The organism is Nitrospirota bacterium (assembly GCA_004296885.1).
Classification (GTDB): domain Bacteria; phylum Nitrospirota; class Nitrospiria; order Nitrospirales; family Nitrospiraceae; genus SYGV01.
In genome coordinates this window covers 1-42,695 of sequence record SCVN01000022.1, presented here as the reverse complement: position 1 = coordinate 42,695, position 42,695 = coordinate 1, and the positions used below count along the sequence as shown (strand labels likewise).

Annotated in this window: 45 protein-coding genes; 16 read left to right on the top strand and 29 right to left on the bottom strand. The window is 61.6% G+C overall.

Annotation, left to right across the window (positions count from 1 at the left end; translation table 11 throughout):
* Both EPO61_13075 and EPO61_13070 read right to left on the bottom strand, forming a co-directional pair.
* The coding region (locus EPO61_13075; protein TAJ07544.1) for an EamA family transporter at window positions 1–504 on the bottom strand (504 nt) is incomplete at its 3' end.
* A gap of 591 nt (window positions 505–1,095) precedes the next feature.
* Window positions 1,096–1,743, bottom strand: a complete 648-nt coding sequence (locus EPO61_13070) for a methyltransferase (GenBank protein ID TAJ07543.1) — start codon at window positions 1,741–1,743, stop codon at window positions 1,096–1,098.
* Window positions 1,744–1,838: 95 nt separating this feature from the next.
* Here EPO61_13070 and EPO61_13065 point away from each other — a divergent pair, with 95 nt between their 5' ends.
* Window positions 1,839–3,383 carry a carboxypeptidase M32 gene (locus EPO61_13065; GenBank protein TAJ07542.1) on the top strand — a complete coding sequence of 515 codons (1,545 nt, stop codon included), beginning with the start codon at window positions 1,839–1,841 and terminating at the stop codon, window positions 3,381–3,383.
* Window positions 3,384–3,394: 11 nt separating this feature from the next.
* Here the strand turns inward: EPO61_13065 and EPO61_13060 are convergent, their stop codons facing one another.
* The gene (locus EPO61_13060; protein ID TAJ07541.1) at window positions 3,395–3,955 is read right to left on the bottom strand and encodes a hypothetical protein; all 561 of its coding nucleotides are present in this window, start codon (window positions 3,953–3,955) and stop codon (window positions 3,395–3,397) included.
* A 229-nt stretch (window positions 3,956–4,184) separates the two neighbouring features.
* Here EPO61_13060 and EPO61_13055 point away from each other — a divergent pair, with 229 nt between their 5' ends.
* From EPO61_13055 to EPO61_13025, 7 genes are all read left to right on the top strand, one after another.
* Complete coding sequence (locus tag EPO61_13055) at window positions 4,185–4,616, top strand: transcriptional repressor (GenBank protein ID TAJ07540.1); 432 nt, start codon at window positions 4,185–4,187, stop codon at window positions 4,614–4,616.
* Window positions 4,617–4,691: 75 nt separating this feature from the next.
* The gene (locus EPO61_13050; protein TAJ07539.1) at window positions 4,692–5,768 is read left to right on the top strand and encodes an extracellular solute-binding protein; all 1,077 of its coding nucleotides are present in this window, start codon (window positions 4,692–4,694) and stop codon (window positions 5,766–5,768) included.
* A 6-nt stretch (window positions 5,769–5,774) separates the two neighbouring features.
* Window positions 5,775–7,361 (top strand): iron ABC transporter permease, encoded by a 1,587-nt coding sequence (locus tag EPO61_13045; GenBank protein ID TAJ07538.1) that lies wholly within the window; start codon window positions 5,775–5,777, stop codon window positions 7,359–7,361.
* A 127-nt stretch (window positions 7,362–7,488) separates the two neighbouring features.
* The gene (locus tag EPO61_13040; protein TAJ07537.1) at window positions 7,489–8,610 is read left to right on the top strand and encodes an ABC transporter ATP-binding protein; all 1,122 of its coding nucleotides are present in this window, start codon (window positions 7,489–7,491) and stop codon (window positions 8,608–8,610) included.
* Window positions 8,611–8,692: 82 nt separating this feature from the next.
* Entirely contained in the window at window positions 8,693–9,118 is a 426-nt protein-coding gene (exbB, locus tag EPO61_13035; protein ID TAJ07536.1) for a TonB-system energizer ExbB, read from the top strand.
* Window positions 9,108–9,482 (top strand): biopolymer transporter ExbD, encoded by a 375-nt coding sequence (locus EPO61_13030; protein TAJ07535.1) that lies wholly within the window; start codon window positions 9,108–9,110, stop codon window positions 9,480–9,482. The genes exbB and EPO61_13030 overlap by 11 nt, the downstream gene beginning before the upstream one ends.
* Window positions 9,479–10,414: an energy transducer TonB gene (locus tag EPO61_13025; protein ID TAJ07534.1), complete on the top strand. Its 936-nt coding sequence runs from the start codon at window positions 9,479–9,481 to the stop codon at window positions 10,412–10,414. Before EPO61_13030 ends, EPO61_13025 begins: the two co-directional genes overlap by 4 nt.
* 6 nt (window positions 10,415–10,420) lie before the next feature.
* Here EPO61_13025 and EPO61_13020 read toward each other — a convergent pair whose 3' ends face one another.
* The 3 genes from EPO61_13020 to EPO61_13010 form a co-directional block, all read right to left on the bottom strand.
* Window positions 10,421–11,440, bottom strand: coding sequence for an FAD:protein FMN transferase (locus tag EPO61_13020; GenBank protein TAJ07545.1), 1,020 nt, complete (start codon window positions 11,438–11,440; stop codon window positions 10,421–10,423).
* 41 nt (window positions 11,441–11,481) lie between these two features.
* Window positions 11,482–12,036: a hypothetical protein gene (locus tag EPO61_13015; protein ID TAJ07533.1), complete on the bottom strand. Its 555-nt coding sequence runs from the start codon at window positions 12,034–12,036 to the stop codon at window positions 11,482–11,484.
* A 112-nt stretch (window positions 12,037–12,148) separates the two neighbouring features.
* Window positions 12,149–12,478, bottom strand: a complete 330-nt coding sequence (locus EPO61_13010; GenBank protein TAJ07532.1) for a hypothetical protein — start codon at window positions 12,476–12,478, stop codon at window positions 12,149–12,151.
* Between the two features lie 216 nt (window positions 12,479–12,694).
* Here EPO61_13010 and EPO61_13005 point away from each other — a divergent pair, with 216 nt between their 5' ends.
* The 7 genes from EPO61_13005 to EPO61_12975 all read left to right on the top strand — a co-directional run bounded on the left by EPO61_13005 (window position 12,695) and on the right by EPO61_12975 (window position 17,304).
* Window positions 12,695–12,859: a Com family DNA-binding transcriptional regulator gene (locus EPO61_13005; GenBank protein ID TAJ07531.1), complete on the top strand. Its 165-nt coding sequence runs from the start codon at window positions 12,695–12,697 to the stop codon at window positions 12,857–12,859.
* A 157-nt stretch (window positions 12,860–13,016) separates the two neighbouring features.
* On the top strand, window positions 13,017–14,483 hold the full coding sequence (locus EPO61_13000; protein ID TAJ07530.1) for a hypothetical protein: 1,467 nt from the start codon (window positions 13,017–13,019) through the stop codon (window positions 14,481–14,483).
* Window positions 14,484–14,540: 57 nt separating this feature from the next.
* A complete protein-coding gene (locus EPO61_12995) occupies window positions 14,541–14,999 on the top strand; it encodes a hypothetical protein (GenBank protein ID TAJ07529.1) in 459 nt (152 codons plus the stop codon).
* Window positions 14,906–15,673 carry an FMN-binding protein gene (locus tag EPO61_12990; GenBank protein ID TAJ07528.1) on the top strand — a complete coding sequence of 256 codons (768 nt, stop codon included), beginning with the start codon at window positions 14,906–14,908 and terminating at the stop codon, window positions 15,671–15,673. Before EPO61_12995 ends, EPO61_12990 begins: the two co-directional genes overlap by 94 nt.
* 17 nt (window positions 15,674–15,690) lie before the next feature.
* On the top strand, window positions 15,691–16,200 hold the full coding sequence (locus tag EPO61_12985) for a hypothetical protein (GenBank protein ID TAJ07527.1): 510 nt from the start codon (window positions 15,691–15,693) through the stop codon (window positions 16,198–16,200).
* Between the two features lie 116 nt (window positions 16,201–16,316).
* Entirely contained in the window at window positions 16,317–16,982 is a 666-nt protein-coding gene (locus EPO61_12980) for an HD domain-containing protein (GenBank protein TAJ07526.1), read from the top strand.
* 109 nt (window positions 16,983–17,091) lie between these two features.
* The gene (locus EPO61_12975; GenBank protein ID TAJ07525.1) at window positions 17,092–17,304 is read left to right on the top strand and encodes a hypothetical protein; all 213 of its coding nucleotides are present in this window, start codon (window positions 17,092–17,094) and stop codon (window positions 17,302–17,304) included.
* A 258-nt stretch (window positions 17,305–17,562) separates the two neighbouring features.
* On the opposite strand, the gene bfr (EPO61_12970) is transcribed toward EPO61_12975, so the two are convergent.
* The 11 genes from bfr (EPO61_12970) to EPO61_12920 form a co-directional block, all read right to left on the bottom strand.
* Window positions 17,563–18,048 carry a bacterioferritin gene (bfr, locus tag EPO61_12970; protein TAJ07524.1) on the bottom strand — a complete coding sequence of 162 codons (486 nt, stop codon included), beginning with the start codon at window positions 18,046–18,048 and terminating at the stop codon, window positions 17,563–17,565.
* A gap of 45 nt (window positions 18,049–18,093) precedes the next feature.
* Window positions 18,094–18,573 carry a bacterioferritin gene (gene bfr / locus EPO61_12965; GenBank protein TAJ07523.1) on the bottom strand — a complete coding sequence of 160 codons (480 nt, stop codon included), beginning with the start codon at window positions 18,571–18,573 and terminating at the stop codon, window positions 18,094–18,096.
* Window positions 18,574–18,802: 229 nt separating this feature from the next.
* Window positions 18,803–21,133: a type I DNA topoisomerase gene (topA, locus tag EPO61_12960; protein ID TAJ07522.1), complete on the bottom strand. Its 2,331-nt coding sequence runs from the start codon at window positions 21,131–21,133 to the stop codon at window positions 18,803–18,805.
* Window positions 21,134–21,236: 103 nt separating this feature from the next.
* The gene (gene dprA / locus EPO61_12955; protein ID TAJ07521.1) at window positions 21,237–22,370 is read right to left on the bottom strand and encodes a DNA-protecting protein DprA; all 1,134 of its coding nucleotides are present in this window, start codon (window positions 22,368–22,370) and stop codon (window positions 21,237–21,239) included.
* 23 nt (window positions 22,371–22,393) lie between these two features.
* Entirely contained in the window at window positions 22,394–23,902 is a 1,509-nt protein-coding gene (locus EPO61_12950; GenBank protein TAJ07520.1) for an Rne/Rng family ribonuclease, read from the bottom strand.
* A 144-nt stretch (window positions 23,903–24,046) separates the two neighbouring features.
* Window positions 24,047–25,168, bottom strand: coding sequence for a rod shape-determining protein RodA (gene rodA, locus EPO61_12945; GenBank protein TAJ07519.1), 1,122 nt, complete (start codon window positions 25,166–25,168; stop codon window positions 24,047–24,049).
* Entirely contained in the window at window positions 25,165–27,045 is a 1,881-nt protein-coding gene (gene mrdA, locus EPO61_12940) for a penicillin-binding protein 2 (GenBank protein ID TAJ07518.1), read from the bottom strand. Before mrdA ends, rodA begins: the two co-directional genes overlap by 4 nt.
* Window positions 27,046–27,109: 64 nt before the next feature.
* Entirely contained in the window at window positions 27,110–27,625 is a 516-nt protein-coding gene (gene mreD / locus EPO61_12935; protein TAJ07517.1) for a rod shape-determining protein MreD, read from the bottom strand.
* Window positions 27,622–28,503 carry a rod shape-determining protein MreC gene (gene mreC, locus EPO61_12930; GenBank protein ID TAJ07516.1) on the bottom strand — a complete coding sequence of 294 codons (882 nt, stop codon included), beginning with the start codon at window positions 28,501–28,503 and terminating at the stop codon, window positions 27,622–27,624. The genes mreD and mreC overlap by 4 nt, the downstream gene beginning before the upstream one ends.
* 26 nt (window positions 28,504–28,529) lie before the next feature.
* Window positions 28,530–29,579, bottom strand: coding sequence for a rod shape-determining protein (locus EPO61_12925; protein ID TAJ07515.1), 1,050 nt, complete (start codon window positions 29,577–29,579; stop codon window positions 28,530–28,532).
* A 68-nt stretch (window positions 29,580–29,647) separates the two neighbouring features.
* On the bottom strand, window positions 29,648–30,106 hold the full coding sequence (locus EPO61_12920; GenBank protein ID TAJ07514.1) for a hypothetical protein: 459 nt from the start codon (window positions 30,104–30,106) through the stop codon (window positions 29,648–29,650).
* A gap of 147 nt (window positions 30,107–30,253) precedes the next feature.
* Here EPO61_12920 and EPO61_12915 point away from each other — a divergent pair, with 147 nt between their 5' ends.
* Window positions 30,254–30,952 carry a hypothetical protein gene (locus tag EPO61_12915; GenBank protein ID TAJ07513.1) on the top strand — a complete coding sequence of 233 codons (699 nt, stop codon included), beginning with the start codon at window positions 30,254–30,256 and terminating at the stop codon, window positions 30,950–30,952.
* An 87-nt stretch (window positions 30,953–31,039) separates the two neighbouring features.
* Here the strand turns inward: EPO61_12915 and queA are convergent, their stop codons facing one another.
* The 12 genes from queA to EPO61_12855 form a co-directional block, all read right to left on the bottom strand.
* Window positions 31,040–32,059: a tRNA preQ1(34) S-adenosylmethionine ribosyltransferase-isomerase QueA gene (gene queA / locus EPO61_12910; protein TAJ07512.1), complete on the bottom strand. Its 1,020-nt coding sequence runs from the start codon at window positions 32,057–32,059 to the stop codon at window positions 31,040–31,042.
* Window positions 32,059–33,255 (bottom strand): SpoIID/LytB domain-containing protein, encoded by a 1,197-nt coding sequence (locus tag EPO61_12905; protein TAJ07511.1) that lies wholly within the window; start codon window positions 33,253–33,255, stop codon window positions 32,059–32,061. The genes queA and EPO61_12905 overlap by 1 nt, the downstream gene beginning before the upstream one ends.
* Window positions 33,252–33,503 (bottom strand): DUF2905 domain-containing protein, encoded by a 252-nt coding sequence (locus EPO61_12900; protein TAJ07510.1) that lies wholly within the window; start codon window positions 33,501–33,503, stop codon window positions 33,252–33,254. The genes EPO61_12905 and EPO61_12900 overlap by 4 nt, the downstream gene beginning before the upstream one ends.
* A 2-nt stretch (window positions 33,504–33,505) precedes the next feature.
* Window positions 33,506–34,519 (bottom strand): aspartate-semialdehyde dehydrogenase, encoded by a 1,014-nt coding sequence (locus EPO61_12895; protein TAJ07509.1) that lies wholly within the window; start codon window positions 34,517–34,519, stop codon window positions 33,506–33,508.
* Window positions 34,520–34,546: 27 nt separating this feature from the next.
* Complete coding sequence (locus EPO61_12890) at window positions 34,547–35,743, bottom strand: hypothetical protein (protein ID TAJ07508.1); 1,197 nt, start codon at window positions 35,741–35,743, stop codon at window positions 34,547–34,549.
* Window positions 35,744–35,757: 14 nt separating this feature from the next.
* Window positions 35,758–36,834 carry a 3-isopropylmalate dehydrogenase gene (gene leuB, locus EPO61_12885; GenBank protein TAJ07507.1) on the bottom strand — a complete coding sequence of 359 codons (1,077 nt, stop codon included), beginning with the start codon at window positions 36,832–36,834 and terminating at the stop codon, window positions 35,758–35,760.
* A 58-nt stretch (window positions 36,835–36,892) separates the two neighbouring features.
* Window positions 36,893–38,446, bottom strand: a complete 1,554-nt coding sequence (locus EPO61_12880) for a 2-isopropylmalate synthase (GenBank protein TAJ07506.1) — start codon at window positions 38,444–38,446, stop codon at window positions 36,893–36,895.
* A 285-nt stretch (window positions 38,447–38,731) separates the two neighbouring features.
* Complete coding sequence (pssA, locus tag EPO61_12875; GenBank protein ID TAJ07505.1) at window positions 38,732–39,544, bottom strand: CDP-diacylglycerol--serine O-phosphatidyltransferase; 813 nt, start codon at window positions 39,542–39,544, stop codon at window positions 38,732–38,734.
* Window positions 39,545–39,554: 10 nt separating this feature from the next.
* Window positions 39,555–40,202 (bottom strand): phosphatidylserine decarboxylase family protein, encoded by a 648-nt coding sequence (locus EPO61_12870; protein ID TAJ07504.1) that lies wholly within the window; start codon window positions 40,200–40,202, stop codon window positions 39,555–39,557.
* A gap of 39 nt (window positions 40,203–40,241) precedes the next feature.
* Window positions 40,242–41,255 carry a ketol-acid reductoisomerase gene (ilvC, locus tag EPO61_12865; GenBank protein TAJ07503.1) on the bottom strand — a complete coding sequence of 338 codons (1,014 nt, stop codon included), beginning with the start codon at window positions 41,253–41,255 and terminating at the stop codon, window positions 40,242–40,244.
* Window positions 41,256–41,327: 72 nt separating this feature from the next.
* On the bottom strand, window positions 41,328–41,846 hold the full coding sequence (gene ilvN, locus EPO61_12860) for an acetolactate synthase small subunit (GenBank protein ID TAJ07502.1): 519 nt from the start codon (window positions 41,844–41,846) through the stop codon (window positions 41,328–41,330).
* An 18-nt stretch (window positions 41,847–41,864) separates the two neighbouring features.
* Window positions 41,865–42,695 (bottom strand): acetolactate synthase large subunit (locus tag EPO61_12855; GenBank protein TAJ07501.1); only part of this gene is annotated, 831 nt, incomplete at its 5' end.

Below are 42,695 nucleotides of genomic sequence, written 5' to 3'. Positions count from 1 at the left end.
GAGCGCCCAACTCGCCACGCCGAGAAACACCAGGACCCCGCCGACCAAGGGTTGCTCTCCGACGCTGCGGAACCCGGCAACCGACACCAATCCCACCCCGGCAAAGGACAGCAGAGCGCCGGCCCAGACCGCGCGCAACGGCACATCCTGAATCAGCACCGAAGACAGGAGCGCGGTCACTACGGGGCTCGCGCCGATGATGACGCCGGCGGCGGCCCCGCCGATATACCGGAGACCGAAGAGGATCAACAAGTGATTGCCCAGAACGCCAAGGCCGAGGAGCGCAAGCATCCAGCCGTCGCGACGGCTGAGCTGAGCCAGCCTCCCTTCCTGCCACCACCACAAAGGCAGGAGGATCGCCAACCCTCCGAGATCGCGCAGGACCGACGCCTCGACCGCCGAGAAGGAGGTCAACGCCATCTTCTGCGCGACGATCGACCCGCCCCACAGGACCGCAGCCGAAATCAGCGCGGCATGGGCCGCTGTCTCAGATGGTTTACTCATTCCAGACCGGCGTATACAAAACAGCCACTTTCTCCGTCAAGCATGCTCTCGAATAGGTACTGGTAAAGTTTGGTTCCCCCTAAAGATACAGCCCTATCGGCACACCTCTTCCATCGCAGAGCGGGCACTTTACTAATATTTTGTCGGTCGAAGGTTGCCTAATCAGTTCAACTAGCGGATTCTTGCATCTCTTGCAGAGCAGTCTTTTTCGCTTGTGCTTTGGAATTGTTTTCCAAATAAAGCTCATCGTCTCCTCCTTTTAACTGAGGATTCTAGCCTAAGAGCCCGACGATATCATTCATCTTCCAGACGTGATCGGCTATTCCAGCCTGCATCGGTGGTTACTTCTTTCTCTCTTATCCCTTAGCAGTTAAACTGCCCTGCCCTCTTTTCCCAATACAAATATTCAGGACGCTCAAAAAGGTCATCCAACGAGGCCGCAGGGCGTGAGGACCCCGAGGAGGTACATACCAAGCTTCGCTTGAACCGCTCGCTTCGATCACATGCGAGCGGATAGGTACTTTGCCTTCAGCTTTGCCGTTCCGTTCGTTGAGGGGTTCGAGCGCCCGAGAACAAAGTTGGGGACCTTTTTCAGCGTCCTACTGGCCGCACGACCAGCAGGCCGTCCCGAATCGTCACCAACACGCTCGCCACGCGCGGATCGGCCGCTACCGTCCGGTTGAGTTCCTGGATCATCGCGGTCTTCTGGTCCGGCGGAGGCTGGATCAGCACGTCGCCGTCCCAGAGCACGTTGTCGATCAGGATGACGCCCGTCGGGGACACCAACTCCATGGCCCGCCGGTAATAGTTGAGGTAGTTCATCTTGTCCGCATCAATGAAAATCAGGTCGAAGGGTCCGGCCAGCCCGCGCAAGGTCTCCAGCGCCGGGCCCATTTTGATCTCGATCTTGCGGCCATGGGGGCTTTTCGCAAAATACCGCCTGGCCAGGGCAGCCGGTCCCGGCTCGATCTCGCAGGTGACGAGGCGGCCAGCTTCCGGCAGGGCCTCGGCCATGGCGAGCGCGCTATAGCCGGTAAACATGCCGAGTTCCAGCACCAACTTGGCTTGCACGAGCTGCACCATCATTTTCAGGAAGGCGCCTTCCAAGGGCCCCACGACCATGTGGGGGCATTCCATCGTCCTGTAGGTCTCCTCGCGCAACGCCCGGCACAGGTCCGACTCGGAAGTCGAGTGGGCTTCCGCATAGGCTTCGATATCCGGATTCACCAACGCCTTCATGCCTCGCCCTCCATGAAGATTGAAAAGGCCCTGTCCGTTGCGTAGACTGGCCGCCTATCATAGCATTCCTGCAAATGTACGACGGAGGATATCGCGTGCGAACGTTGGAGACATTGCAACCTCTCCTGGCCCACCTGCGCGAGGTCCAGCACCTGAACAGCGCCGCATCGCTCCTTTCCTGGGACCAGGAAACCTACATGCCGCCCGGCGGCGGCCAGGCCCGGGCCGACCAGTTGGCCACGCTGCAAGGGCTGGCTCACGACAAGCTGGTCTCGCCGGAGGTTGAAGCCCTGCTCGCCCCATGGATCGACCCGGCGACCGGCCAGGCCAGAGATCAACCGGGTGATGCCTGGGACGAACCCTCCCGCGCATTGCTGCGAGAAACCTGGCGCGACTTCAGCCGCGCCAAGAAACTTCCCTCCGATTTCGTCAAACGGCTGGGACGGGAATCTTCGCTCGCCCAGCAGGTCTGGACCGAGGCCAGGGCGCAGAATGCCTTCAAGCGGTTTCTGCCGAATCTCCGCACCATCGTCGCGCTCAAACTGGAAGAAACCCAGTACCTGGGCTACCGAGACTCTCCCTATGACGCGCTGCTGGACAATTACGAGCCGGGCGCCACCGTGGCCACGCTGACCCCGCTCTTTGCGACCTTGAAAGCCAGGCTGGTGCCGCTGCTCAACCGGGTGACGGCCAGCCGCGTCGCGGTCGACGATGCCGTGCTCGTTCAGGCCTACGATCAAGCCCGTCAGGTGGAATTCGGCAAGCTGGTGCTGACCGCGATGGGCTACGACTTCAACTGGGGTCGCTTGGACCTGTCGGCCCATCCCTTCACCACCTCCTTCCACCCGACCGACGTGCGCGTGACCACGCGCGTCCATGAAAAGGAGTTCTCCTCCTGCCTGTTCAGCTGCATCCATGAAGGCGGGCACGGCCTCTACGACCAGGGGTTGGACCAGGAACGCTATGGGACCCCCTTGGGCGAGGCCCTCTCCCTCGGAATTCACGAAAGCCAATCCCGGCTCTGGGAGAATTGCGTGGGCCGCTCCCGTCCTTTCTGGCGCTGCTTCTATCCGTTGCTGCAGCAGCTGTTCCCCGAACAGTTGCTGGCCGTGGAACTGGATCGGTTCTATGCGGCCATCAACCGCGTGCAACCCTCGCTCATCCGGGTGGAAGCCGACGAGCTGACCTACAATCTCCACATCATGCTGCGGTTCGAGATCGAGCGGGATCTGATCGAGGGCCGGATCGCCGTGGAGGATTTGCCCGCCGCGTGGAACGACAAGATGCGCGACTACCTGGGCCTCGTCCCGCCGACGGACGCGGAAGGGGTCCTGCAGGATGTCCACTGGTCCTTGGGCGCGATCGGCTACTTCCCGACCTATGCGCTGGGCAATCTCTACTCCGTGCAGCTCTATGAGCAGGCGCGGCGTGACATTCAGGGGCTGGAGGAGGAGATCGCAGCGGGCCGGCTCACCGTGCTGACAAAGTGGCTCAACCAGAAAGTGCACCGGTGGGGCCGCACCTTCACCACCGATCACCTGATCCGGCGCGTGACCGGGAGTCCCCTGAACCCCGAGCCCTTTCTTGCGTATCTCGAAGAGAAGTACGGCCGGCTGTATGGGTTACCCGCCGCACCGTGACGAGGATTGCGCTAATACCCGAGCGCGGCGTTGAGCTTGGCCAGCACCGGAGGGGGGAGCGTGAATTCGCTCTGGACCTCGATGCGGGACGGAACCAGCAGCGTCGTGTGGAAAGAAATATCCCGGATCGCCAGCTTGAACTCGGGCTGCTCCGGCACGGAAATTTCGACCGCTTCGACCGATTGGGTGATCGCGCCGCTGTCTTGCGGCGCGTAGGTGCCCGCCACGGCGTCGATAATCTCGATGACCCGTTCATTCGTTTCCACCCCAGCCACCGCGTCCTTCAGAATCTGAAGGACCGGCTCGGCCTTGTCGGCCAGGCTGAAATTCTCAATCCGTTCCTTGCGACGGAGCGAGAGCAGATCGTTGTCCAGGTCCTTGCTGAACGCACCGTAGGCATAACGGAAAAACTCGAAATGCAGGCCCTTGGTCCCCTTGCCGAACAGTTGCAGTTCGCAGAGGAACGCCAGTTGCTGAAGCTTCACGTCGCTCATCAACCCATGCGGCTCGGCCAGGTGCAGCAGATAGACCAACAGCGTCCGATCAATCGTCATCTGATGAGCTTGTCGCATTTCCCACCCAGCCGACCGTCATTCCGCAGCGCCGCTGACCCGAAAGGATCCGGTCATCATGCGACCTCGTGCCACTATAGTCCGCCGATCGCAGGCCCGTCAACGCAACCGGACAGGGCTCGACACGTCCGTCATGACGCCGGCCCATCGCGTGCGCTTCCATAAAAACTCTTGCTTGACCCATTAGCCGTTTTGGTTTTTAATAATCAATTATCAACTCGTGACGCCTATGCACAAAGACCTCAAAGAGACCCTCCTGCTGAGGGATCACCTGGCCAAGCATCAACTGAAGTTGACCCGCCAGCGCGAACAAATACTCTCCGTGTTCCTCAAGATGGAGCACATCACGGCGGAGCAGATGTATCGCATGTTGGCCAAGAAAGACCCTCATATCGGGCTGGCGACCATCTATCGAACCTTGAATCTGTTTTGCGAGGCAGGCCTGGCGCAGGCGCGCCATTTCGGCACGCAGACCCAGTACGACAACATCTCGCACAAGGGACATCACGATCATTTGATCTGTACGGACTGCGGCAAGATCGTCGAATTTGAAAACTGCGATATCGAACGGCTGCAAGAGGAAGTCGCCAAACGGAATGGGTTCACCATTAAAACTCACAAGCTGGAACTGTACGGCGTCTGCGCAACTTGCCGTCATTGACGCAGCCGGTTTTTTTTGTTACCGTATTGAGATGGTGAATCAATTTCATTTTCACTCTATCGCATTGGATAGGCAATGAAGTCGCACCGACAGCCCTCTATCTGCCCCCCCACCCATCGCCTTGGTCGCCGGAGCTTCCTTGCGCTTCTGAGCTTCTTTGCAGCCCTGCTGTTCAGCGGTCTCCCGGGACTCATCGGTGAGAGCGCCGCCGCCGACAAGCTGATCGTCTACTCAGGGCGGGCTGAAAAGCTCATCAAGCCGGTCCTGGATGCCTTCCAGACCAAGACCGGCATCCAGGTGGAACTCCTCTCCTCCGGCACCACGGAACTGGTGAACCGGCTGCAAGCCGAGGGAGACCGCACCCCCGCCGACCTGCTGATTACCAACGATGCCGGCAGCCTGGAGCGGGCCCGGGAGTTGGGGCTTTTGCAGCCTCTGCACATGAAGGAAATCGAGCAAGCCATTCCGCCCACCTTCAGGGCCGCGGATGGCAGCTGGATCGGGCTGTCCGGACGCTTCTGGACCCTGGTCTACAACACCAATCTGGTCAAGCCGGGCGATGTTCGGTCGGTCCTGGACTTGGCAGCCCCCCGCTGGAAAGGCAAGATCGCCATCCCCAACGCAGGCAGCGAGTACCTGCAAGCCGGGGTGTCGGTGATCAAGGCGGCCCAGGGCGACGAGCGGACCCAGCAGTTCCTACTCGGGCTCAAAGCCAACGCCGGCACGTTCGTCTACGGGAAGAGTTCCCAGATCGTGGACGCCCTCGCGAAGGGAGAGGTGGCCCTGGGCCTAGTGAACCACTATTACTTCTACCGGTACCTGGCCGACCATCCCGGCGCCCCCATCGCTCTCCACATGTTGGATCAGCAGGACAAGGGCATGGGTGCGATCATGAACGTTGCCGGAGTCGGGATCATCAAGCAGAGCCGCAAGCTGGACGCAGCGAAGCGGCTGGTGGAGTTTCTGGTGTCACACGAGGGCCAGAAGCTGTTTGCGGATGTGAACAAGGAATATCCCCTCCGTCCTGAAGTCCCGGCCGATCCGGCCCTCCCCAAACGCGAGTCCTTCCGCATCGCATCGGTTCCCCTGGCCCGCTTGGGCGAATTGCGGGAACCGGCCATGGCGCTGATTGAGCAGGCAGGGCTCCGCTAACGCTGCATGGTCACCACAGTCCGCCATGCCTCCCCCACCCCTCTTTCAATTTTTGCGCTGACCGTTGCCGGCCTCATTTGCCTGCCCCTGGCCTTTGTTACCTACCAGGCCCTATCGGCCGGCACCACCGTCTGGACCCGTCTGTGGAATACGAGGATTCCCGAATTGCTGGTCAACACCGGGTCCCTGGCCCTGAGCGTGTCGACCGGCACCCTCCTGCTGGGCGTATCCTTGGCCTGGCTGGTGGTCCGTTATGAGTTTCCCGCCAGACGGTTTTGGGAATGGGCGCTGGTGCTGCCGCTGGCCATGCCGACCTATGTGCTGGCTTACATCTACACATACCTGCTTGGGGTCGGAGGCCCCGCCGAGCAGGTCTGGCAAGCCTGGGCCGGACCCGGCGCCAGGATCTTCCCGCCCCACAGCCTCTCCGGCGCCACGCTGGTCATGACCCTGGACACCTTTCCCTTCGTCTATCTGCTGAGCCGGGCGGCCCTCATGAATTTCAACGTGGCCTTTGAGGAGGTTGCGCAGGCCTGCGGCGCCTCGCGGCTCCAGACCTGGCTCCGCGTCACCCTGCCGCTGATGCGCCCGGCCATCGTGGCCGGCCTGTCGTTGGTAGTGTTATACGTCGTCTCAGACTTCGGGGCCGTGTCGCTGCTCCGATTCCAGACCTTCACCTATGCCGTATACCAACAAGTGAGCGGGCGCTACGATCACGCCGCTGCCGCTTCATTGAGCCTGCTTCTGGTCTTGCTCGCCCTGCTCTTCCTGATTGCCGAACGGTGGTTCCGTCAACAAAGCCGGTTCTACCAGACCACCGGCCGCTATCGCGCGCCGGCCCGCAAAGCGCTGCCTCCGTTGGGCGCGTGGCTCTCGACGACATACGCGGCCGCCGTGTTCGGCGCCTCATTCGGCATGCCGGCCTGGCTCCTCATCAAGTGGAGCCTCGCGGCGCTGGCGGACGGAGCGCTGGACGCCAGGTTTCTGGGATTCATCGCGAACAGCCTCCTCCTGTCTGGGTCGGCCGCCACGCTGGCGATCGTCATCGGCACGCCGCTGGCCTACGCGGCAAGCCGGCGACCGTCGAAGCTCCACATCCTCTGCACACAAGCGGTCTACGCCGGCTACGTCTTGCCCGGTCCGGTTGGCGCCCTGGCCTTGCTGGTCCTGGTTTCCCACCTCGCTCCCTTCTGGTACGGCACGATCCTGGTGCTGGTCGCCGCCTATGTCCTGCACTTTCTCCCGGCCGGACTTCAGACCATGGAGCCGGCCTTGCAACAAGTCACACCGAATCTTGAAGAAGCGGCGCGAAGCCTCGGCTACGGGCCGGCCGGCACGCTTCGGACGGTGACCCTGCCCCTCATCCGTGGCGGTTTCATCGCCGCCTGGGTCTTGATGTTTCTGCAATGTATGAAGGAGCTGCCGGCAACGCTGCTCCTCCGCCCGGTGGGCTATGACACCCTGGCCGTGCGGGTCTGGCTGGAAGCCAGCGAAGAATACTATCAATTGGCCGCCCCCTCGGCGCTCCTGATCGTGGCCATGACCATCCCGGCGATTCTGCTGCTGGTCGCGAAGGATTGGCGCGCAGCCTGATGGTAAGTTCAAAAGTTGGAAAGTCATAAAGTCGAAAAATTATGGTGGAAGTTGAAATAGTACCGTCGGGGGATTCCGACTTGCCGACTTGCCGACTTTCAGACTCGTTTTTCCCAAGGGTAACCTGATGTCGCTCGGTCAACGTCAGCGCCATGACGCGATCTCCGGAGGGCGGCTTCCGGAAGTCCCTTCTTGCCCGACGGTGCTGGAGCTGCGCCATGTCACCTGCGCCTACGAACGGGCCCGACCGGCGATTTGCGATATCTCCCTTGCCATCCGTGAGGGGGAGATTCTCTGCCTGCTCGGCCCGTCCGGATGCGGCAAGACCACCACGTTGCGGGTTATTGCGGGATTCGAGCCGATCACAGCGGGAGAGGTCTACCTGGAAGGCCGCCTCGTGTCCTCGCCGGAGTCCCTCGTGGCCACCGAACGGCGCCGTGTGGGCATGGTCTTCCAGGACTATGCGTTATTCCCCCATTTGCGCGTGCTGGACAACATCGCTTTCGGACTCCGCGACCTGTCCAAGGAGGAACGGTTCGCTCGGGTCTCCACCATGTTGGCATTGATCGGGCTGACGGGGTTGGAACGACGCTACCCCCACGAGCTGTCCGGAGGACAGCAGCAGCGGGTGGCCCTCGCCCGGGCGCTGGCTCAGAAACCGACGGTCTTGCTGCTCGATGAACCCTTCAGCAATCTCGACCCGGACATGACCGGCAAGATGCGGGAAGAATTATACGACCTGTTGTTACAGACCAACACGACGGCGATCCTGGTCACCCACGACCACGAAGAAGCCTTCGCCATGGCCGACCGGGTCGCTGTCCTTCGCGACGGACGCTTGGAGCAGTTCGACTCGCCGGAAGCCATTTACCATACCCCCGCCAGCCCTTTCGTCGCGGACTTCGTCGGCCAGGCCGACTTTATCCCCGGCCTGATCGAGAACGGCCAGGTGACCACCGAGATCGGCCCCTTTCCGAACCACAAGCGCTTCGCGACAGGCACCAAGGTGGTGGTTATGATCCGCCCGGATGACGTGCACATTGCCCCGTCCGAGCAAGGCACCGCCCGCATCACGGCCCGGCAGTTTCGGGGATCGGAGAATCTCTACACCGTCCAACTGTCTTCGGGAGACATCCTGCACAGCAGTGAAACCTCGACCAGTATCTACCCCATCGGTACGTTCGTGAACGTGCAAGTCCTGGCCACGCACACCGTCCTGTTCGAACAGGGCCACCCGACGCCCACATAGCCCGGCCTGCGCAGACCCCGCCCGATGCTACATAGACTCATTTGCAAGACTTGTGATAGCTTAACGACTCTGGAGAATCTCGATGGATGCCCTGAAAGAAACGGTGGACTACGGTGTGATCGGCCTGTTGCTGGCCCTCAGTCTCTGGGCCGTCGCGGTCGCGGTCGAGCGTTGGTTCTTCTACCGCCGCATTGATCCGGCCCAATACCCGAACCTCCAGATCTTCGAGTTGGCCCTGACGAAACGGCTGGTCGTCATCGGCACGGTCGCGGCCAATGCGCCCTATATCGGCCTGCTGGGCACGGTCCTAGGCATCATGCTCACGTTTCACACAATGGGCACCTCGGGCACGATGGCGGTCAGCACGATCATGATCGGCCTCAGCCTGGCTCTCAAGGCCACCGCCGCCGGCCTGCTCGTCGCCATTCCCTGCGTGGTCATGAACAACGTCCTGCGCCGCCGCGTGACCGAGCTGGTCACCCAATACAAGGTGCAACATGGATCGTGAACTGGACCAGATCAACGTCATCCCCCTCGTGGACGTCATGCTGGTACTGCTGGTGATCGTCCTCACCACGGCGACATTCATCACGACCGGCCAGATCCCCGTGGACCTCGCCAAGGCCAAGGAGGCGGGGGACCGGAAAGACGTCCCGCTGGTCATCACCCTCACGGCGGACGGACACCTGTACATGAACGATCGGCCCGTCACGCAGGATGAGCTCAAGGGCGCGTTGTTTCCCCACCCGCGCGAATCCCTGGTCGTCGTGCGCGCCGACCGCGTCACGTTGCTGGAACGATTTGTCCAATTGGTGGATGAAGTTCGCGGATTGGGATTCCAGCAAGTCAGCCTGGAGGTCGTCCGTTCGTGACCGTGCATGCGTTGCACCGTGCCGGGGAAGTCCAAGCCCGTGTCTGGAGCTGGGCCGTCAGTCTGCTCCTTCATGGATTGGCCGTCGGGGCCGCGATCGTCATGGTTGCAGACTTGCGTTTGGCGCCCCAACCGGAGCCGTTTCGATGGGTCGTCTCCAAGGTCGAGTCCCGGACGTCTGCCGAATCACTCAGCCACGCTCAACCGGCCACGGCCCAACCAAGCAAGCCGATGCCTCCGACACAGGCCCGGCCCGTCAAAGCCGACGCAACGCCCACGCAACCGGTTCCTCCCATCCGACAACAGAGCGCACAGCCGGCGCCGGTGGTCAAGCCTGCCGAACCGATACCGACAGCCAGTGAGGCCGGCACGCAACAGGGACCGGCGCCATCGGAACCTGTCGCCGCGCCTGTCGCACCTCCGACCCCGGCTCCCTCAACTCACTCCGCAGCGCCTCCTGTCGTGGCCAACGCCCCTGCAGCCCAAGCCCGGTCGGCAGTCGAGACACAAGCCATCCAGACCAGTCCTCAGGCTCAGGTCCAGGATATCCCGGCACCCCAGGCGCTCCCCGCAACTGTGGCCTCTTTGACTCCCTCGTCTCAGCCCGGGCCCTCAGCCCAACCGGGTCAGACTGCCCAGACCAAGACTGATTATGGCTGGTTGGCTCAGACGATCCGGACCAAGGTGGAGCAGCTGAAGCATTACCCCCACATGGCCCGCGCGAACCGGTGGGAAGGCAGAGTGGTGCTTCGAGCGGTGATCGGCGAAGACGGACAGCTGGTTGATTTGACGGTTTCGGAGAGTTCGGGGCACTCCATCCTGGACGACGCGGCCGTGGCCGTCTTGAAGAAAGCCGCTCCGCTGACCTTGCCGCAACCCTTGGGACGCTCCCAGGTGGTCGTGCAAGTTCCGATCAGCTACAGACTGCGCTAACACCCCTCAGGGCGAACCAGATTCCATGGTGAGCCGGCCCTTGAGGCCAGAGGACACCAGGACCCGTCCCTCACGGTCCACGATCACCCCTTCGACTCCCGGCAACCGCTCGATCAGAGCCATTCCTGCTTCCGGCCCCATGACGAATATGCCCGTATCCAGCCCATCGGCCATGATGCCTTCCGTCGCCACGATCGTCACGCTCTGGCATCCGCGGGCCTGCTTCAATGTCTTGGGATCCAGGATATGGTGGTATCGGATACCCTCACGTTCGAAGAACCGTTCATAGTCCCCGGCCGTGGAGATGGCCTCGTCCTGAAGGTCCAACCGGGCCAGCAACGCCCCCTCTTTGCGGGGATGTTGAATGCCGAAGGGAAAGGGGCGTCCATCTGGCAATCGGCCGAACGTCTTGATGTCTCCCGACAAGGCCACGACGCCGGCGGTGGCGCCGGCACGTTGCATGACCATGACCGCCCGATCGGCGGCAAATCCTTTTCCAATCCCCCCCACATCCACGCGCATGCCGGGCTTGGCCAAGAACGCCGTGGAGCCCTTCCGATCCAACCGCAACTGCGCGAGATCGAGCAGGGGGCGCAGCGCCTCCAGCTCCATATCGGACGGCACTCGCTGCCGCTCGGTGACGCTCCAAGCCTGAATGGCCGGCCCGACCACAATATTGAAGCCTCCGTCCGTGAGCTTGGCGATCTCGAGGGATCGTTGAAGGATCAGCAGGGTATCCGGACTGACCGCCACCGGCTCACGCCCGGCGGCCGCATTGACGCGCGACAGTTCGCTCGTGGGAATCCAGGTACTGAGCAGCTCCTCCAACCGCCGGATCTCTTGAAATCCGGCCGTGGCGGCGGCTTGCGCCTGCGCCTCCGACGGCGCAACAGCGCTAATCCGCACCAGCGTGCCCATCAGCATCTGGGCCCGCTGGACCATCACCGGCGCAGGCGGGGCAACGGACTGACAGGCCGAAAGCAACGGCACCGCGAGCAGAAAAATTGCCGCGAGTCCGGACGCCATGGCCTCGATGCGGCGGCTTCGCTGGAATATCGTGGGGATCTTCACCAATGCCGCCGGAAGTAGGGCACGACCCGTGGGTAAGGCATGACTTCGTATAACGCGGTGTCGGTCGCGGCGGGAGACGGCAAAAGGGTGGTGATGGTTTGATCGGCCAAGTCTGCATGGTGCGCAATCAGGTGCTGTTCGGCTTCGACCTGATCGGCTTGATTTTGCACCACCGCAACCAGAAGATGCCGGTCGTTGCGCGGCTGATCGACACCCATTTGCCAAGTCCCCAGGTAGGCCAGACGTTCCTGGCCGATGTGAAACGCGAGCGACAGATCGGCCATGGCCGCAAAGGGGCCTTCGTGGATTTGGACCCTGGTCACCTCGTAGTCGCCGGTCGGCAACTGCACGACGAAGAGTTTGTCGTTGGAATCGATTGTCACCTTGATTCTGCCTCCGGTGCTTCGATTCAGCACTTCAAAGAATGTGACTTTCGGCTCGTAGGGACGGCTGCTGGGGGCTGTGAGTACCGTCACGATCCGACCGAAGACGACCACTTGCCCGGCTGCCAAATCCGGTGCTTCGGCCGGAACCGAGGCGGCGCAGGCCACGAGAGCGCTTAGCAGAAGCGCTCCGTTCGACAGCCTCCGTATGATCCCAAGAAGAACCATGGTTCACGATACTGGAGTCTCGGGCCCCTTGTCGAATGCAAGCCCCGACCGGTCACCTTTCTTCCGCTTGCTTGGCCCCGCAGGCATGCGCATCCCACTGACGGAGCACTTTCAGCTTGTCAAAGGTCAGCCGATACTCGAAGCAACTGGTCTTCCCGGCGCCACCTGCGTAAGACGCGTAAGTCATGTGATAGGCCCAGATCTCCCCTCCTCCCTCCAACGGAGCTTTGAGGCTCGGTTGGCCCAACCTCTGCCGAACGTCCTCTTGCGTCGCTCGATCGGTCGCAGAAGACAAGAAATCTTCCAGCCAGGGCGTGCACGCAAGGAGCGTCAGCCCCAACAGGATCGATGCAAGCACCCCCATCCCCTGTCTTGGCAACATTCTCTTTCCTCGCCCCTGCGCTGAACCGTCAGCTGACATCCGAGCTTATTTATATGGAATTTGCATCGCCCGCCACACCGTTATGTACGCCATAACTCTCTCCCGCTTCAAGGCTTTTTGAGGCTTCCGGGCCGCCTCAAAAAAAAGCTTGCAATTTGAGTTTCTAAATGATAATAAATCTCACTATCGTTATCGTTGAGTCTGGACATCATGGACATGCTGAGTCATTCTTGTGCCGTCAATGAGCTGCCCGCGCCCCCGCACGAGGCGCGCTGCGAGTGCGGGCAACTGATCGCCAAACTTCGCAAGGACGGCGTGGAGCTCAAGTGCAAACGGTGCAAGCGCATTGTCCTGATTCCGTTCGAATCGATCGAACGTTAAGCGACCGCAAGGCGCGGGCTGAGCGCGCCAGATCCATTCCAAGCAAGGAGGTCAGCAACTCGTACCCCATCGCTCGTTGAAATATTAACGTGACAAGCCAGAGGACCTTCCGAGTCCAGAGCTAGGCCACCTTCTCTTTCAACTCTAAGGAGTATGTATGAAGACCAGGTCTACCATCTGGGCTCTCCTTCTCTGTCCCCTGCTGGCTTCGCCGGCTTGGGCGGAGGATACGGCCCTCGAAGAACGACTTAAGAAGTTGGAGCAGCAAGTGCAAGAGTTCAAGGAACACGAAAAGCGGGAACGAGGACCCATGGAGCCCAAGGCGGCCGAGCCATTTGCCGAGCCAGGCGTGGGCCCCCTGCCGGATGTCGCCAAGGACCTCCGCGCAAAAGAGCAGGCCCCCCTGTCCTTCAGCTCCACCGGGTCAGGCCGCTTGGTCTATGCCAAGCCCTTCGTCGCCGCTCCCAAGGCCATCGTGGGCGGCTATGCAGACATCCAATACCGGAACCAGAGTAAAGTCCGGATCGACAACGGAGCCTCCGGCAACCCCGGCATCGGGGAATCCACTAGCACCTTCGACCAGCAACGGTTTGTCCCTTTCTTCTATGCCGATATCACAGAACATGTGAAGTTTGCCTCGGAGCTCGAGATTGAGCATGGTATTCGGGAAATAAGCGACAATGAGATCAGCCTGGAATTTGCAACGATCGACTATCTGATCAAGGAACAGATCAACCTGCGTGCGGGCATCCTGCTGTTGCCGGTCGGCAAATTCAACCTCTTGCACGACTCTCCCTTGAACGACCTCACCGACCGACCGCTCGTGGCCCAGTTCATCATCCCGACCACGATGGCGGAAACCGGGGCCGGCTTCTACGGCACCTTCTACCCAGGTCGGCTGTCCAAGGTGGACTACGAATTGTATGTGGTTACAGGCTCCAATGGTTACACAACGGCGGGTGCTCCGCGCATTTCAGAAACTAGCGGCACGCGCAACTCTCGGCAACGCAAGTCGCCTGCAGACGACGGACTCGATAACAACAACGGCAAGGGCGTGGTTGGCCGCGTGGCCTACAGTCCCTTCCTCGGAGCGGAAGTCGCCGGCTCCGGCTACTACAGCACCTATGACCCGCAGGGCAAACGCAGTCTGAGCATCTATGCCCTGGACTGGACCTTCCAACGTGGCCCCTGGGAACTCATCGGCGAAGCGGCCTGGTCCTATATCTCGGGCAATTCACAGAACCTCCCGGGAATGACCCAGACCTTCTACACCGGCGCCGATGGGATTCCTCGTCTCAGGCCCCAGCGGATGAGCGGTATGTACGCCCAGATGAATTACCACTTCATGCCGGAGTTTCTGGCGAAACTGGCGCCCAGTCGGTTCGGCCCTGGGTCCACCTTCACCGCCGTATTGCGTTGGGATCAGGTCAATACGAACCTGGATTACGGCGCGGGGGCCGACCGGGATCAACAGCGATTGACCTTCGGCTTGAACTACCGGCCGATTGAGGACGCCGTATTTAAGGCCGAGTACCAATTCAACATGCAGGATTACGACCCGGTCCTGAGCCGGCGCGTGACCGGCAACAACACGTTGGTGTTGTCCGCGGCCACGTATTTCTAACTGATAGTGGGGGAGGCGGCACGCCGCCTCCCCCGCCTGAGCTTCAGTGGAGCAAGCGTGCGTACGTATCGAATTTTCCTACCATTACTCATCGTCAGCCTCTCGGCCGGCTGCGCGGCGCTGGGAGGCGTCCAGGAGAACTATGTGGTCTGTCCGTACGACAAGGTCTGGGAGGCCTCGCTGGAGACTATGAAGGCCGGCCTCATCACCGTTCAAGACAAGAACAAGGGGATTATCGAAACCGCCTGGATCGAAAACCCGGTCGTCGGACGGCCGTATGGAGCCTTCGGACGCAACCTCGAGACGGACAAGGAACGGGCTCGCATGGTCGTGACCCTCAAACGGATGGACGACGTCACATCCGTCGGTGTGAACGAAGTCCGTGAACACTGGGGGTTCCGTGGAGGGGCGCACCTGTTCCAATGGATTCCCGTCGAACCGTCGGAGGAAGCCATCACCGACACCATGAAGCGGATCAACGCCAAATTGAAGGAGCGCGGATGCCTCCCGGCATGACCATCATTGTTCGATTCATAGTCCTGACGACCCTCTTCGCGACCGGTGCGAATCCGGCTCTAGCCGAACGGGTCTACGACAACGAGCTCAAGCGCTGGCTGACTCCGGAAGAAATGAGCCACCATGAGGAGTTCCTCGAAGAGGAAGAGGCGCTCAAGACCATGTTCCCGAACTCCGAGCGGATCAGGAAAGAAGTCCTGCGGCTGAGCCCGGACCAGAAACGGACGGTCGAAGCCATCATCGGCTGGAAGTTCCCCGAAGAGTCCTTCGAGGTCTACATAGCCGAAACCGGCGCCATCACAGACGGTTATGCGATGGTCCAGAATACGATCGGCAAGCACAAACCCATGACCTACATGGTCGGCGTCGATAACAAGGGCCGAGTCATCAACGTCGAGCTCTTGGTATTCCGCGAGTCGCGCGGGAGCGAGGTGGGGACCAAACGATTCAACTATCAATACGAAGGCAAAACGGTGCTCGATCCGATCCGGATCAACAAGGACATCATTAACATCAGCGGCGCGACCATGTCCGTTCGGTCCATGAGCGCGGGCGTCAAACGGGTGGTCGTCCTCGTGGACGAGTTCTACCTGAAACCCATCGGGCTCGGGAGCGACAAGGTGGTGGCTCGCCGAAGCGCGAAGGGTTTTTTGGGGTCACTCTTTGGGGACTGAGCAGCAGGTAAACGCAGGTGCGTAACTTCAACGCCCGGTTCAAGCTTCGCGACAGTGACCGCCACATTCGGTTGCTCTATACGGCGTTCCTGCTGTTCATGTTGGCCGCGTTCGTGTTTTCTTTCTATTGGGCCCACAGCATGACGAGCTTTTCGCTCCAACAGGTCGCCGACCATTACCGAGGCTCCGACGCCACGTTCGGCGAACCCATGTCGTTCCGCGAGTTGGCCGAAATCACTCACTTTCATCTGTTTACCATGCCGGTCGTGTTCATGATCCTGATCCATGTCCTGTACCTCACTTCGGTCGGTACCTGGTTGAAACAGGCAACCACCTATGCCACCTGCGCAGGGGTCGTCCTGGACTTGGTCTCGCCCTGGCTCATCACCTATGTCCACCCGGTCTTTGCCTTGAGCATGCTCACCGGCGACACGCTGATGACCCTGGGATTCCTCGTCCTCTTTGCGGTCCCGATGTACGAAATGTGGGGGCTCGGCCAGCCCTTGGTGGCCCGGGGAGGAGACTAGCGAGAACTCTCGCTTGAGACAGCGCAGAGCAGGCCCGAGACCGCACGTCCAGAGCCCACAGCCGCCCAGCGGTTGTGGGCTCTGTTGTTTTTATACATTGTGACCGGAGGACGAGGATGCTTTATCCACACAGCTCGCCCCAAACGTTGTCGACCTGGACATCGGACCTGTTATCCGCCGTCTGCGCTGAATGCCGACCCTCGGAGGTGCTGCCGGCCCTCAGTCGGATCATCCGCCTGCACGACCCGGACATCCTGGCGCACGGCCAGCGGACGGTTCGGTACGCCAGCTTGTTGGGGAAAGCGTCCGGCCTCTCCGACGCGGATCTGACCGACCTGGGATACGCCGCTCTGCTGCACGACATCGGCACGCTCACGATTCCCTTGGAGATCCGGCATACACACAGCCCTCTCGCCGCAGACGAGTACGCCCTCGTCCAGTCTCATCCTCGCGCCGGGGCCGAGCTGCTCGAACCGATCCCCTTCCTAAGCGTGGCCTCGGTCTGGATTGCCCATCACCACGAACGGTGGGACGGCACGGGCTATCCCTACGGAGTCAGAGGCACATACATTCCGTTTGCCTCGCGCATCCTGGCCGTCGCCGACACGTTCGACGCCATGACGTCGGGACGCGCCGGCCACCGGGCGATGGACGGCGACTCCGCCCTCCGCCTGCTCAGACTCATCGCCGGCTCGCAGCTCGATCCCCAGCTCGTGGAAAGATTCGTCCGGCTTGGGCCCGACATCGTTTCCTATGAGTCGATCGGGAGGACGCATGGTTAAGAAGGTGGGGGTCGGGCTGTGCCGCCCGCTCCCCGGGCGGGGCGCCTTCTATCCTCCGAGGCCCCCCGCCCACCCTTGAGCACGATGCCACATGATGAAAGGACACCTGATGAGAATCACCAACGAACAAGCCGGGCAGTTGATCCTGAACCTCTGCGGCTGCGGCAGCCTCCATGTCAGCTATGGCCTGGTCACCATCCACCTCACGAGAGAAGAATTTCTCATGCTGGCAGAACAGGTTGCGCAAGCGGCGGGTGTGCTCAAAGGGGCCGCGCTGGACCCGGAGCTGCAAGCACGCCCTCCTTCCTCAGCCTGCCATTAAGCAGCCGACAACCGGTTCGTCAGACACATGGAAAGGGGGCATCTGATGACGATCCTGCACTGTCCGCACTGCCAACAACCGCGTCTGGTTTCGACCGGGGCCTTTTGGTCTTGCGCGAATTGCGGCTATGCCATCACCCAGACTGCGCTGTCGGTCGACCAATCCAGCGCCTCGACCGGACGGCGAAACAGGATCTCGGAGAAGTAGGCAAGGAGACGGGAAACAGGAGAGCGTTCGCCCGGATGCGACGGGCTGCTCTCAGGTCCCTTCGCTCTCTTTGTGGATCTGCTCGCTGAGGTATTTCTCGGCGCCGACTTGCTTGATGGTCTCCAGCTGGGTTTCGATCCAATCAATATGCTCTTCCGAGTCTTTGAGCATATGCTCCAGCAGGTGCCTGGTCGTAAAGTCTCCCACGGTGGCGCAATGGGCGACGGCGTTCCGTAGCAACGCGATATCCTCGATTTCCACGGCTAGGTCCAGCTTGAACTGTTCCGGCACGGTCTTACCGACATGTACGGGAGCCAGCCGTTGCATATCCGGAATCCCTTCCAGATACAGGATATGCTTGATCAGGGATTCGGCATGTCGCATCTCGCTGATGCTGCGGGAGCGGACTGCGTGTTCCAGCCGCTCGAATCCCCAATGCTCGCACAGCTCGGCGTGGAGAAAATATTGGTGAATCGCGGTCAGCTCGCAGGTAAGAATCTTGTTCAGATAGTCGAGCACACCTTCTTTCGCTTTCATCGAATCCCCTTCTCTTCTCCCTGAGACCGCCGACCGCCCGGCTTTTTAACTGCCTTCTTTCTTGATCTGCTCGCTGAGATAATTCTCCACTCCGACCTGCTTGATCGTCTCCATCTGGGTTTCGATCCAGTCGATGTGCGCATCCACATCCTTGGCCATGTCCTCGAGCATGTGCCGGGTCGTGAAATCCCCGGCCTTGGTGCAATGAGCCACCCCGTCGCTCAACATCTTGAGCATCTCCTGCTCCGCCTTCAGGTCCAGCTTCAACTGCTCCGGGACCGTTTCTCCCACGTGCACCGTCCCCAGACGCTGCACGTTGGGAACCCCTTCGAGATAGAGGATATGCCCGATGAGCTCATCCGCATCCTTCATCTCGTCAATGCTGCGGGATCGCACGTGGTGGTGCAGTCGCTCATACCCCCAGTTCTCGCACATCTTGGCGTGGACGAAGTATTGGTTGATGGCGGTCAGGTCCGCCGTGAGCACCTTGTTCAACAGGTCGATGACCCCCTCTTTGGCTTTCATACCGGCCTCCTTGCAGTCGGTGAAGAGCGGAATCCCTGGCGCCCAGGTCCCGATGAAATGGAGTATGGCCCCTCGAACCGGCACTCGTCAACAGGCATTGTACGTACAAACGATCATCATTATCAAATTCGATGAGAGAGGCTCTCAAAATCAATCGCTTCGATGAGACCACGAGCCGCGGCCCGTGAAATTATCGCAAACACGATAGGAATCCGTGCTGGCGCAGCGATCAGCTGGCCTCGCGGTAGCCGCAGTCTTCGTTCCGGCACTGTACCGTCACGCCGGCCTGCTTGCTGGTTTTCTCGACAAGGAACGGAGCCTGGCAGTTCGGGCAGGGTTTGTTGATGGGGCGGTCCCAGATCGCGAACTCGCATTGGGGATAGTTGGAACAGGCGTAGAACGTGCGGCCCTTTTTGCTCCGTTTCTGGGCCAAGTCGCCTCCGTCCTGGGGACATTTGACGCCGAGGGGAATGGGCTTGGTCGTCTTGCAGGCCGGATAGGCGGAGCAGGCCATAAAGCGGCCGAACCGACCGGATTTGATCACCATCGGCGATCCGCATTTCTCGCACTTTTCGTCCGTCGTCATGTCCTGCTTGGCCACGATCTTGATCGTGCCGTCCGGCAGCTTCTCAAAGTTCTGCGTATTCCGGCAGGGCGGATCCTCCTTGTAGCCGGGACAGGCCAGAAACTTGCCGTTACGGCCCCACTTGATTTCCATCATGCGGCCGCATTTCTCGCAGGGAATGTTGGTGGGCGGCTCCACCGTATCCTTGGGCCCCGGGATATCCTTGGCCTTCTCCATGTCCTTGCTGAACGGGCCGTAAAAGTCGCGCACCGCTTTAACCCAGGGCTTTTCTCCTTCTTCGACCTCATCCAGCTCTTTTTCCATCAGGGAGGTAAAGTCCGTATTCAGAATGTCGGGAAACCCCTTCACCAGGAAGCTGTTCACCGTCCGCCCGGTTTCGGTGGGCGCCAAGCGGCCCTCCAGCTTATCGACATACTTGCGGTCCTGAATCGTCGAAATGATGCTCGCGTAAGTGGAGGGCCGCCCGATGCCCCGCTCTTCCAGTTCACGGATCAACAGGGCCTCGTTGTAACGCGGCGGCGGCTGCGTAAAGTGTTGTTTCGGCAGCACCCCTTGCACAGCTTGCCCTTCCTGGCCAACCAGACGCAGCGTCTCCCCTTCCTGCAGCATCGGCAAGCGCCGATCGGACTCTTCTTCGCGCTCCTGATCGGCGGTCTTACCCTGCGGCGCAACCTCCGCATCCACCCCTTCCTGATACACGGCCTGGTGTCCAGGAAATTTGACGACCATGCCGTTCGCCCGGAACAGGTACTGGTCCCGGATTCCCTGGGGCACGCAGTCCACGCGAGTCACCTCCAGAACGGCCGGCACCATCTGGGAGGCGACAAACCGGTTCCAGATCAACTTGTAAAGCATGTATTGATCCCGCTCCAAAAACTGCTTGATGGACTCGGGGTCCCGATGCGCCGACGTGGGGCGGATCGCTTCGTGGGCTTCTTGCGCGGCCTTCTGGGTCTTATAGACATTCGGAGTCGCGGGCAAATAGTCGCTGCCGAACCGTTCGCGGATGACCTGGCGGGCCTCCTCGGCGGCCTCGGCTCCAATGCGTGGCGAGTCGGTGCGCATATAGGTGATGAGCCCGACCGGACCTTCTTTCCCGATCTCGAGGCCCTCGTAGAGCTGTTGGGCCAACACCATGGTCTTTTTCGGGGTGAACCGGAGCTTGCGCGAGGCCTCCTGCTGAAGCCGGCTCGTGATGAACGGCGCCACCGGATGGCGCCGCTTTTCCTTCCGCTCAATGGCCTGGACGGCAAAGGGTTTCCCCTGCACTGCCGTGACGACTCGCTCGGCTTCGGCGGCGGAGGCAATGACAGCCTCCTGACCGTTGACACTGTGCAGCTTGGCCTCGAATGGAGGCGGGTTCGCTCCGGCCAGCGTGGCCGTGATGGACCAGTATTCCTCCGTGCGGAACGCCTCCCGCTCCGCTTCCCGATCGCAGATCAATTTCACGGCCACCGATTGAACGCGCCCCATGCTCAGGCCGCGCCGCACCTTGGTCCAGAGCAACTGGCTACCTTGGTAGCCGACGATCCGGTCGAGCACTCGGCGGGCCTGCTGGGCATTCACCAGCTTCAGATCAATCTGCCCGGGAGATTGCAGGGCGCGCTTGATGGCCGACTCGGTGATTTCGTTGAACAGGACCCGGAAGACCTCCGGCCCCTTCCCTTTGGACTTGCCCTGGATTTCCTCCGCGATATGCCAGGCGATGGCTTCTCCCTCGCGATCCGGGTCCGGCGCCAGAAACACCTTGTCCGACTCCAGCGCCTTCTTCTTGATCTCGGCCAGGACCTTGGCCTTGCCCTTGATCGTCACATACTGCGGCGTAAAGTCATGCTCGATATCCACGCCCAGCTTGCTGGTGGGCAGATCTTTGACATGGCCGATCGACGCCATCACCGTATAGCCGCGACCCAGGTACTTGGTAATGGTCTTGGCTTTCGCCGGCGACTCCACGATGATCAATGATTTGGCCATGTCTCCTCTTGTCTCGATTGCCGTTTTCCAACGCCTCGAGAAACACCCCTTCGAGCAGGGGCCGTGATATACCCCTTCCCGAACAGGTTTGCAAGTGTTCTGATTATACCCTGATGTAGGACTGACCTGGCAATTGGCGCACCGACCCTTTCAATTCCATGGCCAGCAGCAGGCTGGTCACATCGGCTGCGGACATCCCCGCCTTGACGATCACCTCATCAAGGTGCGTGGGCTCCGCCGACAGCAAGGTATAGACCTTGGCCTCATTCCGGTCCGACGGCACCCCTCCGCTGGTGACTGATGGAGCCGGGAGACGCGCCTGGATACGGTCCCGCACGGGAGGCTCCAGCTGCGGGAGCAGTTCTTCGATGACATCCATGGCCCCTTCGACGAGCTTGGCCCCCTGCTTGATCAAGCCGTTGGGGCCCCGGCTGTTGTCCGCCTTGATGAATCCGGGAACCGCAAACACCTCGCGCCCCTGCTCCCCCGCCAAACGCGCCGTAATCAACGAACCGCTCTGCGCCGCCGCTTCCGTCACGACGACGCCGAGACACATCCCGCTGATAATGCGATTCCGGCGCGGGAAATGGTAACTGTGGGGAAAGGCCCCCAAGGGCAGCTCCGACACGACGGCCCCGCAAGCTTCGATACGATCCCGCAACGCCCCATGCTCGGGCGGATACGTCCGGTCGATCCCGCACCCCAACACCGCCACGGTCCGGCCCTTGGCCTCCATCGCCCCGCGGTGCGCGGCGGCATCCACCCCGCGCGCAAGCCCGCTGACGATGGTGAAACCGGCCCCGGCCAATTCGCGGCTCAGCTCCTCGGTGACGGCCCGACCGGCCGCAGAAACGCGGCGCGAACCCACGATGGCCACCGCATGCTGATCGCGCGCCTCCATGGCCCCGCTCACATACAAGAGCGGCGGCGGGTCCGGAATCATGCGGAGCCGGGACGGGTACTCGGGGTCCAGATACGTGACGACGCTGCACCGAAGCCGCTCGAGCAAATTGTGCTCTCGATCAATCGCCCGCTGACTTTCCGGGTCGGGGCCTCGGACGATCGCCTCCGCCACGGAGCGGCGCACGCCGCCCGACTCCATGAGCGCCTCGGCGGAAGCCCGGCAGACCGCCTCTGCCGAACCCAACGTCTGCACGAGCCGGCACAGGCCTGCGTCACCCAGCCCTGCGATCGCACGCAACACCAGCCAGGACCGGAGATCGACCGGAATCGGCATGGCTTTGCCCCCAAATGGTTCCGTCAGAGCACGGCGATATCGTACTGCTCGAGGTGCAGACCCAGGTCCGGCTTCACGATGATCTTGCCGTCAACCTGCCGCCCCAGCTCTTCGAGACCCTGACGTTCCTCATCGAACAACAGATCGACGACCGCGGGATGGGCCCCGATGACGATCGTCTGCGTTTCGGGTGCCTTCCCGATGCGCCGGACTTCGCGGAAAATCTCATAGGCCACCGATGTGGGAGACTTGGTGTACCCCCGTCCTTCGCAATAATGGCAAGGCTCGGACATCGCCCGCAAGAGGTCTTCCCGGACGCGCTCCCGCGAGATCTCGATCAGGCCCAGGTCGGAGATCCTGGAAATCCTGGTGCGAGCCTTGTCGCTCCCCATGGCCTCGACCAGCGCCTGGTAGACTTTATCCCGGTTCTTTTCCCGCTCCATATCGATGAAGTCGATGATAATGATCCCCCCGATGCCGCGCAGCTTGATCTGATAGGCGATCTCCTTGACCGCCTCCAGGTTGTTCTTGAGGATCGTTTCCTCCTGGTCGCGCTTGCCGACAAACCGGCCCGTATTGACGTCGACGACCGTCATCGCCTCCGTGTGGTCTACGACGATATGGCCGCCGGACTTCAGCCAGACCTTGCGGTTCATGGCCCGGGCGATCTCCATCTCGATCCCCAGATAGTCGAAGAGGCTTTCCTCCTTGTCGTAATACTGGATGCGGGAGGTCTGCTCCGGCATGAACCGGTGGACAAAATTCTTCACCGCCTCGTACTCGGACCGGGAGTCGATCAACAATCGGTCCACTTTCTTGGTGAACAGATCGCGGACCACCCGGAAAGTCAACGTTAGGTCGGTGTGGAGCGCGCAGGGAGCCGGCAGTTGTTCCCTCTTTTTCAGCACGTCCTGCCAGAGCACGTTCAAAAATTCCACGTCCGAGCGCAGCTCCTCCTCCTTGACTCCTTCGCTCACCGTCCGCACGATATAGCCGCTGCCGGGATGGCGGACACGCTTCATGATTTCCTTCAGCCGCGCCCGCTCCTCGTCTTTCGGAATACGCCGCGAGACACCGATGTGCTCCACGTTGGGCATGAAGACCAGGTACCGTCCTGGCAACGAGACGTAGGTGGTGACGCGCGGTCCCTTGGTTCCGATCGGGCCCTTCGAAATCTGGACCATGAGTTCCTGGCCCTCGTTGAGCAGTTGTTCGATCGGCTTGGAGCCCTGGCGCCGGGGCCGCGGCATTTCGGGGCCCTTGTCGTCCTCCTCGTTATCAACCAGCGTATCGCCTGGCTCCGCCTCACCCGACAGGTCCGACACGTGCATGAACGCCGCTTTTTCCAAACCGATGTCGACAAAGGCGGCCTGCATGCCCGGCAAGACCTTGACCACCTTGCCCTTGTAAATGTTGCCGACAAAATCCTTGTGCTTGGCCCGGTCGACATACAGTTCCGTCACGACGCGATTGTCCAGGACGGCCGCTCGTGTCTCCTCCCGGGTCATACTGATTGCAATTTCCAATGCCATAACATCTCCTTCGTATTCCTGGGCAAGCGGCCGGCCTGAGAGCCCGCACGCGCCGGCGCACGGATTCCACGCCCGGTCGCTTGCTCTATGATGCGTCGTTCGTCAGGCCTTGGCCACAAGGGCTGACGACCATGTTCTTCGGCGTCAATAAAATAGCGTCAGACGCCGTCGCTTGATATTCAGCAGCAACCCCAGAGCAGCCATCGTCGTGACGACCGCGCTGCCGCCATAACTCATCAGGGGCAAGGGAATTCCGACGATCGGCAGGAGGCCGGCGGTCATCCCGATGTTCACCATCAAACAGAACCCGAGCATCCCGACGATGCCGGCCGCCAAGAGAGCCCCCAGAACGTCTTTCGCCTTCAAGGCGATTTCCAGCGACAACATGAGGAGTCCGAGGAAGAGGGCCAGCACGAGCAGCGTGCCCAGAAACCCCCACTCCTCCGCGAACACCGCAAACACAAAGTCCGTATGCCCTTCCGGCAGGAACTTGAGCTGGCTCTGAGTCCCTCCATGCAACCCCTTGCCCAGGAGTTCGCCGGAGCCGATGGCGATACGCGACTGCAGGGCGTGGTAGCCCTTGCCGCCGGTGTCGTAGGCCGGGTCCAGGAAGGTCATGATCCGTTCGCGCTGGTAATCGTGCAGGGCGCCCCACAACAATTCCCAGGCAAAGGGGAACAGCATCACCGCAAACAGCAGCAGGATGCCCATGGCTTTGGACCGCATCCCCACCACCAGCAACAGCGCCGCATAGATCGCCAGGAAGCTCAACCCGCTCCCCAGGTCCGGCTGCTTCAGAATCAGCAGGAGTCCGGGCATCATCAACAACCCCGGCAGAACGACGCGCTGGATCCATCCCTCCCGCGGCGCATGGGCGTAGTACGTGGCCAGCACCAAGATCAGCACCAGCTTCGCAAACTCGGACGGTTGAAAGGCAAACGGGCCCATCGGAATCCACCGTTGCGCCCCGCGGCTCGTCTTGCCGGCCGCCAGCACCACCAGGAGCAGAATCAGGATGAGGCCGTAAAGGACGTAGGACCAACGGGCGATCTTGTGGTAATCGACCACGAGCATGGCCAGAAAGGCGGCGCATCCGACGAGAATCCAGAGCACCTGTTTGACGTAGAGCGGCAGGCCCGCTCCCGCTTGGGCATGCGTCACGCTGTAGATGGAGAGCACGCCCAGCGAGAGAATGGCGGCCGTGACCGCCAGGAACTGCCAGTCAAAACTGTCCAGCTCACGGCTGTCCATCACGCGGTCGATCATCGGGCCTCCTGCATGGCCAACTCCAAGCCTTCGGGCCTTTCTGCATCGGGCCGTCCGGCAAGCTTGGGCTCCGCTCGTTCGTACCGCACAAACGCTTCAATGATCTGCTTGGCCAGGGGTGCGGCGGCCGACCCGCCATGCCCCATGTGCTCCACCAGCACCGCGACGGCAATGCGCGGGGCATCAACGGGAGCGTACGACACGAACCAGGCATGGTCCCGAAGCCTTTTGGGTATGTCCCGTTCGGGCCCGGTCCGCAGCGCCGCCGTCTGGGCGGTCCCCGTTTTGCCCGCAATGCTGACGAGTGTTGATCGCGCGCGTGCGGCCGTCCCTCTGGTCACCACACCGGCCAAGGCCTCTTTGATCAAGGCCAACGTCTCCGGCGCCACCGCCAGTTTTCCATGCGGGACCGTCGGGACCTCGTGCACCAAGCCGCTCGCCCGCTCCATGACCGCCCGCACGATCCGAGGGCGGAAGGACACCCCGTCGTTCGCCACCGTGGCCATCAGGTGCGCCATCTGCATCGGCGTCACGGTCACATATCCCTGCCCGATCGCGGCTGAAATCGTCTCGCCGGGCAGCCAGGGCTGGCCCTTTGCTTTTGCCTTCCAGGCCGTGGAAGGCACGATGCCGGTCCGCTCGGAGGGCAACTCGACGCCGGTTTCCTGTCCCAGGCCGAACTGATCCGCGAAGTCGGCGATCATGTCGATGCCCATCCGTTGGCCCACCGTGTAAAAAAATACGTCGCAGGACTCCACCAAGGCCTGGGTGACATCCATGAACCCATGGCCGCCCGCCTTCCAGTCCTTGTACACCCGCCGCCCGAATGGAAAACCGCCTACGCAACGAATTTTCGTGGACGGCGTGATCGTGTGCGATTCCAACGCGGCCGTGGCCATCACGATCTTGAAGGTGGACCCCGGCGGATACTGCCCCTGGGTCGCGCGGTTCGTCAGCGGATGGGAATCGTTCTGAACGATCGCGTCCCATTGCTTCGCGGTCAACTCGCGCGAGAGCACGTTCGGATCGAATGACGGACGGCTCGCCAACGCGAGCACCTCCCCATTGGTAGGATCCAAGGCCACAATGGCGCCGGCTTCGTCTCCCAGTAACTCTTCGGCCAGCCGCTGCAAGCGCAGATCGATGCTCAGATACAGATCGTCCCCGGCCGCCGGCTTCTCCACCGACACGGTCCGTTTTTCATGGCCCAGGGCGTCGACTTCGATCACCTTTTGCCCGGCCTGGCCCCTGAGAAATCGGTCATAGGCCTTCTCCACGCCATACTGGCCTACCATGCTGCCTTGGTGTAACTCCTGAGACTCGCTTTTCTCGAGCTGCTCCGCCGAAACTTGCCCGACATAACCCAGCACGTGCGCCAGGATCGGCCCGCTCGGGTAATTGCGCTGGGAGTCGGCCTGAATCATCACGCCGGGCAGATCCAGCCGGTGGGACTCGATCAAGGCAGCTTCCCTCAGCGACAGCCCATCTTTGAGCTTCCGGGGCAAGAGTTTGCTACCCCGCTCGGAGAGTTTTTTCCTCAAGGCCGCTTCGTCCACGCCGATCAAGCCGACCAGCCCCTCAACGAGCGCTTTGCGATCTTTGACATCCTCCAACGTGACGTAGAGGCCGAAACTCGGGACGTTATTGGCCAACAAGACACCATGCCGGTCGTAGATCAACCCGCGCGCCGGTTCCAAGATGACCGCGCGAGTCCGGTTGTTCTCCGACAGATCCCGATAGTAGGCCCCGTCTCGGACCTGCAGGTCCCAGAGACGGAGAGCCAGCAACCCGACGATCGCCAGCAGCGCGATCTTCAGAATCGTCAAGCGTCTCTGAATCTCGCGCAACTCTTCCTGCTGTGTGCCGAACTGCGGCATCAGCCCTCCAAAGCGGCCCGAAATTTAAACGGCGTCCGCGCCGCCCGCACCTTCCATGGCATGCTCAGCCCACCAATCCAATCGGCCTCCGCCCCATTTCCTGCTCCGCCGATGGGCGGAATGGGAGCAGCCAGTACAGGGCTGCGCCGAACACCACATTCAGCAGCGTCTCCGGTAACAGGATCGACGGCAGAGCGGCCAGACGATCGCCAAGTTCCCCTCCCCCACGGACCACGAACAGAAACACCAGATTCTCAAGCACCGAGAGGCTCACCAGGGTCATCAAGAGCGTCGCCATCGTGGCGTTCGTGACTTGTCGGCCGGCCAGCCCGGCCAGCAGCCCGACCAGCCCCTTGGCAATCAAATTGAGCCCCAGGGTGCCGGCCGAGAAGAGATCTTGTGTGAATCCCAGCGCGATCCCGATCAGCACTCCCTCGACGGGCCCTGCGAGAAACCCGATCAGGCCGGCAGCGACCAGGCACAAGTCCGGGCGCACGCTCCCAAGGCTGAGATAGTGCAACAGGCTCGTCTGCAGAGGGACCAGTCCCAATACCAGCGCTGCATAGAGAGCCGGCTTCACGGGCGAACCTCCGGAGAGACGGGACCGGACGGCGCCGCGGAAGGCTCAAGACCATCGCCGACCGGCAGCGGATCCGTAATCACTAACACCTCTTCCAACTTGTGCAAATCCACTTCCGGCACGATCTCCGCCGACTGAAACAGCTCGCCTTCGGCCTTGTCGATCCTGGTGATCGTCCCCAGCGGCACGCCCCTGGGAAACCCTCCGGTGAGCCCGGACGTGACGATCACGTCGCCGCTTTGGAGGGTTGCCAGCAACGGAATGTATTTCATTCTCGCCCGGCCCTCGGTCGTGCCTTCCACGATCCCTTCATCCCTCGTGCGCTGAATTAAGCCGGTGACGGCGTTGTTCGGATCCGTGATCAGCAAGACCACGGAGGTGAACGGCGTCACCTTGACCACCCGCCCGACCGCCCCATCCGGCGCCATCACGCCCATCTCGACCTTGACGCCATCCCGCGATCCCTTGTCGACCACGATGGCCCGGTACCAGTTCGTGGCATCCCGGCCGATGACCTGCGCCGCAAGGGTCTTGGCCTTCAACCGCTCCTTCAAAGCCAGCACAGCGGCCAGACGTTGGCCGGCCACGCCCAGTTCGCGCAACTCATTGTTCCGGCCCCGCAAGGCTTGGAGTTCCCGTTGCAGCCGGCGGTTCTCCTCCGAAACCTGGTGCAAGGCGAGGTACCCGTACCAGACCTCTTGCACCCCTCGGTCCAACGCGGCCAATGCGGTGAGGGGAAGCGACAGGAGTTGCGCGAGGGGTTGCCCGATGCCCTGCAGAAAACTCCGGCTTTGTTGGGGGAGGATGAAGACGAGCGAGAGCAGCAGCACACACAGGAGCAGCATGACCCGCCTGGTTCCGAATGTCGTGCGAAACATGGCCCTCCGCGCGCGGGCGGGAAGCCCTAGCGGGAGCTGCTACACTGCGACATCACCGAGACTTTGCGCAGGAGTTCCAGCTCGTCGAGGATTTTGCCCACCCCCAGCACCACGGATGTCAGGGGGTCATCCACCGTAATGATCGGCAGATTGGTTTCCTCTCGAAACCGCGTATCCATGCCCTTGAGCAGGGACCCGCCTCCGGTCAGCACAATGCCCCGGTCAATGATGTCGCCGGCCAGCTCTGGGGGGGTGTTCTCCAGCGCCACCTTGATGGCGTTCACGATCGTCCCGATCGGCTCCTGGAGCGCTTCCCGGACCTCGGCGTCATCCACCACCAGCGTGCGTGGAATGCCCGAGATCAAATCCCGCCCTTTGATCGTCATCGTTTTCCGCTCCTCAAACGGGTAGGCCGAGCCGATCTCCACCTTGATGCGCTCCGCCATGTGCTCCCCGATGAGAAGGTTATATTTCTTCTTGATGTAGTTCATGATCGCATCGTCCATCCGGTCGCCGGCGACCTTCACGGACTCGCTGTAGACGATCCCGCCGAGCGAGATCACGGCAATATCGGTTGTGCCGCCGCCCACGTCCACGACCATGTTCCCGGACGGCTCGGTGATCGGCAGGCCCGCGCCGATCGCGGCCGCCACCGGCTCTTCAATCAGATAGACTTCCCTGGCCCCCGCCAGCTCGGCCGAGTCCCGCACGGCTCGCTGCTCTACCTGGGTAATACGCGAGGGCACGCCGATCACGATGCGGGGCCGCACGAAGGTGCTGCGGTTATGGGCCTTCGTGATGAAATACTTCAGCATCCGCTCGGCCATTTCGAAGTCCGCGATCACCCCTTCCTTCATGGGTCGGATGGCGGTGATGTTGCCGGGGGTGCGCCCCAGCATCTTCTTGGCTTCGGCGCCGACCGCAAGCACTTTTTCGCTTTTTTTCTCGACCGCCACGACCGAGGGTTCGTTCAAGACGATGCCCTTGCCGTGCACATAGACCAGGGTCGTCGCCGTTCCCAGGTCAATCGCCAGGTCGTTCGAGAACCAGCCGAGGACATCGCCCGTGATTCCCACTCTATGCTCCTTTACGCCCTGCGCAGGCGTCACGGCGGGACCACCCCCGCCCTGCTTGTAAACCAGCGTCAGTCCTGCGGATCGAGCTGACCGGCATCCAACACCTGCGTGCGGGCAATTTCATCCCCCAGGCGCAGGCCCCGGTCGTTGCCGATCAGCAACAAGGTTTCAAAGCCGATAATCCCGAGGGTCATAAGCCATCCGATGTACGGCAGCGGGAACAGCAAATACGCCGCAGCCAGCGGCAAGTTCCTGATGATCGATTCCTTGAATCCCGCCACATCCCTGGTGCCGGGGATCACGGTCTGCATGCCGATCAACCGCTTGCCCACGCTACGGCCCCCGGCAAACCCATCCGCAATCAACACATACGCCAGCCCGGCCAACCAACCCACGGGAGGCACCAACCGATCGGCGGCAGCGACGAGGATCAAATCCAGGGACTTGGCAATGAGCCGGTTGAGCACATGCGCTTTGGGATAGACTCCTTCGCCCAAAGGGCTTCTGGCCCGACCTTCTTCCGACAAGTCTCCTCCTCGTAATTATCGGACAAGTATAACAAATCCGGCTCTGCAGCACAAATGCGCCACTATATTATCTGTCCCTTGCCTTCTGACAGGGAAGCCCGGTAGAATCCTGACTCGTTTTCATTTTCTCACGGGTAGGAGAGCGGCATGATCAAGTTGATGCGGGACAGCGCACACAAGTACCCCTGGTTGCTGAAATCCATCATGGGTGCCCTGGCCCTCGCTTTTGTCATTACCATGGGTTGGTGGGGATTTGGAGACCAGAACTCCAATGCCGTCGCCTCGGTGGGCGATCAGACCATCAGTCGGGAAGAGTTCCAGCGGAACTACCAAAATACCTATCGCTTCTACAAAGAGAACATCAAGGGCGAGCTGAAAGAAGAAGAGATCAAGCAGTTCGTCATTGAAGGGCTGGTCGAGAACAAGCTCTGGACGCTCGCCGCGCAAGACATGGGGCTGCGCATCAGTTCCGAAGAGCTGCGCGACGATATTATGCGGCGGGGAGACTTTCAGCGAAACGGCCAGTTCGATCCGGAACTCTACCGGCGCCTGCTGGCGGCAAACCGGCTCACCCCGCCCCTGTTCGAATCCCTCTATTCGGTGGAGCTGCTCGGCGCCAAGGCCAAGATGGTGATCCGTGACTCGGTCGCCTTGACGCCCTCCGAGATTTCGGAAGCGCAAGCTCTGATGGCCAGGCAGCCCCAGGCGGACCCGAAGACCGGCTCATCGGCCAACGACCGAATTCTCCAGGACTTCCTGTTCCAGAAACAACAGCGGGCACTGGTGGCTTATACGCAATCTTTGAAAGCCCGCGTCCCCATCGAAATCCACAAGGAACTGCTGTAAAGAAGCCATCATCGTTCAGCTATCAGCCTAAAAGAAGCATTTCTTCTCCCCCCGCTGCAGGCTAAATGCTGATAACTGGCGGCCTCTTCAAAGAATCAGCATCGTGTCGCCATACGAATAGAACCGATACCGCTCCTGCACCGCCTCTCGATAGATTTCCCGCAGCCGGTCCAAGCCCACGAAAGCCGAAACCAGCATGACCAACGTCGTGCGGGGCAGATGAAAGTTAGTCATCAGCGCGTCCACGACGCGGAACCGATAACCGGGGGTAATAAAGAGCGCCGTGTCTCCGGTCATCGACCGGACCATGCCCGCCTCATTGCCTGAAGCCTCCAGCGTCCGCACGACGGTCGTTCCCACCGCCACCACCCGCTTGCCTGCCGCCTTTGCTCGTCTGATTGCCTCGACCGTTTCCGCCGGAACCTCAAAGCGCTCTGGATGCATGACATGGTCCTCGATCCGGTCGGCCGTCACCGGCCTGAACGTGCCGGGGCCGACGTGCAACGTCACCGTGGCCAGCCCGATCCCCCGTTCTCGCAAGGCCTCGCGGAGCCCTTCCGTAAAGTGCAGGCTCGCGGTTGGCGCGGCGATCGAGCCTTCCGGCCGGGCAAAGATGGTCTGATACCAGGTGCGATCCTGATCGACCGGTTCTCGTTTGATATAGGGCGGCAACGGCATTTGGCCGAGCAGATTCATGACATCGGCAGCCGGCTGCGCGGACGAGAACTGTACCGTACTGCCTGTCGGGCCCTGTGCAAGAACGGTCACGCTCGTCCGGGCATCCAGGTCGATTACTTGCCCCGGCTTCATCCGTCCCTTGATCAAGGCTTCCCAGATATCGGGGCCGAGCGGCCTCACCAGAAGCAGTTCGACTTTCCCGCCTCCCGGCCGCTTCCGTCCGGTCAACCTGGCGGCCAGGACCTTGCTGTCGTTGACGACCAAGAGATCTCCCTCGGCCAACAGGGCCGGCAAGTCCGCCACCTTCTTATGGGATAACGGCCCGCCCGATTGGGGCGCCACCAGCAGACGGGCCTGATCCCGAGGCTCGGCGGGGCGATCGGCAATGAGGGAAGGGTCAAAAGGAACGTCGAACTCGGCGAGCTGCATCAGCGGGAGTCAGGGCTTGGACCGGGCGAGCGCGCCGCGCCGCGCACGGTCTTGAGTTCCGTGCCAGGGAAATAGTAGCGCAGAATCGTGTCGAACCGATACCCCAGGTCGGCCATCTCCTTTGCTCCCCATTGGCAAAGCCCGACCGCGTGGCCGGCGCCCCGCCCGGAGAGGACCACGGTCTTGCCGATGGACTCGACTTCAAATTGGGTGCTTTGGATCACCCCATAGCCCACGAGCCGCCGCAGATCCTCGCCCCGCAGCACCAACTCGCCCTGGGAATGGAGGATGCGCAATCTGGCCACTCGCCCAGCGGCGCTGTAGGCCAAGGGCGTCAGGTTCGCGATCGTGCCGATCGCGAGGCCCTGCCGGCCGAGCTTGTCTTCCAAGTCTTGCAGCTTGAACTCGGCGCGCCATTGGTAGTAAGGCGAATTGGCATCGAAGGGACAGTCGACGCCCTTCAAATAGGGCAAGTCCTTGGACCACACATTCATCGCATCCTCGGTCGGTCCGGCAGCCGTCGAGGAAAATGCGGCCAGGATCGGCTCGTTTTGATAGGTCAACGCAAGACTTTTGGTGGACTCCACTGCGTCCTGGACCCGCTGATCCACCCCCTGGCGGCCCCGATACACCTGATCCAGCGTACTCGCAACCACGTCATACTCCCGCTCCCGGTTCGCCTGACGCTGGTAGAGGGCATAGGTCCTGGCCAGCACGGCCTGGACCTTCAGCGCCTCCGGATGCCAGGCGGCACTCATCTCGGCCGGCACCACGCCTTTGACATACTCCTCCACATCCACGTGATTGACGACGGCCACGCTGCCAGGGCCCTTTCCACGCAAAACCCGCAAGGTTCCGCTCACGACAAGGGGGGCGGCGTTGGATTCGATTCCTTGCCCGACCCGCAACGTCAGGCCCGCTCCGCTGCCCGAGAGCATCAGCCCGGTCCCGGAGAGAACCTCGCCGTTGAGGCTCCATGTGCCATCAGGCGAGGCGGCAATAATGATGGAGTCCGTGAAGACGCGCTCGTGGCCGCCGGCGCCCTGTACCGACAAACGCCGTTCGGTGGAGACCTGGATCAGTGATGCATCCTGGGCAAGCAATACACGGATGGCATCTTCCGCCTGCCCGCAAGCAGGCACGGCCGTGACGAGGCACAAACACCCGAGCAGGACACTGAGGGGCCGGGCCATCATCGCTTGGACAGCAGGTAGAGCACAAGGCTGACCAGCAGACTGAGCAGCAGGCAGGTGGCCAGGGGAAAATAGAATGTGACGTGATCCCGCTTGATCAGAATGTCGCCGGGGAGTTTGCCAAACCAACTCAGCCAGCCGGGGCTTCCTTCCGCGGACCACTTCCCGGCCACGAGCAGGAACGCCCCAAGCAGCGCAAGCAAGCCGCCGGTCGCCAGCAGCCATTTGCCCAGGCCGCTCCAATCCTGCATCGTTACCGCACCAACAGTTCGGCAATCTGGACGGCGTTCAGCGCCGCTCCCTTCCGGAGATTATCCGCCACCACCCACAGATTCAGCCCGTTGGGAATGGACTCGTCTTCCCGGATGCGGCCGACATAGACATCGTCCTGCCCGGCCGCGAGCAGCGGCATCGGGTACAGGGCATGGGCCGGATCGTCGTAGAGCTGTACCCCCGGCGCGGTCGAGAGGAGCGCCCGCGCCTCATTGGCCGTGAGTTTTCGCTCCGTCTCGATATTGACCGCCTCCGAATGGCCGATATAGACCGGGACCCGGACCGTGGTAGCCGTGACCCGGATAGTCGCATCCCCCATGATCTTCCTGGTCTCGTGGAGCATCTTCATCTCTTCCTTCGTATAGCCCGTCGGCAGGAATTCGTCGATATGAGGAAGGCAGTTGAACGCGATCTGATAGGGATAGACCTTCGGCTCCGGCTGACCGAAACTGAGGAGCGCCTTGGACTCCTCCATCAGTTCTTCCATGGCTTCCTTGCCGGTCCCGGACACGGACTGGAACGTGGTCACGACAATGCGCTGGATCCGAGCCTCGTCGTGCAACGGCTTCAGCGCCACGACCATCTGGATCGTGGAGCAATTCGGGTTCGCGATAATGCCCTTGTGCTTGGCCAGATCGTGGGGATTCACCTCCGGCACCACGAGCGGCACGTCCTTGTCCATCCGCCAGGCGGCGCTGTTGTCGATCACCACCGCACCGGCTTTGACCGCGATCGGCGCATATTCCTTGCTGACGTCGCTGCCGGCCGAGAAGAGGGCGATGTCGATGCCGGCAAAGGAGTCCTTCGTCAGCTCCGCGACCGTCACGTCCGAGCCATGAAACGACACCGTGCCGCCGGCCGAACGGGACGAGGCCAGCGCATGCAACGACTCGACCGGAAACTTCCGCTCCTCCAGCACCTGGATCATTTCGGCCCCGACCGCTCCGGTCGCGCCGACCACCGCCACCTGATAGGCCGCTTTCTTCTTCAACATCTGGCAAGTCCCTTTTCCAGCACCAGGCTAAGCCGCAATCATCCGGATCCGATGATTGAACGTATCGGCGATATAGACGTTGCCCGTTTCGTCCACCGCCACCCCGAAGGGATAGTTGAGGCTGCTCTCTTGCGGCGGCCCTCCATCTCCGTGAAACCGGGCCAGGCCGTTTCCCGCAACGAGTGTGATGATCTTCTTCCGCCGATCCCATCGCCGGATCAGATGACTGTCCGAATCCGTGACCAGGATATGGCCCTCCCCATCCAGGGCGATCCCGTAGGGGCGGGAGAGACTCGTCGAGAACTCCTGCGGATGCCCCTGGTACCGGTACTCGCCCCCGTCTCCGGCGACCGTCGCAATCAGGCCGGTGGACAGATCGACCATGCGGATCCGCCCGTTGAATGTATCGGCCACGTAGAGCATACCATCCGGACCGAGCGCGAGGCCACTGGGCCCGGCCAGCCCCGAGTCCGTGGCCGGCCCCCCATCTCCTGTGTAGGCCGCTTGCCCCGTGCCGGCGATCGTGGTGATCACGCCGGTCTGCACATCCACCCGGCGCACTCGGTTATTGCTCTGGTCCGCAATGAACAGGTTGCCCTGATCGTCCACCACCAGCGCGGAAGGCTCATTCAAAGCGGCGGCGGCCGCAAGCCCCCCGTCCCCGGAGCAGCGATGCTGGCCCGTGCCAGCCACGGTGGTGATGATACCGGTCACCGCATCCACCCGCCGCACCCGATGGTTCATCGTGTCGGCAATGTAGAGGTTGCCTTGCCGATCCAACGCCACCGCGGAGGGAAAGTTCAACGTCGCCTTCGTCGCCGGCCCCCCATCGCCTTCGAACCGTCCGGTTTTGGGCGCAGTGCCCACCACGAACCGAACGGTCCCGCTCAAGTCTCCGAGTTGAGCAAACTTCTCCGGCATGGCCTGGCTGGGCCCGCCGAGCGGATCGTCGTCGAACGACTCGTCGGCCGCCACTGTGTCCACAGGAACCGGCGTGATGCCAGCCGGACATCCGGCCACGGTGCTGATGAGCCCGCTTGCCAGGTCGACTTTCCGAATGACGTGATTCTCGCTGTCCGCAATGTACAGGCAGCCCTTGGCCACCGCGAGACTCTTGGGCTCGTTCAGGCAAGCCAGGGTAGCAGCCCCCCCGTCTCCCGCATGGCCCGGCTCCCCGGTGCCGGCCACCGTTCCGATCGTCCCGGATTTGGCGCATGCAAGCATCAGACAGCTATGCCTCAGCCTTGCCGGAAATTCTTCAGGATGGCATCGCCCATTTCGACCGTCCCGACCAGCTTGGTCCCGGGGCCCTGAATATCCTTGGTCCGATAGCCCTGCTCCAAGGTTTGCTGGATCGCCCGTTCAATGGCCTCTGCTTCCTTGTCCAGACGAAGTTGGTAGGACAGGAGCATGGCGGCGGAGGCGATCGTCGCGATGGGATTCGCCACATTTTTTCCGGCAATGTCGGGCGCGCTCCCATGGATCGGCTCATACATCCCCGCCTTCGCGCCGATGCTGGCGGAAGGGAGCATGCCGATGGAGCCGGTCAACATCGCCGCTTCGTCGCTCAAGATATCTCCGAACAAGTTGCTGGTCACCAGTACGTCGAATTGCTTGGGATTGCGGATCAACTGCATCGCGCAGTTATCTACATACATATGGCTCAGTTCCACGTCCGGATAGCCCCGGTGGACGTCGATGACCACCCGCCGCCACAGTTCCGAGGATTCCAGCACATTGGCCTTGTCCACGGAGGTGACCTTGCGCCGCCGCATTCGAGCCGCCTCGAATGCGACCTTGGCGATGCGCTGGATCTCCTGGGTCGTATAGACTTCCGTATTGACGCCCCGTTCACCGTCCGGGGTCTTCTCGATGCCTTTCGGTTTCCCGAAATAGATCCCGCCGGTCAGCTCGCGCACGACCAGCAGATCAATGCCCTCGATGACCTCGCGCTTCAACGTGGAGGCGTCGCTCAACATGGAATACAACTTGGCCGGACGGAGATTTGCGAACAGCCCCAACTGTTCGCGGAGCCCGAGCAATGCCCGTTCGGGTCGGATCTTATAATCCAACCCTTCCCACTTCGGCCCTCCCACGGCGCCCAGCAACACCGCATCGCTCGACTTGGCCAGCGCCAGGGTCTCGTCGGGCAAGGGCACGCCGACTGCGTCGATCGCCGAGCCGCCGACATGGGCCGGCACAAACGTGAACGTATGGTGAAACTTCTCCGCCGCCGCCTGAAGCAGTTTGACCGCTTCGGGGACAATTTCTTTTCCTACACCGTCACCGGCCAAGACCGCAATCTGCGCCTTCATTCCTTCACTCCTCGTTCGACTCCCATACCGACTGATGCGGCGCCACTGTACCGCCGCATTATTGGTAAATCAAGCCGGCCTTCTGCCCTGGATCAAAGTGTTTCGAAGCCCAGAACGCCAGCTTATTCAACCCGTTGAGATAGGCCCGCGCGGAGGCCACGATGATGTCGGTATCGGATCCGTGTCCGCTGGCCGTCTTCCCGTCTTCCTGCAGCCGCACGGAAACCTCGCCCTGCGAATCGGTACCTCCGGTGATCGCCTCCACCGAGTAACCCAGCAGGCAACTCTTGGTTTGGGTCATGGCGGCGATGGTGCGATAGGCCGCATCCACCGGCCCGTCGCCGGTCCCGGTCTGCTTCACCGGCTGCCCGTCGATCTCCAGTTCGACCGTCGCCGTGGGAGTCTTGCTCGTGCCGCTCTCGACATAGAGCGACTTGAGCACATAGCGCTCCGGAATCTTCGACACCTCGTCCGATACGATGGCTTCCAAGTCTTCTTCGTAGACTTCCTTCTTCTGATCCGCCAGCCGTTTGAACCGCGTGAAGGCGTGATTGACCTCCTCGTCGGACAGCTTGTACCCCAGTTCCTCGAGCTTCTGCCGGAACGCATGCCGGCCCGACAGCTTCCCCATGATGAGCTTGCTCTGGGTCAACCCCACCGATTCGGGACGCATGATCTCATAGGTGCTCTTCTCTTTGAGGAGACCGTCCTGGTGGATGCCGGAGGTGTGGGCGAAGGCATTGGCGCCCACGATGGCCTTGTTCGGCTGCACCGCCATCCCCGTGATCTTGCTGACGAGGCGGCTGGTCTTGATGATTTCCTCCGTTCGGATGTTGGTATCGGCCCCGTAGAAGTCCTTGCGGGTCCGCAGCCCCATCGCGATCTCTTCCAGCGAGGCGTTGCCTGCCCGCTCGCCGATCCCGTTGATGGTGCACTCCACCTGCCCGGCCCCTTCCAACACCGCCGCCAGGGAGTTAGCCACGGCCAGCCCCAAGTCATTGTGGCAGTGGACCGAAATGACCGCCCGGTCACTGTTCTTCACCTTCTCTCGGATCCCGCGGATCAGCCGGCCGAACTCCTGCGGACTCGTGTAACCCACCGTATCGGGAATGTTGACCGTGCCGGCCCCGGCGGCGATGACCGCCTCGATCACCTCATAGAGGTAGGTCGGGTCCGACCGGCTGGCGTCCATCGGCGAAAACTCCACGTCTTCGACGTGGCCTCGCGCCCGCTGCACCATCTCAACCGCACGCTTCAACGCTTCCTCGCGACTCATCCGGAATTGGTGCTTCAGATGAATGTCCGAGGTCGAGAGAAACGTATGGATGCGCACCTTCGGCGCGCCCTTCAGCGCTTCCCACGCCCGGTCGATATCTTCGGGCCTCGCCCGAGCCAAACTGCAAATCGTGGGCCCCTCCACTTCCTGGGCGACCTGCCGGACCGCCTCGAAATCGCCGGGCGAGCTGTAGGCAAAACCCGCCTCGATGATATCCACCCCCAGGCGGGCCAATTGTTTGGCGATCATGAGCTTCTCTTCCAGGTTCATGCTCGCCCCTGGCGACTGTTCCCCGTCCCGCAAGGTGGTGTCAAAGATTCGGATCATGCGCGTCATGGCCCTGCCCTCCTCCAATAAAAAAAGCCTTCCCCCCATAGCCCAGGGACGAAGGCTCATCGCGCTCCGTGGTACCACCCTGCTTCGGCATCGGAGTTTCCGATTGAAACTCCGGCGCCCTTCATTGGACCCTTATCGTGGGTCACGCGGAGCCCATTACCATCCGGAGGACTTCACGGGCTCGGCTCCGAGGCGAGTTCAGCGGCCGACGGGCTGGTTCGCACCACCCACCAGCTCTCTCCGGTCCGTCGGGACCGCCTACTACTCCTCTTCGACGCCGCTCAACTACGACTCTTTCGACTCCAACGCCGCCTGATCCTGGCCGCTCTTCTTGCCGAACGCTCTGGCCACCAGGCTCACCGCCTTTTCGACGGGCCCCAGCGCCGCATAGCCGGCGAAGACCAGGAACAGCATCAACTGCGGCCAGGCGATCACGAGCATGATCCCCAGGATCGCCCAGACCAGATAGTTGAAATGGTGGCCCGGCCTGAACTTCAAATCCTTGAAACTCCGGTACTTGACCGTACTGACCATCAAGAACGCCAGCACGAGCGTCATGACGAGGACCGCCAGCGGTTTGTTTTCCACCGGCAACCCGACGACGTGATGGTCGAAGATGATCAGCGTCGCGACCACGCTGGCCGCGGCCGGAATCGGCAAGCCGGTAAAATACTTGCTCTCGCTGACGGTGGCCATCACGTTGAATCGGGCCAGCCGCAATGCGCCGCAGGCCACAAACGCGAACATGACCGCCGCGCCCAGCATGCCTTGGGCCTTCAACCCCCAGCCATACATCAACAGCCCCGGCGCCACGCCAAAAGCCACCAGATCGGCCAGGGAGTCATACTCCACCCCGAACTGGCTGGTGCTGTTCGTCCACCGTGCGGACTTCCCGTCCAACATGTCAAAAACGAGTGCGACGAGGATGGCCACCGCCGCAGCCAGATAGTGCTCGTCGAAGACGGCCAGAATCGCGAACAGCCCGCTGAACAGATTCCCGGTGGTCAAAAGATTCGGAATCAGATACACCGCCCGTTTGCGCTTCAATTCCTTGGCCACCGGCTTGTTATCCTTGTCCTTCATGAAGGGCCCCCGCATGACGGTTTCCCTACCCCAACTCGGCGAGAATGGTCTCGCCCCCTTTCACATGCATGCCGACCCCCACCAGCACCTTCGTGCCCGCCGGCAAAAACATGTCCATCCGCGATCCGAACCGGATCAGACCGTACCGTTCCCCGCAGGCCACGCGGTCGCCGGGAGAAACCCAACAGACGATCCGACGCGCGATCAGCCCCGCCACCTGCACGCACAGCACCTTGGCCCCTTGCGCGGTCCGGATCATCAATGCGTTCTGCTCGTTCCGCAGCGTTGCATCCGGGCGATTCGCCGCAACGAAGGTCCCCGGTTGATAGGCCACGTCTTCCACCGTGCCCTGGCACGGAATCCGGTTGACGTGCACGTTAAAAATGTTCAGAAAAATGCTGACCCGGATCCCCTGGTCTTTCAGAAACCGAGGCTCATACTCCTCGGTCACCGCAATGACTTTCCCGTCGCCCGGCGCCACGACCGCATGGAGCGAAGGAGGCGCCACCCGCTTGGGATTCCGGAAGAACCACGCGATAAACAACGCCGCCGCTCCCAAGGCCAGCGCCGGGCCGGTCCATCCAAGGCTGACGGCCAGGACGGCCGGCCCGCCGGCGCCCAGGACGAACGGAAAGCCTTCTTTGACGATCGGGATGCCGACTGCGCGGTCCATTCACAAGCCTCTGGATGCAGGCAGGCCGAGCCGGCCCCGTCAGTTCTTCGCCTTGTCGACAAGCTTGCCCTTCTTGAGCCAGGGCATCATCGCCCGGAGCTTGCCGCCGACTGCTTCGATCGGATGGGCCTCCCCCTTCGCCAACAAGGCATTGTAGACCGGGCGATTGGCCTGATTCTCCAGCACCCACTCTCGGGCGAACCGTCCGCTCTGAATCTCTTCCAGGACTTTCTTCATTTCCTTCTTGGTATCCTCGGTGACGATCCGGGGCCCCCGCGTCACGTCCCCGTACTTGGCCGTGGTGCTGATCGAGTACCGCATGTTGGCGATGCCGCCCTCGTAAATCAGGTCCACGATCAGCTTCACTTCGTGTAGACATTCGAAATAGGCCATCTCGGGCGAATACCCGGCTTCCACCAGTGTCTCATAGCCCGCCTGGATGAGCGCGGTCAGGCCGCCGCACAAGACCACCTGCTCGCCGAACAAGTCGGTCTCGGTCTCTTCGCGGAAGTTCGTTTCGATCACGCCGGCCCGCCCGCCCCCGATGGCGCTGGCATAGGCCAAGCCCACGGCCCTCGTGTTCCCGCTGGGATCTTGATGAATGGCAAGCAGGCAGGGGACGCCGCTGCCCTTCGTATACTCCGAGCGGACCAAGTGGCCGGGCCCTTTGGGCGCCACCATGAACACATTGACGCCGGCCGGCGGCACGATCTGGCCGAAGTGGATGTTGAAGCCATGGCCGAAGGCCAGATAGGCCCCGTTCTTGAGATACGGAGCGATGTCGTGGCGATAGATCGCGGCTTGCGCTTCATCCGGCGCCAGGATCATCACCACATCCGCGCTTTTCACCGCATCGGCGACCGGCATGACCTTGAGGCCGCTCGCTTCCGCTTTCCGCCACGATCCGCCTTCGCGCAGCCCCACCACGACGCTCACGCCGCTGTCCTTCAAATTATTGGCGTGGGCATGGCCCTGGCTGCCGTAGCCGATGATCGCCACCTTCTTGCCCTTGATTTGCTGCAGGTCGGCATCCTGATCGTAATAAATTTTCATCACTGACTCCCGGGTAAAAGCCGCCGGCACAGGGCGCCGGCGGCATAAGATTCCAGTTCGACGATGCGGACGTTATTCTTTGGCGACGCGCTTCGGCTGCGTCGCCGCAGGACGGACCGGCTCCCGCGCGATCGCCACCCGTCCGGTCCTGGCCAGTTCCTTGATGCCGAGCGGCTGCAGCAGGTTGATGATCGCCTCGATCTTGTTCGTGTCGCCGGTGATTTCGATCGTGTAGGTCGTCGGCGTGGAGTCGACCACTCTGGCGCGAAAAATGTCCGCGATCCGCAGCGCCTCCGCCCGGTCCTCCGGCTTGGTGTGGACCTTGATGAGCGCCGTTTCGCGCTCGACGAACTCACTCTCGTTGAGGTCCACGACCTTGATCACGTCGATCAGCTTGTTGAGCTGCTTGACGATCTGCTCGATGATCCGATCGTCGCCTGTGGTTACGATCGTCATCATGGACATGGAGGGGTCCAGCGTGGGGGCCACCGAGAGGCTCTCGATGTTGAAGCCACGTCCACTGAACAGGCCCGCCACCCGCGACAGGACTCCGAACTTGTTCTCGACGATGACGGAAATGATGTGACCCATGTGTGTATCCGGCGACCGCTAGGCGGTCAGCACCGTGTCCTTATCTTCGCCGGCCACCTTCGAGCCGGCCGGCTGCTGTTTCTTCAACTCCGGCGGATCGGTCAGGATCATTTCGTGGTTGCAGCCCCCGGCCGGAATCATCGGGTAGCAATTCTCATACTGATACACGGGCACGTCGATCAGGACCGGCTTGTCCACGGCCATGGCTTCGCGGATCACGTCGTCCACCTCAGACACCTTGCTCGCGCGCAGCCCCACGGCCCCGTAAGCCTCCGCCAGCTTGACAAAGTCGGGAGTCTTGTCCAGATAGCTGGAGGCATAGCGGCCCTCGTAGAACAGATCCTGCCACTGACGGACCATCCCGTGGAACCGGTTGTTCACGATAAAGACCTTCACCGGCAGCTTGCTCACCACCGCCGTGGCCAGTTCCTGGGTGTTCATCTGGAAACTGCCATCGCCCGCGATGCACAGCACCAGCTTGCCCGGAAACGCCGCTTGGGCGCCCATGGCGGCAGGAAAACCGAATCCCATGGTTCCCAGTCCGCCGGAGGTCAACCACCGGTTCGGCTTGGCCAGCTTGAAGTACTGGGCCGACCACATCTGGTGTTGCCCGACGTCCGTCGCCACGATCGGGTCCCGGTCTTTTGTGAGCTCAAAGACACGCTTGATGATATGCTGAGGCTTGATTTCCCCGTTCGGGTCCTGCTCATACGCCAACGGGTGCGCCCGCTGCCACTCGCGGATCTGGTCCAGCCAGGGTTTCCGCAAATCCTTTTGATCCCCGTTGACCGTGGCCCGCAGAATCTGGACCAACTCCCGCAGGACGGACTTGCAGTCCCCGACGATCGG

Bases quoted from the DNA above. Each gene is read 5' to 3' on its own strand.
- exbB (TAJ07536.1), top strand. From the start codon at position 8,693: ATGGATGCCCTGAAAGAAACGGTGGACTACGGTGTGATCGGCCTGTTG.
- EPO61_12880 (TAJ07506.1), bottom strand. From the start codon at position 38,446: ATGACGCGCATGATCCGAATCTTTGACACCACCTTGCGGGACGGGGAA.
- EPO61_12900 (TAJ07510.1), bottom strand. From the start codon at position 33,503: ATGCAGGATTGGAGCGGCCTGGGCAAATGGCTGCTGGCGACCGGCGGC.
- EPO61_13055 (TAJ07540.1), top strand. From the start codon at position 4,185: ATGCACAAAGACCTCAAAGAGACCCTCCTGCTGAGGGATCACCTGGCC.
- EPO61_13070 (TAJ07543.1), bottom strand. From the start codon at position 1,743: ATGAAGGCGTTGGTGAATCCGGATATCGAAGCCTATGCGGAAGCCCAC.
- EPO61_13020 (TAJ07545.1), bottom strand. From the start codon at position 11,440: ATGGCGTCCGGACTCGCGGCAATTTTTCTGCTCGCGGTGCCGTTGCTT.
- EPO61_13000 (TAJ07530.1), top strand. From the start codon at position 13,017: ATGAAGACCAGGTCTACCATCTGGGCTCTCCTTCTCTGTCCCCTGCTG.
- ilvN (TAJ07502.1), bottom strand. From the start codon at position 41,846: ATGGGTCACATCATTTCCGTCATCGTCGAGAACAAGTTCGGAGTCCTG.
- queA (TAJ07512.1), bottom strand. From the start codon at position 32,059: ATGCAGCTCGCCGAGTTCGACGTTCCTTTTGACCCTTCCCTCATTGCC.
- mreC (TAJ07516.1), bottom strand. From the start codon at position 28,503: ATGTTTCGCACGACATTCGGAACCAGGCGGGTCATGCTGCTCCTGTGT.
- EPO61_12895 (TAJ07509.1), bottom strand. From the start codon at position 34,519: ATGTTGAAGAAGAAAGCGGCCTATCAGGTGGCGGTGGTCGGCGCGACC.
- EPO61_12980 (TAJ07526.1), top strand. From the start codon at position 16,317: ATGCTTTATCCACACAGCTCGCCCCAAACGTTGTCGACCTGGACATCG.
- EPO61_13060 (TAJ07541.1), bottom strand. From the start codon at position 3,955: ATGCGACAAGCTCATCAGATGACGATTGATCGGACGCTGTTGGTCTAT.
- EPO61_12915 (TAJ07513.1), top strand. From the start codon at position 30,254: ATGATCAAGTTGATGCGGGACAGCGCACACAAGTACCCCTGGTTGCTG.
- EPO61_13030 (TAJ07535.1), top strand. From the start codon at position 9,108: ATGGATCGTGAACTGGACCAGATCAACGTCATCCCCCTCGTGGACGTC.
- EPO61_12990 (TAJ07528.1), top strand. From the start codon at position 14,906: ATGGATTCCCGTCGAACCGTCGGAGGAAGCCATCACCGACACCATGAA.
- EPO61_12905 (TAJ07511.1), bottom strand. From the start codon at position 33,255: ATGATGGCCCGGCCCCTCAGTGTCCTGCTCGGGTGTTTGTGCCTCGTC.
- EPO61_13045 (TAJ07538.1), top strand. From the start codon at position 5,775: ATGGTCACCACAGTCCGCCATGCCTCCCCCACCCCTCTTTCAATTTTT.
- dprA (TAJ07521.1), bottom strand. From the start codon at position 22,370: ATGCCGATTCCGGTCGATCTCCGGTCCTGGCTGGTGTTGCGTGCGATC.
- pssA (TAJ07505.1), bottom strand. From the start codon at position 39,544: ATGCGGGGGCCCTTCATGAAGGACAAGGATAACAAGCCGGTGGCCAAG.
- mrdA (TAJ07518.1), bottom strand. From the start codon at position 27,045: ATGCCGCAGTTCGGCACACAGCAGGAAGAGTTGCGCGAGATTCAGAGA.
- bfr (TAJ07523.1), bottom strand. From the start codon at position 18,573: ATGAAAGCCAAAGAGGGGGTCATCGACCTGTTGAACAAGGTGCTCACG.
- EPO61_12950 (TAJ07520.1), bottom strand. From the start codon at position 23,902: ATGGCATTGGAAATTGCAATCAGTATGACCCGGGAGGAGACACGAGCG.
- rodA (TAJ07519.1), bottom strand. From the start codon at position 25,168: ATGATCGACCGCGTGATGGACAGCCGTGAGCTGGACAGTTTTGACTGG.
- ilvC (TAJ07503.1), bottom strand. From the start codon at position 41,255: ATGAAAATTTATTACGATCAGGATGCCGACCTGCAGCAAATCAAGGGC.
- EPO61_13040 (TAJ07537.1), top strand. From the start codon at position 7,489: ATGTCGCTCGGTCAACGTCAGCGCCATGACGCGATCTCCGGAGGGCGG.
- topA (TAJ07522.1), bottom strand. From the start codon at position 21,133: ATGGCCAAATCATTGATCATCGTGGAGTCGCCGGCGAAAGCCAAGACC.
- EPO61_12890 (TAJ07508.1), bottom strand. From the start codon at position 35,743: ATGCTTGCATGCGCCAAATCCGGGACGATCGGAACGGTGGCCGGCACC.
- EPO61_13005 (TAJ07531.1), top strand. From the start codon at position 12,695: ATGCTGAGTCATTCTTGTGCCGTCAATGAGCTGCCCGCGCCCCCGCAC.
- EPO61_12870 (TAJ07504.1), bottom strand. From the start codon at position 40,202: ATGGACCGCGCAGTCGGCATCCCGATCGTCAAAGAAGGCTTTCCGTTC.
- EPO61_13010 (TAJ07532.1), bottom strand. From the start codon at position 12,478: ATGTTGCCAAGACAGGGGATGGGGGTGCTTGCATCGATCCTGTTGGGG.
- EPO61_13050 (TAJ07539.1), top strand. From the start codon at position 4,692: ATGAAGTCGCACCGACAGCCCTCTATCTGCCCCCCCACCCATCGCCTT.
- bfr (TAJ07524.1), bottom strand. From the start codon at position 18,048: ATGAAAGCGAAAGAAGGTGTGCTCGACTATCTGAACAAGATTCTTACC.
- leuB (TAJ07507.1), bottom strand. From the start codon at position 36,834: ATGAAGGCGCAGATTGCGGTCTTGGCCGGTGACGGTGTAGGAAAAGAA.
- EPO61_12975 (TAJ07525.1), top strand. From the start codon at position 17,092: ATGAGAATCACCAACGAACAAGCCGGGCAGTTGATCCTGAACCTCTGC.